We start from the raw sequence: 56,697 nt of genomic DNA on the forward strand, positions 1-56,697 counted from the left end.
TCCTGAGCATCGCTGGGCTCAAGTAGAGGAATATGAGCAAAACGCCCCCAATAACGGGAATCCTGTTCATTTTGTGAAGAGGATAGTCCTACGTCGTCCGCAACGACCAGTACCAGTCCACCTACCGCGCCGATTAAGGTTTGGGTCATTAACGCATCAGACGCGACGTTGACACCTACGTGCTTCATTGCGCACAACGCCCGACTACCCGCCAGAGAGGCACCGATAGCGACCTCAAGAGAGACTTTTTCGTTAATCGACCACTCGGTATACATCTCCGGGTACTGAGCAATAAATTCAAGGATCTCTGTTGAAGGCGTGCCGGGGTAAGCAGCAGCAACTTTGCAGCTGGCATCACGGGCTGCCTGAGCAACGGCTTCATTGCCCGATATAAACTGGCGCTGACCCTGTTTAGTTTGCAGTGGTGCGTTCACAGTAAGCTCCTCAAATGCTGTTTAACTGATATTTTTTTATAAGTTTTAGACTGTAAAGTGAATCATAATGGATCGATTCTATCGGTAGATCCGAAATTACTGCCTGATCTGAATCAATAAACAGAGATAAGTAACACTATTGGGTTAGAAGAATTTTGCTTAAATTGTGATTTTTAGAGAGGGGTTTGCGTAAAAGGGGATGGTTTAGGTGAAAATTGTACAGAGGCATCAGAAACAAAAAAACGCACCTTTTGGTGCGCTTAATAATGCAAAGTGATTCTTTTGATCTAACTAATGAGATGATTGTGTGTCAGTTGTTTTTGTTCATGTAGCGCTCAACGGTATCGACAACGGCCTGAGTCTGGCTGTCTATTTCAAGATTTATGTTGTTTCCCAGTTGTGCTGAGCCAAAGGTGGTGACACTCAGAGTTTCAGGTATCAGGTAAACATTGAAACGGTTGTTTACAACTTCGCCAATCGTCAGGCTGCAACCATTGAGGGCAACAAATCCTTTTGGCAGGATATACTTCATGAGCTCGGGTTGGCTTTCAAACCAGATAATACGATTGTCTTCAGGCTGTTCAATCTGACAGATCGCTGCCTGTCCATGGATATGCCCTGATAGCATATGCCCGCCAATTTCATCCCCGATTCTGGCTGCCCGTTCAAAATTAACCTGATCGCCGGGTTTAAGATTACCCAGGTTAGTCACACGCAATGTTTCCATTATCAGATCAAAACGAACCTGGTTATTGTTAAATCCGGTAATTGTCAGGCAGGTGCCGTTAACCGCTATGCTTGCACCGGTCGACAAGTTATCGCAATTGATTTCAGGTAGGGCCAGTGTAAGTTGCATGAACTGCTCTTTGATGGTTGTCGTAATGACAGTAGCGGTGCCCTGAACTATCCCGGTAAACATGGTAATTCCTGTTATTTAATGACTGGACTATGTTTATAGGGGCAGAGCTAATCGATTGCAATGGCTGAGGATATAGATGATGAGAGTTCTGATAAGTGGTGCTACCGGTTTTATTGGTCGTTATCTGGTTCCCCGTTTGATTGAGTATACCCACGAGCCCGTCGTCTGGGCCCGGTCAAAAAGCAAGGCTGAAAAATTATTTGGGGCGGTCAGGGTGATCGGGGATCTTTCCGAGATTGGCAATGACGAACAGATAGACGCCATCATCAACCTGGCTGGTGCGGGTATCGCTGAGCAACGCTGGAGTGTTGCACGTAAACGTTATCTGGTTGATAGCCGGCTCGACACGACCTGGGCGTTGAACGGCTTAGTTGAACGCTTGGACGTTAAACCTGAAGTGTATATCAGTGGTTCTGCGGTAGGGTATTACGGCTGTCAGGATGACGATCGGTTACTTGATGAGGAGGCTGAGGTTGAGCAGGGTTTTACCCATCAGTTGTGCGCTGAATGGGAGCAGGTCGCTCTGTTGAATCGGGCTAAGGGCGTGCGTGTTTGTCTGATCCGTTCTGGTGTTGTGCTGGGAGAGGGGGGCGCACTGGCAAAAATGTTGCCGCCGTTTCGTTTGGGCTTAGGAGGCCCGGTCGCTTCAGGTAAGCAATGGTTGTCCTGGATACATATTGATGATGAGGTAGAGATCATCTGTATGATGTTGACCCATACTCACTTTAGTGGTGCTTATAATCTTACCTCGCCCAATGCTGCAACTAATGCTGATTTTAGCCAGGCGTTGGCGGGAGTGTTGAGCCGTCCAGCCTGGTTTCGGGTGCCCGCAGGCGTCATCAGACTGATGCTGGGAGAGGGGAGTGAGTTATTGGTAAGAGGGCAGCGGGTTTACCCTCAGCGCTTATTAGATGCCGGTTATAAATTCGCCTTTGATGACCTCAGAACCGCACTAAAGCAGATACTTGAACCTGATGATTAGTGGTGTACAGCACTAATACTTACACCTCTTCAGCCTGTTGTAACTGGCTTTCTCTTATGCGCACCAGTGCTTCAGCCAGCAGGTCACCAGACCATTCGCCGCTTTCCTGACCGCTGATATAGCTTTCCATATCGATCAGCAGAAGCTCCAGGGTTTTACTACTGTTAAGTTCGCTTAGATCATTACTATTGTCGAAGCTATTGTGAGGCCAGAATAATCGGGCCCATTCGAGTGTCAGTAATCGTGCTTCTAAAGGATTGTCATTATTGCAGGCATTGATCGCTTTTTGGAAAACATCCTGTTCAGCCTGAAGTAACTGAGTTAACTGATCGCTGTTTGCGTCTGAACTATCGTTTAATGCAATAGGGACAGTACTGGTGTTATCCATTTCATAGGTAGGATTTTCAACATCGTTACTCTGGTTTCGTTTAAGGCGGGTATAGCTATACAGCCAGCCCAGAGAACTGATAGTTGCAATTGCGGAGAGTAACCAGACCAGTAACTTAACGGTGTTATCTGCTGAAGATTGCGGTTCTTTGTTTGTCACTGCAGTGGCGGTACTACCCATTGAATTTGCTTGAGTCACTTCTGCCACGGTTATTACCGCTTGATCTTGTGCCGGTTCAACTCTGAGTACTATTGCACTGAGTTGCGCCAGAGAGTCTTTATCATTGGCCACATTCCACCAGGGAATAGTGATAGCCGGCAAAGTGACCTCACCCCGCTCTTTTGGCGTAATACGTACCACTTCTGTTCGACTACTAATGATGCCTTTTGCAGTAGTGTTTTGCTCAAGAATAACATCTTCAATGGTCAGTTCGGCCAATTCATTTCTAAGTGACATGAGTGCGGGTAGCTGCTCAGCTGTCAGGCCTTCCGCAGTCACTTTGATGCGACGTACAAGAGTATCTCCCAGTATTATCTGATCAACAGGATCACTCATGTTTTCAAGTGTCAGGCGTCGGGCGGGTAGCCAGTAGCCTTTTATCTTCTGCGTCGGTTTTGGCAGAACGTCTATCTGTAGTGGCTCGCTACTGAGTTCAGTGGTGCCGGGGCCAGCATTAAAAACAGCCGGGGGAATGGTGAGTATCCCTGGCTGATGAGGAAATAATGCATAGTTTCTTTCAGTTACCTGGTAGTTCTGCCCCTGAATCTGTCGATTGTAACGTCGGGGTTCGCCTAGTTGGAGTATCTGGGTATTAGGGATGTCTGGTTCAGACATTCTGGCCATAGGTGGCAGCTCATTCAGGGAGAACAGGCGCTGGCTATAGAGCAACTGAGTATTTTGATAGAGCTCGTAATTATCGACAGCGCTTTCAAGGTAGGCTTCTCTGCTGATAACCGCTGCGGCGCCAGTGTCACCGGTGACACTGATTAAGAGTGGCTGACTTTGCTCGTTATATAACTGTAAAGGAGGGATCTTAAGATCTCCTGCCCGGCGAGGCCGAAGTAGAATTCTCCATCGGGTACTATATTGATTTGTTCCCTGAGCGTGGCTGGAAACAGTCATCTGCTTACTGCCGAGAAAATGAAAATCTTTAGTCAGTGGTGAAAAATCAGGTCGCTGGGTTGAGCGTTGATTAACTTCAACGGTGAGTTGAAGAGTTTCACCGATGGAGATTGCATAGCGGTCGGAAAATACATTGACGTCGGCCACCGCCGGTAGTGTTGGCAGCAGGGCCGAAAGCAGACCGGCCAGTAGAACGGATAGTCGGGCTTTTAATCGGGCGCCTGGTAGAACTTTATGTAGAGCTTTGCTCAGAGCTCTTGGAAGAAGGCGGAGAATCTTCTGCTGCATGGATCGTCTAATCTCGTTTATATCGGCCGGGATAAAAAATATCTGTACCGCTAATCAGCTGGTTGCTGACCCGTCACAGCTAAGAGGCAAACTAAGTTTTAGCATAACTGATAAAAGTATGTAATTCATATAATTTTAGCCATAGCTAAGCTATTGTTTTTACTATACTCATGGAAGTAGCTTCGGCGATTGAAGGGGATCAATATGGCACAGAGTATCAGTGAAATAAGAACGGGCTTGCAGACCACGCTTGCTCGGCTCATTAAACAGCGTTTGCCGGGCGATAATGCAGGTCAGGTTGAAGCCTTTGCTTCCAGTTTTTATGCCACCATGGCGGACGAGGATATTGTTAGCTGGCGACCTGATGATCTCTGTGGTGCCACCTTGTCAGCCTGGGAATTTCTTCAGTCTATTCAACCGGGTCAGCCTAAAGTCAGGGTTTATAATCCGGACTTTGAGCAGCATGGCTGGCAGTCTGTGCATACCATTGTGCAAGTGCTGAGTGATGACCTGCCCTTTACGCTTGATTCTATGCGGGTGGAGTTAAATCACCGTAATATCGGCATACACTCTGTACATAATTCGGTTCTGACAGTTAAGCGAGATGACAGACACCAGTTTGTTTCTTTGTTGCCTAATAACAGCCGGGCAAAAACGGCGCGTCATGAAACACTTATTACTCTGGAAATAGATCGCCATGCTGACTCCGAGCTGCTGAAAGATCTACAGCAGGCGCTGGATGAAGTGCTTTACCAGGTTGGAATTGTAGTGGAAGACTTCCGGCCAATGGAGACGCAGCTGGATGAGTTGGTCGAGATGTATGGCTGTATAGAGCCGGATAAGCAGCCTGAGGGGTTGATCGAGGCGAGGGAGTTTCTTCAGTGGCTAAAACTTCATTTTACTTTCTTGGGGTATGACCAGTATCAAAGAACTGGTCCGCGCAGCAAAAAACTGGAAGTCGTTATGGGTAGTCAGTTAGGGCTACTTAAATATTGTGACGAATACTGCAGATCAGAGCTTATCGATGATAAGCAGCGTGATATGGCGCAGTTTACGTTGATCCCCGAGCTTTTATTGTTCACTAAGTCTCCCAGTAAATCACGGGTACACCGGCCGGCATATCCGGACTACATAACCCTAAAACGGTTTGATGAAACAGGCCGGGTTATTGGTGAAAGCCGTTTTCTTGGTCTCTATACCTCGGGTGTCTATTTGGGTAATGCGCGTCAGATTCCGGTGGTTAGAAAAAAAGTTGCAGCGGTCCTTGAGCGTTCAGGGCGGCATGAAAATAGCCATGACTGGAAAGAGTTACAGCAAATTCTTGAAGTTCATCCCCGCGATGATCTGTTTCAGGCAAGTATAGATGAGCTCTATAAGACAACCCTGGGGATTCTGCATATTCATGAACGTCGTCAGATCCGATTGTTCGCCCGCCGGGATGAGTTTGGTCAGTATGCGTCCTGCCTTGTCTATGCTCCAAGGGATGTTTACAGCACTGAATTCAGGTTGAAAGTTGAAAAAATACTTCTCAGTGAGTTGGGCTGTAATCAGGCTGAATTTAATACCTATTTTTCTGAATCAATTCTGGCGAGAACACATTTTGTTTTGCGTAGCGAGAGCCCTATTGTCGGGGATATTGATGTCGAGGGGTTGCAGCGTAAGATTCAACAAGCAGCGCGGAGCTGGTCCGATGAACTCTATGAGGCGCTGATCGAAGCCCAGGGTGAAGAGCAGGGTATTGTTGCCTTTAACAGCTATGGCAGAGGTTTCGCATCTAGCTACAAAGAGGATTTTCCACCCAGAACGGCGGTTGTTGATATTCAGCACATGGATCAGCTTGATACTGAAAACCAGTTATCCCTGAGTTTCTACAGCACACTTGAGGCGAGTAGCCGGAGCCTTAGTTTCAAGTTATTCAACATGGGTTGCCCATTGCCATTGTCTGATGTGCTGCCGGTGCTGGAAAACTTAGGTTTGCGGGTTATTGATGAGCACCCCTATGCGGTTAAGAGTGCAAAGGGAAGTGTCTGGATTCATGATTTTAATCTGCAAAGCTCTTTTACTATGCAGCTTGGCCCAAAAGAGATGAAAGCATTTTTCCAGGATGCATTTATGCAGATCTGGCAGGGTAAAGCTGCCAATGATGGATTTAACCGTTTAGTGCTGGGAGCAGGGCTGACCTGGCAACAGGTTAATATATTGCGTGCCTATGCTGCATACATGAAGCAGATGCGTTTTCCGTTGGTAGGTGGTGCGGTTAAAGCAACATTAAATAACAGTCCGGTGATTGCCAGAAAGATGGTCGGGCTATTCGAGGCCCGGTTTCAGCTAGGCGTAACGGATGCTAACACTTGTGAAGCTTTAGAGCAGGATCTGTTGGCTCAGCTTGATTCAGTAGAAAGCCTTAATGAAGATAAAATTATTCGACAGCTTATTGCCCTGATTAAGGCGACTCAGCGTACTAATTATTATCAAACAGATGCGAATGGAATTGCGGCACCGTATTTGGCGTTTAAACTTACTCCGGGGCAGGTTCCTCAAATGCCGGAGCCTAAACCCATATTTGAAATTTTTGTGTTTTCACCTCGTTTTGAAGGTGTACATCTGCGGGGCGGAAAAGTCGCTCGTGGTGGATTACGCTGGTCTGACCGCTACGAAGATTACCGTACTGAAGTGCTGGGATTGGTTAAAGCTCAGCAGGTTAAAAATGCGGTGATAGTGCCTGTTGGTGCGAAGGGGGGCTTTGTTGCAAAAGGTCTGAATAGCGATATGACCCGTGAAGAATGGTTGGCGGAAGGGGTGGCCTGCTATCAGCAGTTTATCAGTGCGTTGTTGGACCTGACCGACAATCTGGTGGATGGAGATATATTGCCACCGGCACAGCTGACTCGACATGATGAAGATGACCCCTATCTGGTTGTTGCGGCGGATAAAGGTACCGCAACCTTTTCAGATATCGCTAACGGTATTGCTGAGAAGCGGGGGTTTTGGCTGGGTGATGCGTTTGCCTCAGGCGGTAGCCAGGGATATGACCATAAAAAAATGGGGATCACTGCCAAAGGCGCCTGGGTTTCAGTAGAACGACACTTCAGAGAGCTGGGGGTTAACGTTTCGACAACCGACTTCTCTGTTGTCGCTGTGGGCGATATGTCCGGTGATGTGTTTGGTAACGGTATGCTGTTATCAAAGCATATCTGCCTATTGGCGGCCTTTAATCATCTGCATATCTTTATAGACCCCAGGCCCGATGCCGCTAAAAGCTGGTCCGAGCGACAGCGGCTGTTTAAGTTATCCCGCTCCGGCTGGGATGATTATGATAAGGCGCTGATCTCCCGTGGTGGTGGCGTGTTTAAACGTACGGCTAAGTCAATTGCAATCAGTACGGAGATGAAACGTTGCTTTGATATTGCTGAAGATAGCCTGCCCCCCAATGAACTGATTAGCCGGTTTCTTTGCGCCCCGATTGATCTGTTCTGGAATGGTGGCATCGGGACCTATGTTAAAGCGAGCTTTGAAACCGATGAAATGGTGGGCGATAAAGCCAATGATACCGTGAGGGTTAATGCCTGTGATCTGCGTTGCAGGGTGATTGGAGAGGGCGGTAATCTTGGTATCACGCAGGAGGCCCGGATGGAATATGCCCGTCATTTTGGTCGGGCAAATACCGACTTTATTGATAATGCCGCCGGCGTGGATTGTTCTGATCACGAAGTAAATATCAAAATTCTGCTTAATGGCATTGTTGCTGATGGCGATCTTACATCTAAGCAACGCAACCAGTTACTGCAAAAAATGACCGAAGATGTGGCGCGGTTGGTGCTGAAGAATAACTATCGTCAGGTTCAGGCAATCAGCCTGGAGCAGATACGTGCGGTAGATGCGATGGGAGAAAACCGCCGTTATATCCAGGCTCTGGAACACAGGGGGCTATTGAACCGGGGGCTGGAATTCCTTCCCGATGAAGATATTCTGATGGAGCGTCAGTCAGAAGGTGCTGGGCTCACTCGTCCAGAGATTTCCGTTCTTATTTCATACAGTAAAGCGGAATTGAAGCAATTATTATTAGATTCCTGTGTGCCGGATGATGATTTTCTCAATCAGGAGCTGGCGACAGCCTTTCCTGAGACATTAACCGATAAGTATTCAGAGCAATTGAGTCAGCACCGTTTGAGTCGTGAGATAGTGGCGACCCAGTTAGCCAATAATATGGTTAACTACATGGGATTCAAATTTGTTGACCTGCTTCGTTCTTCCACCCGGGCAGAGATCGATCGTATAACCCGTGCCTATGTACTGGCCAGGGAAGTGTTTGATATGCAGCATCTATGGCAGCTTATTGAATCACTGGATTATGAGATTGATGCGGGCATGCAGCTGCATATGATGGATGAGTTACAGTATCTGGTGCGCAGGGCAACCCGATGGTTCGTGGTTAACCGTCCAGATATGGATAATATCTGTGCCAAAGAAGTGCAGTTGTTCCGTTCAACTATTACTGAGCTTAGAGGGCAGTTGGGTAAGCTGCTTTGTGGTCAGCCAAAGCAGGACTGGCATGAAGCTTATGAGCGTTATATCGATGCCAGGGTGCCGGAAGAGCTGGCGATGGTTATTGCCGGCACCCGGAGTTTATATGCGGTACTGAATATCATTGAGGTGGCAGGTAGTAATGATCTGCCTGTCGACCGGGTTGCTCAGGAGATGTTTGAGGTTGCTGAATCGTTGCAGTTGCACTGGCTGATAAGCCGGTTGAATGAACTTGATCGGGATAATCAGTGGCAGGCGTTAGCACGGGAGTCATTCCGTGATGATATTGATAATCAGCACCGGGTGATTGTTACTGCAGTGCTTAATGCCGGATTATCAGGCAACGGGAAAAGGGAGCGGGGCTTTGATGTATGGAAAGCCGGATTTACACAACCACTCGAGCGCTGGTTGAACCTGATCAATGATCTTAAAACGGCAGAGAAGCAAGGCTATGCCATGTATACCGTGGCTATATCTGAATTGATTGAACTGGGGCGTGCCTGTAAGTAAACTATTCAGTGGTAGTTTGATTCGATAGTACATGCCATAAGATGTACGTTTCTATAGTGCTTGGCCTTGTGTTAGCAGCGCAAGGTGAATTGGATAGATGATAGCCGGGAAAAGCACCGGCCAGTGTTAGGAATTTTAATGCAAAAGGTTATTGTCGATATTAGCCTCACCGCTGAGCAGTATCTGGCTCATTATCAGGGGGCGGTTAAAGATGTGATTACCCTGAGCAGGGATGGTCGTCGGGTCAGATTTCCTTCGTCATTGCTTCAACCCTACTTATTACATAACGGAATTAAGGGGTGTTTTCAGATTAGTTTTACCCAGGATGGCAAGTTTCAAAGCATTGAACGGTTATAAAATGTTCTGTGCTACATGCTCTACGTAATGGAATTAAGGCTTGTTTCCAGGTTAGTTTCATACAAGATTGTAAGTTTCAAAGCATTGAGCGTCTGTATCTTTTTACAGCGCTACGTGCTTTGCATATAATGCCCGCAATATTAAATCTGAATTATGGAATCTCATGCTTTATCAAGCTGCGCGATCGCTGTTGTTTAAACTTGATCCTGAACTGTCCCATGACCTGTCTCTGAACAGTATGAATCTGATGGCATCAGTTGGGCTGAATAAATGCCTGGGAGGAAAAAAACTAAGTCTTCCTACTGAAGTGATGGGGATTCAGTTTCCTAACCCTGTTGGTTTAGCTGCGGGGCTGGATAAAAATGGCATTGCTATCGATGGTATGGCATCACTTGGTTTTGGCTTTGTCGAGGTAGGAACCGTTACGCCTCGTCCGCAGCCTGGTAACCCTAAGCCACGTCTGTTTCGCCTCCCAGAGCAGCATGCAATTATTAACCGCATGGGCTTTAACAATGAGGGCGTAGACAATTTACTGGCCAATATTGAAAAGAGCCGTTTTGATGGTGTGCTGGGTATTAATATTGGCAAAAATTTTGACACCCCGGTTGAGAAAGCCACCGATGATTATCTGATCTGTATGCGTAAAGTGTACAGCAAGGCGTCTTACATCACGGTTAATGTGTCATCGCCAAATACCCCAGGACTGCGTACATTGCAGTTTGGTGACTCGCTAAATGAGCTACTGGATGCGCTGAAAACTGAGCAGGCACGTTTGGCTCAGTTGCATGGTAAGTATGTCCCTGTTGCAGTGAAGATAGCCCCGGATATGTCCGAGGAAGAGTTTGGTCTGGTTGCATCTTCGCTGAAGTCCTATGAGATGGACGGTGTAATAGCCACTAACACTACATTATCCCGTGAGGGAGTTGAGGGTTCTGAGTTTGCCGGTGAAGCAGGTGGACTGAGCGGCGTGCCGGTACGTAATGCATCGACTAAGGCGATCCGTATTCTGGCCCGGGAACTAGACGGCGCGTTACCTATTATCGGTGTTGGTGGAATTACCAACGGCTTTGATGCGGCTGAAAAGATTGAAGCGGGTGCTTCATTGATCCAGGTGTATTCTGGCTTTATCTATCGGGGACCTGAGTTGATATCTGAATCGGTCAAGGCGATTGCCGAGCTGAACAGATAAATTGATTATCTCCAGCATTAAAAAAGGCTTCTTATCAGAAGCCTTTTTTATTGTATCTGCCACGTTAAATAAATAGTGGTCTTAGTTAATGGAGAGATGGGTTAATGTTTATTGCCGAGACACCCGACTGACCGTTCCAGTGTGCTTCACGACCTTCACGCCAGCCACTCATCCAGTGGCTTCTGAGATCATTGGTGTTTACCGGACACTCATCTTTTGATTTGCCGATGAGCCCCGCTTTAAAACCACGGTTGAAAAGTACTGAAGTGCGATCACGTTTTTGTCTCTTCATAAGACAGCCTCTCAAGTTCTTTAATGTTCAGGCAGGTAACCGATTTGACGGGCGATACTGTGAATATTACATACTTCCATGCCGTCTCAGTGACCCGGTTTACTGTGACTCATTAACTCCTATTGGTATTAACAGCTGTTGATGTGTTGTTTGTTACGAACTTCACAGATCTTCACAATGGCGGAATTAAAAAAAGGTTGGTAATTAAAAAAAAATATCAATTTGTAGTATTTAATAAAAAAAACGTAGACGCACCTGCAAAATAGGCCTGACTTCAATAGCTTGCGAGGCTTGGCGAAATTAAAATACTTGTTTGAAAAAAATTCATTTTGAGCGCTATTTTCTTGAATCTGAATCTTAGTCATTGGTCTTAAAAGCGTTTCCCGTTAATATGCGCATCTTCTTTTAGTACTATCCTGTTAGCTGCCACTGAAACTACAGGCTGACTCATTACAGAAAATTAACGGAACTGAGTGACAGTTCCTTGAGGTATTCCCCAAGCATGAAATTTTTTGCTACCTGTCCGAAGGGACTGGAACCTGTGTTGTTTGATGAACTACAGGCACTCAATGTAGAGCAACCAAAACAGACACTGGCTGGTGTGTATTTCGGTGGTGGGCTCGAGGCGGCTTACCGGGTGTGCTTGTGGTCACGGGTGGCAAACAGAGTGCTGTTGGAGTTTCATCGGGGGCCAGGAGAGACTGCAGAACAGCTATATCAGTCGGTACAAGAAGTACGCTGGCTTGATCATATGCGTCCGGCAGGCACGCTGACAATCGACTTTACCGGTCAGTCTGAGGGGATTAACCATAGCCGTTTTGGGGCGCAGAAAGTTAAAGATGCCATCGTTGATCAGATTCGTGATGAAACCGGTCGCCGGCCTTCGGTCGAGCGCTTACGCCCGGATCTGCGCATTAATGTTCACCTGCAGCGTGGCGAAGCCTCCATTGCGATCGACCTGTCGGGTGATAGCTTGCATCGTCGTGGTTATCGCTTGAAAGCAGGTATGGCGCCGATGAAGGAAAACCTGGCGGCGGCATTACTATATCGCTGTGGCTGGCCTGATAAGGCTGCCCGCGAAGAGGCGATACTTGATCCAATGTGTGGTTCAGGCACTCTGTTGATCGAGGCGGTCCTGATGGCGGCGGATATTGCACCGGGTCTGATGCGTAAAGAGTATGGTTTTACTTTCTGGACGCAGCATCAAAAAGCGATTTGGCAGGATCTGATTGATGAAGCAGAGCAACGCCGTGAAGCAGGCTTGCAGCAAGTTAAAAGCCGCTTTGAAGGTTTTGATTCAGATGCAAAAGTTTTAAATACTGCGCGGGATAATGCCCGTCGTGCCGGCGTTGAGTCGTTGATTCACTTTGAGCGTCGTGAATTGTCCCGGCTAAGTCGCCCGACAGGAGAGGAGGCGGGGCTGGTTATTACCAACCCACCATACGGTGAGCGTTTGGGTGATGAGCCAACGCTGTTCTTCTTGTATCAGCATTTAGGTGAGCGTCTTAAAGCGGATTTTGCCGGTTGGCAGGGGGCGGTATTTACCGGTAATCCTGAGCTGTGCAAGATGATGAAGCTGGCATCAGATAAAACCTACAAGCTGTATAACGGTGCTATACCCAGTCAGTTGCAAATCTTTAATATTCGCCAGCGCGCCGTGCCGGAAGTGGTTGAGGTCATCGATGTACAAGACGACTCAGCAGAGCCTGCTGAGCCAACTGTTGTTGAGCTGAGTAATGGTGCTCAGATGCTGGTAAATCGTCTTAACAAGAATCTTAAGCAATTAGGTAAGTGGGCTAAACGTCAGGATATCAGCTGTTATCGGTTGTACGATTCTGATCTGCCGGAGTATGCGGTAGCTATCGATATCTATGGTGACTGGGCCCATGTTCAGGAATATCAGGCGCCCAAGAGTATTGATACTGTAAAGGCCTTTACCCGGTTGCAAGAAGTGGTTGCCGTTTTACCGCAAGTGCTGGGCTTTCCGGCCGAGCAGATTGTGTTGAAACAACGCCGTCGACAGCAAGGTATCAGTCAATACGAGAAGCAGGATCAGACAGCGAACTTTATGGAAGTGCGTGAGGGTGGTTGTCGTATACTGGTGAATCTACAGGATTATCTGGATACCGGACTTTTCCTGGATCACCGTCCGGTATGCTTACAGATTCAGCAGCAGGCTAAAGGAAAGGATTTTCTTAACCTGTTCAGTTATACCTCAACGGTTTCATTACATGCCGCGCAGGGTGGCGCCCGCTCGACTACCAGTGTTGATATGTCGGCAACGTACCTGAATTGGGCGCGTAAAAACTTTGCATTGAATGGCTTTGCTGAAACCCGTAATCACTTTATTCAGGAAGACTGTATTAAGTGGCTGAAGGCGCAGAAAGGTGAAAATTTTGATCTGATATTTATGGATCCCCCGACCTTTTCTAACTCTAAGCGTATGCATGATGTGCTGGACGTTCAGCGTGACCATGTTGAGTTAATCGACCTGGCGATGGGGCTGTTGCGTCCCGGTGGTAAGTTGATCTTCTCTAATAATTATCGCCGCTTTAAGTTAGACCCTCAGTTGAATGAGCGTTATGAGGTGAAGGATATCAGTCGTCAGAGTATCGATCTGGATTTCAAGCGTAATCAGCGAATTCATCAGTGCTTCGAGCTCTGTCGAACTGAGTGATATTTAAAACCGCCAATTGGCGGTTTTTTTATGGGCGTTATCTATGCTGGCTTTTGGTGCAGGTGCAGTTATTGGCACAATACCTGCTTTGTTCTATGCACTTTTACAGAGCATATTGATGAATTATTGTTCCAGCCCCCGGTTTTCTGAGTAGAAAGGCTGGCAGTGAAAATTCACGATAATTAAAAATAAAATATCGCACCAAATAAGTGCTTGTTCAAAGTGGCAGGCATTAAAAGAGTGCGTGGTTATACAGGAGATCACCGTGGAAAGTGTTAATAGTGCCGTAGAGACACTGGTGCAGAGCTCGAATACACTGTTTATTCTAATGGGTGCCATCATGGTATTCGCAATGCATGCCGGGTTTGCCTTTTTAGAGGTGGGTACCGTACGTCATAAGAACCAGGTTAATGCGCTGGTCAAAATTATGACTGACTTTGGTTTCTCGGCAGTTGCCTATTTCTTTGTCGGTTATTGGGTCGCCTATGATGTAACTTTTTTCCAGGATGCTGAAACGCTGGCCCAGGGCAATGGTTATGAGTTAGTTAAGTTTTTCTTTCTGATGACTTTTGCGGCTGCGATTCCAGCCATCGTTTCCGGTGGTATTGCTGAGCGGGCAAAATTCTGGCCGTTTCTGATTGGCTCTGCGCTGCTGGTGGGTTTCGTTTATCCGTTTTTTGAGGGCATTATCTGGAATGGTAACTACGGTGTTCAGGATTGGTTGGCAGCTAGCTTTGGTGCGCCATTCCATGATTTTGCCGGTTCTGTTGTTGTGCACGGTGTTGGTGGCTGGTTAGGCTTGGTTGCAGTGATCTTTCTGGGTATCCGGAAGGGGCGTTATAAGGGCGGTCGTTTAGTTGCGTTCCCGCCGTCAAATATTCCGTTTTTGGCACTGGGTGCCTGGATACTCTGCATAGGTTGGTTTGGTTTCAATGTGATGTCGGCCCAGACTCTGGATGGTATCTCAGGGCTGGTGGCTGTTAACAGCCTGATGGCCATGGTTGGTGGCATTATTGCTTCTTTGCTGATAGGTAAAAATGACCCCGGCTTCATTCATAACGGCCCTCTGGCTGGTTTGGTGGCTATCTGTGCCGGGTCTGATATTGTGCACCCTATTGGTGCGCTGATGATTGGTGCGATTGCTGGTGCGCTATTTGTCTGGATGTTCACGGTAGTGCAGAATCGTTGGAAAATTGATGATGTGCTGGGTGTGTGGCCATTGCACGGTCTTTGTGGCGCCTGGGGTGGCGTGGCAGCGGGTATCTTTGGTTCATCTGCACTGGGCGGTCTGGGTGGCGTAAGTCTGACTACGCAGGTTATAGGCACCCTGATGGGGATTGCGGTTGCTGTGATAGGTGGTGCCGTCGTATATGGTGGTATAAAGGCGGTTATGGGGCTGCGTTTGGATGAAGAGGAAGAGTTTAACGGTGCAGACCTGAGTATCCATAAGATCGAATCAACCTTTACTGATTGAATTGATTAGATCTGTTTGAAGAAAACCGGGCGATGCCCGGTTTTTTTATGTGTGAGGTTGTACTTTGCTGGTCGGTTTTCGATTATCAATTCTTGATTTGAATACCATCAGGCTAACGGCAATTAAAAGACTACCACTGGTGAACCCGATCAGGCTGGGTAGCATCAGGTAGCAACCAAACCCTGCAGCCAGGTAGATAAAAGGTTGTTCTTCGTAGAGCCACTGAGGGTAGTAAGACAGATCGGTCCTGAAGTGTAACTGGGACTGGAATCTTCGGTTTTCCCTGCGGTCTCTGCGTCGGGCGTTGGAGCGTTTTATCCAGAGTATACTGCCTGCGATGTACAGCATTGTGGCGATGGCTAAAGTGATAGCGTTAAGGCTTTCTCTGAATAGAAATAGTAATAATAAGCCAGCGGTGAAATAAAGGTAGGGCAGGCCTTCATAAAGGGGTTTGGGAAACCACATGATTTACCTCCTTGATTTACGTGCTACAAGATCTAGCCTAGACCGAATATTCAGGCATGGAGTAATGTTCAAGTTGAAAATTTTGCAGGTTAACGAGAGGGTAAAGTGAGAAGATGGTTTTTCAGATAATAAAAAAGGCCGCATATAGCGGCCTTTTTAAAGTAGCATGATTACTTTTACTTGGTAGGGTAATCGCGCTTAGTAGGACCTGTGTATAACTGACGTGGACGGCCGATCTTATTTGGGCTGCTGTGGAATTCACTCCAGTGGGAGATCCATCCAATAGTACGTGACAGCGCGAAGATAACGGTGAACATGTTAGTTGGAATACCGATCGCTTTCAGGATGATGCCGGAGTAGAAGTCTACGTTCGGGTACAGCTTACGCTCTACGAAGTACTCATCTTCCAGTGCAATCTCTTCCAGACGTTTGGCGATCTTGAGGAACGGATCGTTCTCAATGCCTAGTTCAGCAAGAACTTCGTCACAGGTCTGCTTCATCACTTTAGCGCGAGGGTCAAAGTTGCGGTATACACGATGACCAAAGCCCATCAGGCGGAAAGAATCTTCAGGATCCTTAGCGCGTTTGATGAATTCTTCGATGTTAGACTCATCGCCGATCTCTTCCAACATGGCTAGAACGGCTTCGTTAGCGCCGCCGTGAGCAGGGCCCCATAGAGCTGCGATACCGGATGCGATACACGCAAACGGGTTAGCGCCAGAAGAGCCAGCCAGACGTACGGTAGAGGTCGAGGCGTTCTGCTCGTGGTCGGCATGCAGCAGGAAGATCTTATCCATAGCCTTAGCCAGAATAGGATTAGTTACATAATCCTGGCACGGGTTGCCGAACATCATCTGCAGGAAGTTGTCTGCGTATTCCAGGTCGTTACGTGGATACTGGAATGGCTGACCAATGCTGTACTTGTAGCACATTGCGGCAATAGTCGGCATCTTAGCGATCAGACGGTACGCGCAAACTTCACGGTGATGTGCATCATCGATGTCCAGAGAATCGTGGTAGAACGCGGACAGTGCACCAACAACAGCGACCATAATGGCCATTGGGTGGGCATCACGACGGAAGCCATTGAAGAAGTGGTTCATCTGCTCGTGAACCATCGTATGGTTCTTAACAGTATTTACGAACGTTTGTTTCTGTTCCGGAGTCGGTAGTTCGCCATTTAGTAGTAAGAAGCAAACTTCCAGGTAATCGGAATTTTCAGCCAGTTGCTCAATCGGATAGCCGCCGTGCAGAAGAACACCTTTGCCACCATCAATGTAAGTGATAGCTGATTCGCAGGCTGCGGTTGAAACGAAGCCGGGATCGTAGGTGAACAGGCCTTTGCCAGTCAGGGCGCGAACGTCAACAACATCAGGACCAGTAGTGCCAGAATAAACCGGCAGTTCAAAGACCTCGTCGATGCCATCGACTGTTAAGCGTGCTTTCTTGTCAGCCATTAGAGGCTCCTATCATTTCTATTTATCTGAATGACTTTATTAATTATTAAAGTAATTATCAGTCACAATCTAAGAGTCTTAGCTCGAAATAGGACCCGAACACTATAGAAGGTTAGGAGCGTTTGTCAATTCAAACGGAGTTGATTTTTTTGCAATGCAGCATGGTTTTTGAGCTTTATCAAGAAAGCCAAATTAGCTGAATAATCATTTAGTTGTATGTGTTGTTCGCAGTTGCAATAAACACTAGACAATAGGCGTAGAACAGGTATGGATTAATTGTAATGTGTTAATTTGCTGGTATACTCTCGCTCCAGCTCACATCCTTCATTCGGGATGGGCTGTGGGCGCTGGACCGAGGTGCTTATCTTTGTCTTTGAACACTACCGTTAACAACTTAGCTCTGCAACCGGGCTTAAAAAAAGTGTGAACAAGAGCCGTGAACAAGAAAAGACCCGTAAATTTAGATCTACGAACTATTAAACAGCCTTTGCCGGCTATCACTTCCATTCTGCATCGTGCGACAGGATTAGCGTTGTTCTTTGGCGCATTCTTCATGCTGTATGTGCTTGGGATGTCTCTGGAATCAGAGCAGGGCTTTAATGCTGCTGCTCAGATGTTGACAGAGAGCTTCTTTGCGAAGTTGATTGCCTGGGGATTGGTTTCAGCGTTGCTGTATCACTTCTTTGCCGGAATCAAACATCTGGTAATGGATTTTGGTCATTGTGAAGAACTGGAAAGCGGTCAGAAAGCTGCCAAGGCTACCCTGGTGATTTCTGCTATTTCAGTACTGCTGGCAGGAGTATGGATATGGTAACTTCAATTACAAGTTTTGGCCGTAGCGGACTGTATGACTGGATGATCCAGCGTGTTACAGCTGTTGCGCTGGCAGCCTACACCATCTTTCTGATGGGTTATATGCTGTTCACTCCAGAGCTGGATTATCAGCAGTGGAAAGAACTGTTCGAATGTACTGCGATGCGTATCTTTACGCTACTGGCACTGTTATCTCTGGCGGCACACGCCTGGATCGGTATGTGGTCTATCTCTACTGACTACATTAAGCCAACCGGCATTCGTTTCTTGTTTCAATCTGCTTGTGGTCTCCTGACGTTTATCTACGTCGTATGGGGTATTCAGATTCTGTGGGGAGTTTAAGATGAGCAGCAAGCTACGTACGCTGACGTTTGACGGTATTGTAATTGGTGGAGGCGGCGCCGGTATGCGCGCAGCTCTGCAATTGGCCCAGGGTGGTCTTAATACCGCATGTATCACAAAAGTATTTCCAACTCGTTCGCATACTGTATCTGCTCAGGGTGGTATTACCTGTGCGATCGCCAGTAACGATCCGAACGATGATTGGCGTTGGCACATGTACGATACCGTTAAAGGTTCCGATTATATCGGTGACCAGGACGCTATCGAATACATGTGTTCTGTAGGTCCGCAGGCTGTATATGAGCTGGACCACATGGGAATGCCATTTTCCCGTACCGAAGAAGGTCGTATCTATCAGCGTCCTTTTGGCGGTCAGTCTAAAAACTTTGGTGAGGGCGGTCAGGCTGCCCGTACCTGTGCTGCAGCCGACCGTACTGGTCACGCGCTGTTGCACACACTGTACCAGGCGAATATGAAGGCAGGTACTACCTTCCTGAATGAATGGTACGCTGTTGATCTGGTAAAGAACTCAGAAGGCGCTGTTGTTGGTGTTATCGCTATCTGTATCGAAACCGGTGAAACTGTTTATGTAAAAGCTAAGGCAACTGTTCTGGCGACCGGCGGTGCGGGTCGTATCTATCAGTCTACTACTAATGCTCTGATCAATACCGGTGACGGTATGGGTATGTCTCTGCGTGCAGGCGTACCGGCTCAGGACATGGAAATGTGGCAGTTCCACCCAACCGGTATTGCGGGTGCGGGTGTTCTGGTAACTGAGGGTTGTCGTGGTGAAGGTGGCTATCTGGTAAACAAAGATGGCGAACGTTTCATGGAGCGCTACGCGCCTAACGCGAAAGACCTTGCGGGTCGTGACGTTGTGGCCCGTTCTATGGTTCTGGAGATCCTGGCGGGTCGTGGTTGCGGTGAAGATGGCGATCACGTGTTCCTGAAACTGGATCACCTGGGTGAGGATGTTCTTTTGTCTCGTCTGCCGGGTATCTGTGAGCTGTCTAAGACATTTGCTCATGCCGATCCGGTTAAAGAGCCAGTACCTGTTGTACCGACTTGTCATTACCAGATGGGTGGTGTTGCCACTAATATCGGTGGTCAGGCGATTGGTGCTGATGAAAATGGCAACGATACGATCATTGATGGTCTGTTTGCCTGTGGTGAAGTGGCTTGTGTATCTGTGCACGGTGCTAACCGTCTGGGCGGTAACTCGCTGCTTGACCTGGTTGTATTTGGTCGTGCTGCTGGTATCCAGATTGAGAAGCAGATGGCTGAAGGCTACGAAGCTGGCAATGCAACCGATGCGGACCTTGAGCGTGCAATGGCGCGTTTGAATCGTCTGAACACATCGACCGGCGGTGAAAGTATTGCTGAAGTGCGTGCTGAGCTGCAGAAAACTATGCAGCTGTACTTCGGTGTATTCCGTGAAGGCGAAAGCATGGAGAAAGGTCTTGGGATGCTCAAGGAAATCCGCAGCAAAGTGGAAAACCTGCATCTGGAAGATAAGTCTCAGGCTTTCAATACTGCACGTATCGAAGCGCTGGAGCTGGAAAACCTGATGGAAGTTGCTGAAGCAACGGCTATTGCGGCTGTTACCCGTACGGAAAGTCGTGGAGCTCACGCCCGTAACGACTACACCGAGCGTGATGACGAAAACTGGTTGTGCCATTCACTGTTCCACCCGACGACAAAAGAGATCACTAAGCGTGATGTCAACTTTGCGCCGAAGACAGTTGAAGCCTTCCCGCCGAAAATTCGAACTTACTAAGGGGTTGTTACGATGCTAGTTAGTGTATATCGCTATAATCCTGAGACCGATGATGCGCCATACATGCAGGATATCCATATTGATATCCCGGGTGGTAAAGACATCATGGTGCTGGATCTGCTTCAGTTACTGAAAGATAAAGATTCGACTCTGGGTTACCGTCGTTCATGTCGTGAGGGTGTTTGTGGCTCTGATGGTATGAATATGAATGGTAAGAATGGTCTGGCTTGTATTACACCGCTGTCTGAAGTGGTTGAAAGTGACAAGCTGGTTCTGCGTCCGCTGCCTGGTCTGCCGGTTATCCGCGACCTGGTTGTTGATATGACTCAGTTCTACACCCAGTACGAAAAGATCAAGCCTTACCTGATCAATGAGACTCCGGCGCCTGCGATCGAGCGTTTGCAGTCACCTGTAGAGCGTGAAGAGCTGGATGGCCTGTACGAGTGTATTCTTTGTGCATGTTGTTCGACTGCTTGTCCGTCTTTCTGGTGGAATCCGGATAAGTTTATCGGTCCTTCTGGTTTGTTGCAGGCTTACCGCTTCCTGGCGGATAGTCGGGATACAGCAACCTCGGAGCGTTTGGCTGACCTTGATGATCCGTTCAGCGTATTCCGCTGCCACGGTATCATGAACTGTGTCAGTGTTTGCCCTAAGGGTCTTAACCCTACTAAGGCAATCGGAAAGATCCGTAACATGTTGCTCTCGCAAGCAACCTAAGTTACAGAAAGGCGGCTCCTCAGGGACCCGCCTTTTTTTATGGCTTGTCTGAACCTCGGTTTGTACTAGTCAAAAGGCTTATATCTCATTGCGCAGAATCTTTTTAGAATTCTATCTGCATTGATATATGAACTGCGTAGGAAAAGGCGTAGAATCACGTCGCGTATATCCTGTACCTCTATCAGGGTATATACGTCTGAAATAATAACGGTAACTAAACAGGGGACGGCCGGGACCGGCCAGTTGAACAAAACGTGGTGCATTTTGTTCTTCAATAGTACCCCTGAGCCAGGGTGATCAAGAATGCAAGAAGGCATAATGGAGCTGATGTGGAAGAATGCCCATCTTTATGGTGGCAACCTTTCATACATCGAGCAGCTATATGAAACCTATCTGATGGACCCCAACGCTATTCCTCAGGAGTGGCGTGAAGAATTTGATCGACTCCCTAAAGTCGGCGATAACCTGACCCAGGATGTTCCACATTCTACGGTACAGGATCATTTCCTTTATCTGGCAAAAAACCAGCGTCGGGCTTCTCCGGCTGCCGGTGGTAATGTCAGTTCTGAGCATGAAAAAAAGCAGATACGTGTACTGCGAATGATCAATGCTTACCGGGTACGTGGTCACCAGGCGGCGGATATCGATCCGTTGGGCCTGATGGAGCGCGAATCAATTCCGGACCTTGATCCGCATTTTCATGAATTATCTGCAGCAGATTACGATACGACCTTTCAGTTGGGCTCATTGTTCTTCGGTAAAGATGAAGCAACGCTGAAAGAGATTCTTGATGATCTGAAGAAGACCTACTGTACAACAGTCGGTGCTGAGTATATGCATATTGTAGATACTCAGGAAAAACGCTGGATCCAGTCCCGTCTAGAGCCTGTACGTTCTCATCCTGTAGTTGATACAGAGAAGAAAATGATGGTGCTTGAGCGGCTGACCGCAGCGGAAGGCCTTGAGAAATATCTCGGTTCTCGCTTTGCCGGTGCCAAGCGTTTCGGTCTGGAAGGTGGCGAGTCCATGATTGTCTCTCTGAATACTCTGATCCAGCGTGCTGGTAAGCAGGGTGCTCGTGAGGTGGTTATCGGTATGGCCCACCGTGGTCGACTGAATACACTGGTTAATATCTTCGGCAAAAATCCTGCAGAACTGTTTGGTGAATTCGAGGGTAAGAAAACCCTGGAAAGTTCCGGTGATGTTAAATACCACCAGGGCTTCTCATCCAATGTTATGACCGCTGGCGGCGAAGTACATATGGCGATGGCCTTTAACCCATCCCATCTTGAGATTTCTGCACCGGTAGTCGAAGGTTCTGTACGTGCTCGTCAGGATCGTCGTGATGATCCGGTTGGTACTACGGTAGTGCCGGTCAATATTCATGGTGATCAGGCATTTGCAGGTCAGGGCGTGGTAATGGAGACATTTCAGATGTCCCAGACCCGTGCTTATAAGACCGGCGGTACTATCCATCTGGTTATCAATAACCAGGTTGGTTTTACTACCAACAAAAAAGAAGACTCGCGTTCGACTGAATACTGTACTGATATCGCCAAGATGGTGCAGGCGCCGATCTTCCATGTGAATGGCGATGATGCTGAAGCGGTTCGCTTTGTTACTCAGTTGGCGGTCGATTACCGTACTGAGTTCAAGAAGGACGTGGTTATTGATCTGGTTTGTTATCGCCGTCGCGGTCACAACGAAGCAGACGAGCCATCGGGTACTCAGCCGCTGATGTACACGCAGATCAAAGCGCAGAAATCCACCCGTGAGCTATATGCTCAACAGCTGATATCTGAAGGCGTAATTACCGCTGAGCAGAGTAAGCAGATGGAGCAGGATTACCGTAAAGATCTTGAAGACGGTAAGCATGTTACTCACTCGCTGGTTATGGAGCCTAAGCAAGAGTTGTACGTCGACTGGGAACCGTACCTGGGTCATCAGTGGTCATTCGATTGCGATACGTCTGTTGACGGTAAGCTATTGCAGGAGTTGGGTACTAAGATCTGTGAAGTGCCGGAAGGTTTCCAGATGCAGCGTCAGGTGCAGAAGATCTATGATGATCGTAAGCGCATGGCTGTTGGTGCTACGGAGCTTAACTGGGGTATGGCTGAGTCTCTGGCCTATGCTTCGATCCTTGCCGAAGGTTATCCGGTACGGATTACCGGGCAGGATGTTGGTCGTGGTACGTTCTCTCATCGTCATGCAGTATTGCATGATCAGAAGGATGCAACTGTTTACGAGCCGCTTAAAAATATTGCCGATGATCAGCCTGCGCTGACCATGCATGACTCCTTTCTTTCTGAGGAAGCAGTTCTGGCTTTCGAATACGGTTACGCGACGACTATGCCGAATGCGCTGGTTATCTGGGAAGCTCAGTTTGGTGATTTTGCCAACGGCGCTCAGGTTGTAATCGATCAGTTTATCGCCAGTGGTGAACATAAGTGGGCTCGTCTCTGTGGTCTGACTCTGTTGCTGCCGCACGGTTTCGAAGGTCAGGGGCCTGAGCATTCTTCAGCCCGTCTGGAGCGTTTCCTGCAATTGAGTGCTGAGCACAATATTCAGGTATGCGTACCGACAACGCCGGCCCAGATTTTCCATCTGATGCGTCGCCAGGTTGTGCGTCCGCTGCGTAAGCCTCTGGTGGTTATGTCGCCGAAGAGTCTGCTGCGTCATAAGCAGGCTGTATCGACTATCGATGAACTGTCTGAAGGTAGCTTTCAGCCGGTTATCGCCGAGACTGATCAGCTGGATCCTAAGAAGGTTAAGCGTCTGGTGCTGTGTAGCGGTAAGGTCTACTACGATCTTTATAACCGTCGTGCAGAGCTGGAAAAAGATGATGTTGCAGTTATTCGTATTGAGCAGTTGTATCCGTTCCCGGAACAGCAGATGTTTGATGCAATTAAGCAATACACCAACCTTGAATCTGCCGTTTGGTGTCAGGAAGAACCGATGAACCAGGGTGCCTGGTACTGTTCTCAGCACCATATGCGCCATGCGCTGGTTCGTCACAATGACAAGATTCATATGGAAGGTGTGGGTCGTCCGCACGCCGCAGCCCCTGCAGTAGGGTACATATCTGTACACCTCGAGCAGCAGGAAAAGCTGGTTAACGAAGCAATTAATGGCCAACAGGTCTGATACAGACGCCTGTTAGTAGCACTGAGAAAGGAATAAACATGTCAATCGAAATCAAAACGCCGACTTTCCCTGAATCCGTAGCCGACGGTACTGTGGCTACCTGGCACAAGCAGCCAGGTGAGGCTTGTTCTACCGATGAACTGATCGTTGATATTGAAACTGACAAAGTAGTACTTGAAGTCGTTGCGCCAGCTGATGGTGTGATTAAAGAGATCTTTAAAGGTGAAGGCGATACCGTACTGAGTGAAGAAGTGCTGGCGTCTTTTGAAGCGGGTGCTGCTGCGGCGGCCCCTGCCGCTGCAGCGCCGGCTGCTGAAGCCGCTACTGCGGGTGATGCTGATAAAGCAGGTCCTGCTGCACGTAAGCTGATCGAAGAGAATGGTCTGGATGCAAGTCAGATCCCGGGTACTGGTAAGAATGGCGGCATCACTAAAGAAGATGTTGTTAACTTCCTTAAGAGTAAGCCTGCTGCAGCACCTGCCGCACCGGTTAAAGTTGATAACGCTGCTGCATTGAATATTGTTGCTGGTGACCGCGTTGAAAAACGTGTGCCTATGACCCGGCTGCGTGCGACTATCGCTAAACGTCTGGTTGAAGCGCAGCAGACAGCTGCGATGCTGACCACTTATAACGAAGTGAATATGAAGCCGGTTATGGAACTGCGTAAGCAGTACAAAGACCTGTTCGAGAAGACGCATAATGGTACCCGTCTGGGCTTCATGTCTTTCTTCGTTAAAGCGACAACTGAAGCGCTGAAGCGTTTCCCTGCAGTCAATGCCTCTATCGATGGCAATGATATGGTTTATCACGGTTATCAGGATATCGGCGTAGCTGTTTCTACAGCGCGTGGTCTGATGGTACCTGTGCTGCGTGATACCGATGCGATGACGCTGGCAGATGTTGAATCTACTATTGCTGATTTTGGTGCCCGTGGTCGTGACGGTAAGTTGGGTATTGATGATATGCAGGGCGGTACATTTACAATCACTAACGGTGGTGTATTTGGATCCCTGATGTCTACCCCGATTCTTAATCCACCACAGACTGCAATCCTGGGTATGCATAAGATTCAGGAACGTCCAATGGCGGTTAATGGTCAGGTTGAAATCCTGCCAATGATGTATCTGGCGCTTTCATACGACCATCGTATGATTGATGGTAAGGAAGCTGTACAATTCCTCGTGACTATTAAAGACCTTCTGGAAGATCCTGCACGTATGCTGCTGGAAGTCTGAGTCAGTCCCTTACAAAAAAGAATCGATAGGTAGGTAATAATGTCAGATAAATTTGATGTAATCGTAGTTGGTGCGGGCCCTGGTGGCTATGTTGCTGCAATCCGCGCCGCACAGCTGGGTCTGAAAACTGCGTGCGTTGAAAAATGGGTCGATGATAAAGGTGCTGCAGTGCTTGGTGGTACTTGTCTGAACGTGGGTTGTATCCCATCGAAGGCGCTGCTTGAGTCTACACACCAGTTCCACAATGCTCAGCATGCAGATGTGCATGGCATCCAGACCGGCGAAGTGTCAATGGATGTTAAGAAGATGGTTGCCCGTAAGGACAAGATCGTTGGCAACCTGACCATGGGTGTTGCGGGTCTGTTCAAGGCGAATGGCGTTACTCTGCTACAAGGTATGGGTAAGCTGCTGGCTGACAAGCAGGTTCAAGTGACTGCTGCTGATGGTACAGCGACAGTCTATCCTGCTGAAAACGTAATCCTGGCATCCGGTTCTGTGCCGGTTAACATCCCGCCAGCACCGCTGACAGAAGATCTGATCCTGGATAATGAAGGTGCGCTGAACATCTCCGAGACGCCTAAGCGTCTGGGTGTTATAGGTGCCGGTGTTATCGGTCTTGAGATGGGCTCTGTATGGGCGCGTCTGGGTACCGAAGTTACCGTTCTTGAAGCGATGGATGATTTCCTGGCAATGGCGGATAAAGATGTTGCTAAGGAAGCGGCGAAGATCTTTAAGAAGCAGAAGTTGGATGTCAAACTGGGCGCTCTGGTTACCGGTACTGAAGTTGTTGACGGTAAAGAAGTTAAAGTTACCTACAAGGACGCTAAAGGCGAGCAGGAAATCGTTGTCGATAAGCTGATCGTAGCGGTTGGTCGTCGTCCACAGACTCAGGGTCTGCTGGCTGATGATTCTGGCGTTAAGCTGGATGAGCGTGGCTTTATCTTCGTTGATGGTCAGTGTCGTACTGAAGCGCCAGGCGTATACGCTATTGGTGATTCTGTTCGTGGTCCTATGTTGGCGCACAAGGCATCCGAAGAAGGCATTATGGTTGCTGACATTATCGCCGGTCACCATGCGCAGATGAACTACGATGTGATTCCTAGCATTATCTATACTCATCCAGAATTGGCGTGGGTTGGTAAGACTGAGCAAGAACTGAAAGCTGAAGGTGTTGCGATTAAAGTGGGTAAATTCCCATTTGCAGCTTCCGGTCGTGCGATGGCGTCAAACGATACCGACGGTTTCGTTAAGATGATTGCCGATGAGAAGACTGATCGTATTCTGGGTGTTCACATGGTCGGCGGTATCGTATCTGAGCTGATTGCTCAGGCAGCTATCGCGATGGAATTCGGCTCAACCGCTGAAGACCTGCAGCTGACTGTATTTGCGCACCCAACAGTATCTGAAGCGGTGCACGAAGCTGCGCTGGCTGTTGATGGTCATGCTATACATATGGCTAATCGCAAAAAGCGTAAGTAATGAGTTAAAATTTCGACCGGGCACTGCTCGGTCGATTATCGTTGACGGGCAGACTAATACTGCCTGCAACATGTTGGGCTGTAAAAAGATACTCTCTCCATATCGTTTTGCAGAGTCCTCAAAAGTGTGAAAAAAAACGACGGATTAGAGCATGAATCTTCATGAGTACCAGGGCAAGCAACTGTTTGCCGAATATGGTCTGCCGGTTTCTCAAGGAATCGCGGTAGATACCCCGGAAGCTGCTGCTGAAGCGGCTCTGAAAATTGGTGGTGATAAGTGGGTTGTTAAGACTCAGGTTCACGCAGGTGGCCGTGGTAAGGCTGGCGGCGTTAAGCTGATTAACTCTCCTGCTGAAGCATCAGAATTCGCAGCTAACTGGCTGGGAAAAAACCTTGTTACCTATCAGACTGATGCTAATGGTCAGCCTGTTTCAAAAATTTTGGTAGAAGACTGCACTGATATTGCTAATGAGCTGTATCTGGGTGCGGTAGTTGACCGTTCATCTCGTCGTATCGTATTTATGGCATCCACCGAAGGTGGTGTTGAGATTGAGACTGTTGCGGAAGAAACACCAGAAAAAATCCTGAAAGCGACTGTTGATCCGCTGACCGGTGCGCAGCCTTACCAGGGTCGTGAGCTGGCGTTCAAGCTGGGTCTGGAAGGTGTTCAGATTAAGCAGTTCACACAGATCTTTATGGGTCTGGCGAAAATGTTCCAGGAAAAAGACCTGGCGCTGCTTGAAATTAACCCGCTGGTTATTACTGAAGAAGGTAACCTGCACTGTCTGGACGCTAAAGTAGCGATCGATGGCAATGCTGTTTACCGTCATAAAGATCTTCAGGCTATGCAGGATCCATCTCAGGAAGATGAGCGTGAAGCTCGTGCAGCTGAGTGGGAACTGAACTATGTAGCGCTGGATGGCAGCATCGGCTGCATGGTTAACGGTGCAGGCCTGGCAATGGGTACGATGGATATCGTTTCTTTGCACGGTGGCTTCCCGGCTAACTTCCTGGACGTTGGCGGCGGCGCGACTAAAGAGCGTGTAACCGAAGCGTTCAAGATCATTCTTGAAGATACAAAAGTTAAAGCAGTTCTGGTTAACATCTTCGGTGGTATCGTACGTTGTGACCTTATTGCTGAAGGTATCATCGGTGCAGTTAAAGAAGTAGGCGTAGAAGTTCCTGTTGTAGTACGTCTGGAAGGTAACAATGCAGAGCTGGGTTCTCAGCTACTGTCTGAGTCTGGTCTGGATATCATTGCAGCTACCAGCCTGACTGATGCTGCCGAGCAGGCAGTTAAAGCAGCGGAGGGTAAATAATAATGTCCGTTCTGATTAATAAAGACACCAAAGTAATCTGTCAGGGTTTCACTGGTGGTCAGGGTACCTTCCACTCTGAGCAAGCTATTGCATATGGCACTAAAATGGTTGGTGGTGTAACGCCAGGCAAGGGTGGTTCCGAGCACCTGGGCTTGCCGGTATTCAACACTGTTGCAGAAGCTGTTGCTGAAACCGGTGCTGAAGCATCCGTTATCTACGTGCCTGCACCATTCTGTAAGGATTCTATCCTGGAAGCTGCAAACGGCGGTATCAAGCTGATCGTATGTATCACTGAGCACATTCCGGTTATGGATATGCTTGAGTGTAAAGTTAAGTGTGACGAGCTGGGCGTACGCCTGATCGGACCTAACTGTCCGGGTGTTATCACTCCAGGTGAGTGTAAGATCGGCATCATGCCTGGTCATATCCACCTGCCAGGTAAAGTAGGTATCGTATCTCGTTCCGGTACGCTGACGTATGAAGCTGTTAAGCAGACTACGGATGCTGGTTTCGGTCAGTCTACCTGTGTTGGTATCGGTGGCGACCCGATCCCTGGTTCTAACTTCATCGACATTCTGGAATTGTTCCAGAACGATCCGCAGACTGAGGCGATCGTTATGATCGGTGAGATCGGTGGTTCTGCTGAAGAAGAAGCGGCTGAGTTCATCAAGGCTAATGTAACTAAGCCTGTTGTATCTTACATTGCTGGTGTGACTGCTCCGGCTGGTAAGCGTATGGGTCATGCTGGCGCGATCATCTCCGGTGGTAAGGGTACTGCAGACGAGAAGTTTGCTGCTCTGGAAGCTGCTGGCGTTAAGACTGTTCGCTCTCTGGCTCAGATTGCTGACGGCCTGCGCGAAGTAACTGGCTGGGAATAATCGTAAAGCGATTATTCAGGGTGCCAGCTGCGCTTTAGTCGCTTGCTGGTAGTCAGATTAAAAAAACCGCCTTTTGGCGGTTTTTTTGTGTCTGTTGATTGAGTGTTCTATGCAGCTGGGGTTATGCTGTTGTTAATGTATTTAAGGAATAGTTATGAGTTTTTTATCGTCTATCAAATCAATTTTTTCTGCCGCCGAGCCTGAGTCTAAAGAGCCGCAAGCGATGGCTTCGGTCGAATATAATGGCTTTACCATTACGCCGGCGCCAGCATCTGAGGGTAGTGGTTTCAGAATTAATGGCACTATTACCAAAGGTGAGCTTAGTCATACTTTTATCCGGGCGGATACGCTGCCTTCAACCCAGATGTGTGCCGATGAGATGGTGCGTAAGGCGAAGCAGATGATTGACCAGCAGGGCGACAGGATCTTCTGATCCTCTACGGTTTATGACTCAGAAGCAGTTGTTCTCGCGGTACCTGAGTGATCTTAAGCCTGGTGTGCTTGAGTGGATAGGCCTGCGTCCCGGTCGTAAGCTTGAAATGGTTCCGGTTAAGTCTGTTGAAGCGCTGCAGGGATTAGGTCTGGAGGGTGATCACCGTTGCAGCAAGGCGCCAGGCTCAGCCCGACAGGTAACAATTATATCGGCGGAATTTATCCGTCTGATTGAGATCTATGCTGGTCATGACTCTATAGATCCCGGACTATTGCGGCGCAATCTTGTTGTTTCCGGCATTAACCTTAACGCATTGCGTCATCAGCAATTCAGAATCGGTGGTGCGGTGTTTGAGGCAACGGCTTTATGTCACCCCTGTTCGCGTATGGATCAGGCGTTAGGGCCGGGTGGGGCGGCTGCTATGCTGGGTTATGGTGGTTTGTGTGCCCGAGTAGTAGGGTCAGGGGTGATTAAGATAGGTGATCGGCTGGTGCCGGTGTATTAATAGGCTTGATATGCTTTTCTGGCCTTTAGCGAGGCGTAAAAAAAGAGCGCTATAGGCGCTCTTTTTTGGTGCTGTTTCTAGTAAAGACTAGTAGCAGTAATTAATCACGACGCGGCTTGCGTGGAGCGCCGCGGTCGTTTCCGCCACGGGCTCTGCCTTTGCCTTTGTACTCACCACGAGGTTTGCGGCTAGGTGGGCGAGCCACTTCACCTTCCATCAGGGTGATGTTGGTTTTCTTGCGGCAGATCTGAACATCTTTCAGGTGTTTCAGCATGTCGTCTGGCATGCCTTTAGGCAGCTGAACGGTGCTGTATTCGTCGTGTAAACGAATATCGCCGATATGGCGGCTGTTGATGTCCGCTTCGTTAGCGATAGCGCCAACAATGTTCTTAACCTGCACGCCATCGTTACGACCAACATCCAGGCGATATACGTCAAGGTCGGCATAGTTTATACGCTCGCGCTTTCCGCCTCGGTCGCTGTCACGATCTTCGCGTTCGCGGCGAGGGCGTGGTTCTGGCTCGGGTGGCAGAATAAGAGGCTTCTCTTTCTGTGCCATGTAAAGCAGGGCGGATGCCAGATCCTGGGTTTCCAGTTCGGTGTCAACAGCCAGCTGGTCAACCAGTTCGCGGTACACGCTCATATCTTCATTATTGAAGATAGTGGAGATCTGTTCGCGGAAGGATTCCAGACGACGGTTTTGAACCAGGTCACGGGAAGGCAGATCCATCTGTTTGATTGGCTGGCGGGTCGCGCGTTCGATCTGTTTCAGTAGGCGGCGTTCGCGTGGTGCAACGAACAGGATGGCTTTACCATCACGACCGGCACGGCCAGTACGACCGATACGGTGTACGTAAGCTTCGGTGTCGTAAGGAATATCATAGTTTACTACCAGGCCAACACGTTCTACGTCCAGGCCGCGAGCCGCAACATCGGTTGCAACCAGGATGTCCAGCTTGGCATCTTTCAGGCGCTGTACGGTGCGTTCACGCAGTTGCTGGTTCATGTCGCCGTTTAGTGCTGCAGCGGCATAACCGCGAGCTTCCAGCTTTTCTGCTAGCTCAGTAGTTGCTGTCTTGGTGCGGGCAAAGATAATAATGCCGCCGAAATCTTCTGTTTCAAGAATTCGTACCAGGGCATCAAGTTTATTGGTACCGGAAACGATCCAGCATTTCTGCTCGATGTTTTCCATAGTCGCAGTTTTGGAAGCAATTTTTACTTCCTGCGGATCACGCATGTATCGCTTGGTAATACGGCGGATCTGTTCCGGCATAGTGGCGGAGAACAGTGCGGTCTGACGTTCTGCAGGAGTTTTAGCCATGATGGTTTCAACATCATCGATGAAGCCCATGCGTAGCATTTCATCGGCTTCGTCCAGTACCATTGCTTTAAGCTCATCTAGCTTAAGAGTACCGCGATCAAGGTGATCCATTACCCGGCCTGGTGTGCCGACAACAACGTGTGGTCCGCGACGCAGTTGCTTAAGCTGTAAGCTGTAGCTCTGACCGCCGTAGATCGGCAGTACGTGGAAGCCTGGAATATGACGGGCATAAGCCTGAAACGCTTCAGCTACCTGAACAGCAAGCTCACGGGTAGGTGCCAGCACCAGTACCTGAGGCTTGTTATTTTTCAGGTCGATACGGCTAAGCAGAGGTAATGCGAAAGCAGCGGTTTTACCGGTACCTGTCTGGGCCATACCCAGTACATCCTGTCCATTCAGCAGTAGCGGAATACAGGCCGCCTGAATCGGCGAAGGGGTTTCGTAGCCCAGCTCTGTAATTGACTTTAGAACGGAAGAGGGAAGTTCAAGGTCGCTGAACGCGACTTGGGTATCTGACATATCTGATGGCACCGGCAGGATTTTAGAAACGCGGAATTATACGCCTATTGTCGTATAAATGCCCGCTTTTTATTGTGTTGCTGCCAATATATATGGAATCTTAGTATTTGAGGCTGATATCGCCGTACCAGCTAAGGAATTGGCTACCGCTGTTATCGCTATCAGTCATCACAGCAATGGCTTCAATTTCGTTGTATTTTTTGCCAAAGGCGGTAAACAGGTCTTTATGTAGCAATCGCTGATGAGATTGCCAGGTGTTGGTTTTTTCTGGACCGCTGTTGACTGCCCACATAACCGCTCGATCGGTAAAAGGGTTGTTCCAGCGATTCCCGACTGGTTGATTATTTGACCAAACGTAGACCAGGGTTCTCTTCTGCCAGAAGAATGGACCCTCGGAAACCACAATATAAACTCTGGCAGGAAAATCATCCCCGGTTTTTGTTGTTTCGTTCAGTTGCGGTGAGATGCCTGATACTTTCCATCGCCAACTGAGCATAGAGTCAGGTTTCAGTTTTAATTTTTTCTTAAAAAATAAGCCTGACGCGCTATTGTTTGATTTTGCTTCAAGTATCTGGATTTGGTTTTCCAGGATCAGTTTGTAGGATGTCTTGCCTTGAAACTCTTCTGTTTGCCAGAGGTGTAGTGATTTCTGATTGAAGCCTGGGATAGCGTTAGCGCTGAGATTGGTCGATGCTAATGCATAAAGAAGAGTGATTGAGATAGTTGTAGCTATATGCATTTTCATTTTTCACTTTACTGATCAGATAATCGTCTATAATGAAGTTACGTTTTAGATCAGTGTATCAGAGTTTTATTGCCCATTTCCCCTTCTGGCAGAACTCTGTTTTGATCGTCTGCCAGTACCTGCCCAGCGAGTGCAGTTATGGCAGGAAGCACTGGTCCTTAACTACGAGCGGAAAGAACTGTTGTGGCTTTCCCCTTGCTTACGACGGTTGTTCATCGTATTAATCTTCGCTCAACAAGGGGCCTGGTTTTCCAGGCCCCTTTCTGGTTTGATTCTGGCTAATGTCTTATAGTGCAGTCTGTTGATTTAAAGTGGTTTAGTTATGAATAACAATCCCCAGTATGAGGTGATATGGCAGATCGTGGCTGCAATACCGCAAGGCAAGGTTGCAACCTATGGCCAGGTAGCGGAGTTAGCTGGATTGCCGAGAGGTGCCCGTATGGTCGGGAGATGTCTCAGTCAGTTACCCCGGGATAGTAAATTGCCCTGGTTCAGGGTAGTAAATGCCAGTGGGCGTATCTCTTTACCCGAGGGTAGTGAGGGGTATGTGAAGCAGCTCGGTTGTCTGCAAGAAGAGGGTGTTGCAGTGGTTAATGGTAAAATACGGCTATCGGTATTTCGTTGGCAGCTATAGTTATCGCTCATATAAGAGATGTGTTGCTATCAGTGCTTTTGATAACAGTGTTTTTTGATAGCAGGCTTTTTTAATAAAAGTAGTTATCGGTGAAAGTGCTTATTAAGCATGGCGCTTTGTCGGTGTAATTAATTTTTTATGCTAAAGAATGGAGTTCAGGAATGGTGGGATTATTACTCGCGTTGCATATGTTGGCTGCAGTTGTTTGGGTTGGTGGGATGTTTTTTGCTTATAACTGTTTACGCCCTGTAGCGGCGCAGGTGCTTGAACCGCCTTTTAGGTTGCAGCTCTGGTCGGGTAGTTTTGTGCGCTTTTTTCGATGGGTGTGGTTGGCGGTAATTCTGCTGCTAGTGACAGGGCACGGGATGATTGCAATGCTGGGTGGAATGGCTGCTGTTGGGGTTCATGTCCATCTGATGATGGGGGCGGGTTATCTGATGGTGCTGTTGTATTGCTATCTTTATTTTCGTCCTTACTTACTGCTGAATCAATATGTAGATCAGCAGCGCTGGTCAGATGCGGCACCTCAGCTAAACCGCATTCGACAGATTGTTGCAGTGAATCTTGGTTTGGGATTGCTGGTTGTTATAGTGGCTAGTGGTGGGCGTTTTTGGTTATAGAAAACTATTAGCGATTGTTTTGCTCCAATCGTGCAATCAGGGTGTCGAGCTTTTTTTCCAGCTCTTTATTGTGGTTGAGGATCGCTTCATTCTGACGCCTTAGTTCGCGATTGCGAACATTTGTATCGGCAAATCCAACCAGTTTGCTGGCGATCTGAGCGCCGATGAAACCGACAATGCCAACGCCGATATAAAACATCAGCGCGACAATGATCCGGCCGCCCTGAGTAACGGGATAAAAATCGCCAAATCCGATGGTGCTGGCGCTCATTTGTAAGGCCCAGAATGCATCCGCATAGTTGGTGATATTTGCCTCTGGGCTGGCTTGTTCCAGCCAGACCAGTGGGTAGGACAGTATTGCAATGATGCTGTACAACAGTACTACAGCGATCAGGCCGAGAAATAGTGTACGGTAATTACGAACATTATATTCATCTGTGGTATAGATAAGCCGTTTTGGCATCGTGCCGATCCCTGTTGTTTCTGGTTATATCTCGGTAATGCTGCCGGCGGTCATCGAATAAGGAAATGCACCGACAAACTTGACGTACTCATCTTCAAAGATCTTGCTTTTCTTTGGTCGGTATTCGTAATCAAAAAGTAAAATCAGCCAGCTTATTTTCTTGTCACCCAGCTTTTCAATCTTGTTTTTTATCGCTTCGCCGTATGAGTATGAGTATGAGCAGGGGCCAATTATATCAATAACAGGTAGTGAGTTTTTTTCTGCGCCGTTAGTTTCCATATTTTCAGGATCATATTCTGGAATCAGAAAGTTTCTGGCCCACTGGTCCAGTCCATTTTCATCTTCTTCAAAGTAGCTGTCCGGAATGCTGGCGTAGTCAACGGTGGAGTACCAGGCGGATACAACGCCCTCTTTTTCAAAGTTCATGATCTGCTTTATCCGCTTAATTGTTGCCATAATTTTCGAATATCGGCGATATCCTGAGTACTTAATTTATCAGTCTTAAATGCGCTGTTAAGACTCTGCTCTACATTGTTTTCGAACTCGGCTTTGCTACTGCCCTGTTCAGCGCTGACCAGGCTTATGTGGCCCAGCAGGTAGCTACAGAGGAATAGCTGTTCCGGTTCTGAGTTAGCTTCGAGTTCGATCAGTTGATTGTAAACAGAGTCGGCATGTTGCTGGTATAAGCTCATGGGGCTTCCGTCATTTTCAGTTCATCTATTAACAGGCTGTACTCTTTACCGTTCTTTTCCACCTGTTGAAGCTTTACAACTATATAGTCGAGCTCAGGGGCGCACCAGATATAGCTCTGGCGTTTGCTGTCAGGGCCACGGTCCCGCTGGATCTTGACTGCATTGAAAGAGCCAAGGGGGGTGGCTATCGGCTCTGTACCCAGCCGAATAAAACGATAGGTTTTCAGTCGTCCGCCGTCAGCGACTTCGTAAACGAACTGCTCTTTGTTGGCGAGCAGGTCCTGCCTTAGTTGTACCTGGTAAGTGAGGCTGTCCAGTGCGCCTTTTGGTACATCCATAGTCCAGGGTTTGCCTTTAATATCATTCAGCACTGTACCGGTGCTCCAGTTGAACTGGAGTACTGCGTCTTTGCTGCTGCCTATTACTTTGCGGTGATATTCATAGCGCTGAGGTTCAATCAGGTCGTTGTTAATTTTGAACTGCGTAAATTCATTAATGCTGGCAAACAGTGCTTTGGCATTCATTGACAGAACCCACTGATCACCGTTTTTGCGGAGTTCACGTACGGCTTTGCCAGAAAATGAAAACCCCAGATCGAACTGGGCTTTGTAGGTTGCCTGGTAGGGTTTAAGGCCCTCTGCTGCTTGTCCGGGTAGGGCAAACAGCATGAGTAGAGCGGTAAGCAGTGCGCTAAATCGCATCGGTTACTCCTGAATAAATTGATATCCTTCAGGAGGGAGGGTAGTGCCATCCAGCTGAATCTGTCCTGAAGCTGTATGCATCAGGCGTTCAGCGCAGAACCATTCAACAGCAAGCGGATAGATCTTGTGTTCACTACCATGGATGCGTTGTTGTAGGCTGTCTGCTGTGTCATTTTCCTGAATATCGATAGGGGCCTGTATAGCAAGGGGGCCGCCATCCAGTTCTTCAGTAACAAAATGAACGGTGCAGCCGTGCAGGCTATCACCGGCATCCAGAGCGCGTTGATGGGTATTAAGGCCTTTGTACTTAGGCAGCAGTGAAGGGTGGATGTTAAACATTCGCCCTTCATAATGCCGTACAAAACCCGGCGTCAGGATCCGCATAAAGCCCGCCAGAACAATCAGATCGGGTTGGTGGGCATCGATCGCTTCAATCATTGCCGCATCAAAGCCTTCGCGATCATCAAATTCTTTATGATTAATGATGATCTGCGGAATACCGGCTGCTTCAGCCCGTTTCAGGCCAAAGATATCTGCTTTGTTACTCAGAACTGCAGAGATGCGGCCATTGATCTGGCCGCTCCCGATAGCATCGATGATCGCCTGCAGATTAGAACCGCTGCCAGAGATCAGTACAACAATGCTTTTTTCAGTCATTGATCAGGACTCCAGGCCGCTCAGATCAACCTGCTCTTCTCCCGCATCGGCAGCAGCAATCTGGCCGATAACCCAAGGCTCTTCACCGGCTGCTTTCAGGATAGAAAGCGCTTCGTCGGTTTTGTCTTGTGGTACGCAAACAACCATACCAACGCCGCAGTTCAGGGTGCGGTACATCTCACGATCTTCAACGTTGCCCAGTTTTTGAATCCAGCGGAAAACTTCAGGCATTTTCCATGAATTAATATCGATAACCGCTTTAGCGTTATCCGGTAGTACCCGTGGGATATTTTCCAGCAGGCCGCCACCGGTGATGTGAGACAAAGCGTTAACCTGACTGTTCTTGATTAGCTCAAGCAGAGGCTTAACATAGATGCGGGTTGGCTCCATCAGAGCTTCGGTCATCGGTTTGCCGTCGATCTCTTCGTTCAGGTCCGCGCCACGAACTTCAATGATTTTACGAATCAGGGAGTAACCATTGGAATGCGGGCCGGAAGATGGCAGGCCAATAATAGAATCGCCGACTGCTACCTTAGAGCCATCGATGATGTCGGCTTTTTCTACGATACCAACACAGAAACCTGCCAGGTCGTAGTCTTCACCTTCATACATGCCCGGCATTTCTGCCGTTTCACCACCAACCAGGGCCGCACCAGCCAGTTCGCAGCCAGCACCAATGCCAGTTACTACATCGGCTGCAACGTCGATGTTCAGTTTTCCGGTCGCGTAGTAGTCCAAAAAGCAAAGCGGCTCTGCGCCGGCTACGACCAGGTCGTTGACACACATAGCGACCAGATCGATGCCGATAGTGTCATGCTTGTTCAGGTCCATTGCCAGGCGTAGCTTAGTGCCCACACCATCAGTACCGGTAACCAGCACAGGTTGCTTGTAACCAGCAGGGATTTCACACAGGGCGCCAAAGCCTCCCAGGCCACCCATTACTTCAGGACGAGCGGTGCGTTTAGCAACGCCTTTGATACGGTCAACCAGTGCGTTACCTGCGTCGATATCAACGCCGGCGTCTTTATAGCTGATAGAGGTATTAGTGTCAGATGCAGACATATATGTGTGAACCAAGGTTATTAGTGTAAAAATTTGCGCGTATTCTATCAGGTTGCTGGTGAGGCGGCTATTGTGTGTTAAAGTTTATGCCGCTTTTAAGGGATACTTTTTTATGCCTGTGGCCTGAGCAGTCTAATTGACCTGCTTTGGACAGGGTTAAGGAATTTTAAGGTAACAAATTCATCATGATGCGTTCGATTAAAAATACACTGCTAACGTTGGTTCTGATGAGCCTGTTTGCAACTGTTCAGGCGGCAACGATTAAAGGTTTATATAGCGTTGAATTATTGGTGCCTGAACAGTTAAATCAACCCGCTACTGAACAGTTAAAAGAGGGGCTGCAAGGGGTGCTGATTAAGGTCTCCGGTCGTAGTGCGGTAGTGAATAAACCTGCTGTCGTACTGGCGTTGCGTTCGCCAGCTACGTTACTACAGCAGTTTCGTTACCAGTCTACCCAGATTCCTGTTGCCGCAGGTGATGGTCGGGAGGTACTTGGACAACGTCTGATTCTGGATTTTGATCCGGTGTTGATTGATCAGTTGTTGACGCAAGCGGGAATGAAAGCAATTGGTCATGCCCGTCCCTCTTTAATGGTATGGCTGGCAGATCAGCGTGGCGGCGCTGCCCGGGATTTTGTTGCACCAGAAAGCCAGATATATTCCCAGCTTGCTCTGCTGGCGAGGCAGCGGGGTTTACCTCTTGATGTACCGTTATTAGACCTGACCGATCAGGGGGGGATGGATGTGAGTGATCTGTGGGGATTCTTTCGTCCGCAGATTGAGCAAGCGTCAGCCCGCTATCAGCCGGATGCAGTTTTGGTTGGCAGATTATTGCAACGTTCGAACGGCGGTTGGCATACCGAATGGCTGTTATTAAAAGATGGCCAGTCCCGAACATTTGAACCTTCTGGTGCTTTATCGTTACAGCTGAAATCTGTATTAGATGACAGTGCTGACTTTGTCTTGTCTTCACTGGGCGCGTCCCGTTTTAGCTACGTGGAGAGTGGGTTGCAGCTCGAGGTGGCTAATGTTGATGATATTGCTGATTATCTTCAGTTATTAGAATACCTGCGTCAGTTGCCTCCGGTTGAAAAGGTCCGGGTAAGTGGTGTTGATGCTGACCACATTATGTTTCGGGTTGAATTGGAAGGAGGCAGTCAGGCGCTTGAACAAGCGACTCGTCTGAATCCCCGTATGGCGCCGATGTCTCGTATTACTGCGCAAGCGGAAGATACAGTTTTATTATATCGTTGGCAGGAATGAACTTCACACCTGACGAGGCCGCTGAAAGGGAATTAATATGAGTGATTCACAACGCTGGTTTTTTCTGATTGTTACGCTAATACTGGCGTTCTTGCTGTATTTACTGCAGCCAATTCTTTCTCCCTTCATTGTTGCGGCATTACTGGCGTATCTGTCTGACCCATTGGCTGATCGCCTGGAAGCCAGGGGGCTTAGTCGGACTTTGTCTGTCGTGGTGGTGTTTTCGGTCATGACTTCAGTATTGTTACTACTGGTCATCTGGCTGATACCTAAGCTTGGGCATCAGATTCAGGTGATGGTGAAGCTGATTCCCGCAGTTCTGACAATGATTGAGACTGTTTGGATTCCCTGGATTAAGGCAAACACAGGTGTTTCGCTGGCAGATTTTGACTGGCAGAGCGTTCGTCAGTTAATGACCGGTCACTGGCAGCAAACCGGTAATATAGTTAAAGACCTGTTTAGTAGTGTTTCACAGTCCGGTATGGCACTGGCTGCCTGGTTAGCCAATCTGGTGCTGATCCCGGTGGTTATGTTTTATCTGTTACGTGACTGGGATGTGATGATGGATAAAATCGGTCACCTGCTGCCTCGTAATGTTGAACCTAAGGTAAAGCTCTGGGCCAGAGAGTGCGACGAAGTGCTGGGTGCTTTTATCAAAGGTCAGTTACTGGTGATGTTTGCGCTGGGTGTTATTTATTCGTTGGGGCTATGGGCGATAGGGCTGGATCTGGCATTGTTAGTCGGTATGATTGCCGGATTAGCCAGTATAGTGCCCTACATGGGGTTCTTTGTTGGTATTATTGCCGCGGCTGTAGCTGCGATGTTGCAGTTTAATGATGTCACTGCACTGGCCTGGGTTGGCTTAGTGTTTGCGATAGGTCAGGCGCTTGAGGGAATGGTGTTAACGCCATTGTTGGTCGGTGATCGCATTGGCCTGCACCCGGTTGCCGTGATCTTCGCCATCATGGCAGGAGGGCAGTTATTTGGTTTTGTTGGAATTTTGATTGCACTTCCTGTAGCGGCCGTTATTATGGTGCTCCTTCGTCACCTGCATCAGGGATATAAAAGCAGTAGGTTGTATGATTGCTGAGCAGGGGGATGCAATGGAAATGTATATATATGGAGCATTCAGCTCCGGTCAGAATACAGTATAAAAGTAGATGAGTAGTCCGGAACCCTTTCAGATTCCTCTGGGTATTACCCTGCGGGATGACGCCCGTTTTGAAAATTTCCTTAGCCAGGGAAACGAGCTGTTATGCAACACTCTTGGACAAGCGTCCCGGGGTGAGGGCGAGCAGTTTCTTTTTCTTTGGGGTAATCGCGACAGCGGTTGCTCGCACCTGTTGCAGGCTGTTTGTCATGCCTCTGATTCTGCCGGCCGTACCGCGGTATATCTGCCTTTAGATGAAGTGTTAGATATGGGGCCCGAGGTGCTGGACGGTATGGAGCATCTTGACCTTGTCTGTCTGGATAATCTGCACTTGATCGCGGGCAACAAAGTCTGGGAAGAGGGCTTGTTTCACTTCTTTAATCGTATCCGTGCTGAGAATAACCGTTTGTTGGTTTCGGCTGACCGGGCGCCACGTCAGTTGGGTGTTAATTTGCCGGATCTTGCTTCGCGTTTGAGTTGGGGTATGGTCTTTCAGGTTCATAATCTCGATGACGACGGTAAAGTGAAGGCTTTGCAAATGCGTGCTAACGGCCGTGGTTTTGAAATCACTGAAGAGGTTGCCCGCTTTTTGTTGCATCGTGCCAGCCGTAGTATGGCTGATCTGTTTGATCTGCTGGATCAGTTGGACTCAGCGTCCCTGAGCGCAAAGCGTAAAGTTACAATTCCCTTCGTTAAGCAAGTGCTTAATCTTTGATGCAATTTTTGCATTAGACTAATCAGTATGATGATTTTCCTTGCAGGATTGCCTGCTGAAGTGGCCGCTGAAGAGATAAAGCAGTTGTTGTCGCGCTATGTTGAGGTGGAAGCGCTGGAGCTTTTGCCCGGTGAACAGCCTGAACAGACCATCGCCACGTTAAAAGTAAGTATTTCAAATGCTGAGGCTCACTGGGTAACCAGACGATTGACCGGTTTGTACTGGCGTGGCCATACCCTGAGTGCTTATGTTTCGCTATTCTCTGGTAACAACGATGCCTGATTATCATTTGTTGGCTGAGACTGAAGATTACCTGGTAATAGATAAAGCCCCCGGCATTTCGGTGCATCGGGATCAGGCTGAAACAGGCCTGGTAACCCGGGTTGCCCGGGATCAGGGTGTTGAACAGCTGTTTTTAGTTCATCGTCTGGATAAAATGACCTCAGGGCTGATGTTGTTGGCTAAGTCCAGTGCTGTGGCTGCGCAATTGGCAGAACTGTTTCGTGAGCGTCGTATCGAGAAATATTACATCGCACTGTCTGACAATAAACCTTCGAAAAAACAAGGGTTAATAAAGGGCGATATGATGAAAGCGCGGCGGGGTAGCTGGAAGCTGAACAAAACGGCTGAGAATCCTGCGCTAACCCGATTCTTTAGTTGTGCGCCTGTGCCTGGTATACGTCTGTTTCTGGTTAAGCCGTTAACCGGTAAGACCCATCAGATCCGGGTTGCATTGAAAAGTATCGGTGCGGCGATCATCGGTGATGAGCGCTATCATGCTACAACAGAGGAGCTGGCTGACCGGGGCTATCTACATGCCTGGTGTTTGGCATTCGACTGGCGTGGAGAGCGAAAAGAGTATTGTTGTGAGCCTGTTTCGGGTGAGTTGTTTCAGCGGCCTGAGATACAGCAGCAGTTACAGAACTGGTATCCGCCGGGTAATGTCGCCTGGCCTAATTCATAGAGAAGAATATCTATGCAGGATGAACGTACTGAGCGGGATTTTACCGCCCGTAGTGAAGAAGATCAGCAGGCATTCATTGAGCAAACCTGGTGTGACCAGTGTCAACAGGAAAATCTGGGTATGAGTAACCCCCGTGAGTATCTGTTGAAAGGGATTGTGTTTATTGAAGGTGACTGCAACCGCTGCGGTGGTGTGGTATTAACTGAGCTTACTGAAGATGATTTTTAAGGCCTATGTCTGACTCTTTACAGCAACGTTTTGGTGGTACTCAGCGGCTTTATGGTACGGCGGCTGTTGAGTTATTTCAAAAAGCGAATATCTGCGTTGTCGGTATTGGTGGAGTTGGCTCCTGGGCGGCAGAAGCGCTGGCGCGATCTGCCATCGGTACTATCACGCTAATTGATCTTGATGATATCTGTATTACCAACACCAATCGACAGATCCATGCGATGGATGGCAATATCGGCCGCTCGAAAGTTGAAGTGATGGCAGAGAGGATTAAGCTTATCAATCCTGAGTGTCAGGTTGATGAGGTAGAAGATTTTATTACCCGGGATAATATCCCTGAGCTTATCGGTTCACAGTTTGATTATGTGATCGATTGTATTGATAGCGTAAATGAGAAAACCGCACTGATCGGTTTCTGTAAACGCTTTAAAATACCGATTATTACCGTTGGTGGTGCTGGTGGTCAGACTGATCCTACCCGAATAGAGATTATCGATCTGAGTAAAACTAAACATGATCCGCTGGCTGCCAGTGTACGTTCACAGTTGCGCCGTATTCATGGCTTTAGTAAGAGTGGTCGCCGCTTTCAGGTTGATTGTGTCTACTCAACCGAACAGTTGGTTTACCCTCAATCAGACGGTTCGGTATGCCAGATGAAGACCGTCAGTGATGGTAATACGCGGCTGGATTGTAGTGGTGGGTTTGGTGCATCAACCTGTGTTACAGCGACCTTTGGTTTTGTCGCTGTATCCCGGGTATTGCAGAAAATGCTCGAGCGGGCCGCCCGGGAAAAAACAAACAGTTAATATATTAAATTACCTAAAGTGGTGAACTGCTTTTCCTGAGCAGTTGATCTTTTCTTGTAGCACATTATTGTAATTCCTTTAACAATCGAAAATGGAAACTGGACTTCTGTTATGACGTCGGTTTTTTCGGAAGGATTCTATAAGGCTATCTTTGATGGCTGTAGCGATGCGATCTATGTTATAGATCCGCAGAGTTCGCGTATTCTGGATGGCAACACACGCGCCTGGCAGGATCTGGGCTTGTCGCGGGAGCAGTTACTCCAGCATTCGGTTGTTTCTCTACAGAATGATGTTGAGAATCTTGAGCACTGGCAACAGATTTCGGCTCAGATCCTGTTAAATGATTCTTTTACTTTTATCGGCCGGCATTGTCATCAGAATGGTGCTTTTTTTCCGGTTGAAGTCTATACCAGTGTCATCGAGTTAGATGGGCAGAAGGTGTTTATCTCGATCGCCCGTAATCTCGATCTGACACTGTCGCAGCGGGAAGAATTTCGCACTAGAGATGCCCGGCTAACCTATGCATTAAATGAAGCGGTAGATGGGCTCTGGGATTGGAATATAGCCTCCGGGGAGGTGTTTTTCTCGCCTCAGCTTAAGCGCATGCTTAAGTATCTGCCCCATGAGATGGAGCCTAGTGTCGAAACATGGGTTGAGTCCCTGCATGAAAATGACCGGGAGCGGGTGTTAAGGCTGATTGATGATCACCTCAGTGGCCGTATTGCGGCTTATGAAGCGGAATATCGGTTACGTAATCGTATGGGTGAATACATATGGGTACGTGATCGTGGGCGGGTCTGTGAGCGTGATGAGCAGGGAAAATCCACTCGGGTGGTGGGTATGCTCCATGATATAAGTCAGTCAAAGAAGCTTGAAGAAAAGTTACGGCAGCAGGCCAGCCATGATCACCTGACCGGGTTACTCAATCGGCGTGCCGGATATATCCATTTTAAAAAACAGCTGAGTTATGCGCAGCGCTATGAACAGCAGTTTACGCTTTGTCTGATTGATCTTGACCACTTTAAAAGTATCAATGATACCCATGGACACCTGGCCGGTGATATTGCCTTAAAACACTTCGTCAGCCTGTTGAGTGATTCTGTACGGCAGTCAGACACTCTGATGCGCTGGGGAGGAGAAGAGTTCTTACTCTTACTGCCAAAAACCGATGCTCAAAGTGCCAAGTTACTGATTGAACAGCTTAAGGACAAAGTTCAGGCTAGTCCTGTTAGTCTGGATGGACGTGAGTACAGTTATACCTTTAGTGCCGGGTTGGCCAGCTTTCCTGGGCATTCAATGGATATGGATGGCCTGATAAACAGTGCGGATGACGCGCTCTACAGTGCCAAGGCATCCGGACGTAATTTGGTAATGATCAGCTATAACTGCAGTGATATTGAGCAGGCAGAGTTATTTTAACTTCTCATTTAGTGTCAGTATTAAAATAAACGTTATTGTTTTGCTGCTTTTTGAATCGCATCCACGACCGCTTTAAGACCGTTACCACGGGAGGGGCTAAGGTGGCGGCTGAGTTGTAGTTGGTCAAAATAATTGTCGATATCGAATTCATCAATCTGTTGGGCGGATTTGCCGTTATAGGCAGCTAGCACCAACGCAATTAATCCCCGGATAACCCGGGCGTCTGAATCGGCCGCAAACCAGAGTGTGCCATCATCGGCACGGTGGATATGCAGCCAGGCGTTACTCTCGCATCCATTGATCAGTTGCTGATCCGATTTCATGGCGGATGTCAGGGCGGGTAATTGCTTGCCTAATTGCATGATTTCCCGATAGCGATCGTTCCAGCTGGTTAGCGGTGTAAGCTGAGCAAGAATCTCTTTAGCGTTAATCTCACGACCAAAGGGGGACTCTTCAAACAATGAATCCGGGGTAACCGTGTCTGCAGTGTGGAAGCTTCCGCCTGTGGCAATTAGTTGGAGTGCTTGGGCAAAACGTTCGACTTCTTCTAGGGTGTTGTAGAAGCAGAAAGAGGCGCGTACGGTTCCGGGTAGTTTAAGTTTTTCCATCAGCGGCATGGCGCAATGGTGGCCGGTACGGACTGCGATTCCCTGTTGATCCAGCATCAGGCCAACATCCTGTTGATGGTGGCTGTTAAGTTGAAATGAGAGTATAGAAGCACAGGCTGTCGGGCTTCCTATCCGGGTAAAGCCGGGAATGTCAGAGCAGAGCTCGATGGCCCGTTGCATTAAACGGCGCTCGTGGGCGGCCAGTTTTTTGCGATCAAGGCGGCTAAGAAAGCGGATCGCCTCAGCCAAGCCGATAGCACCACTTATATTGGGGGTGCCAGCTTCAAATTTAAACGGTAGCTCATTGTAGCTGGTGCCAGTGAATGAAACTTTACGGATCATCTCTCCGCCCGCTTGCCAGGGCGGCATCGCTTCAAGTAGGTCCTGACGGCCATAAAGTACACCGATGCCGGTAGGGGCAAAAAGCTTGTGGCCGGAAAACAGATAGAAGTCGCAACCCAGTCGTTGTACATCGACCTCAAGGTGCGACACTGCCTGGGCGCCATCGATAACGACCGTGGCTCCGAATTTCTTTGCTTGTCTGATTATTCCGGCCACCGGATTGATAGTGCCTAAGGTATTCGAAATATGGGTCAGGCTGACAATGCGGGTACGTTCGCTAAGTAGTTCGGTGTATTTTTCAAGATTGAGATCACCGTTTTCTTTAATGGGAATCACTTTAATAAGCGCGCCGGTCTGTTCTGCAACTATCTGCCAGGGCACAATATTGGCGTGATGTTCCAGCTCGGTCAGAATGATTTCATCGCCAGGCTGCAGTCGTGGGCGGGCAAAGCTCTGTGCGATAAGATTGATTCCCTCAGTGGTACCCCGGGTCCAGATTATCTCTTTTTCAGATGCCGCATTAATAAAACCTTTAACTTCAGCTCTCGCGTTCTCAAAGGCGGTGGTGGCCCGCTCGCTCAGTTGGTGTGCCCCACGATGTACATTGGCGTTGTCCTGTCGGTAAAAGTCTTCAACCGCACGAATAACCTGTTCAGGCTTCTGAGTGGTGGCCGCATTATCCAGATAGATCAGAGGTTGACCATTAATCTGTTGCTGTAATGCGGGAAAGGCTTTTCTGACAGAGCTGAGAGACACGGGATTTCCTGTAGTTAATAAAAGCTAAAGCGAGTCATGAATTGCAAATGGGTAGCACAGATCTCTACGAGTTGGCTTCAGGATTATTCTGAAGCTTGCTCAATTTGCTTTGCCAGCGGGCAAACATCATCGCACCAGTAAACAGGGCGGATACTAACAGGGCTTCAATTAATGCCAGGGTTGCATTGCTGTGGCTCGACATTGCAATAGTAACGGCATGCATAAAGTATACGGTTAACATAAAGCAGAGCCAGATGTGGCCGCGCAGGTGTTTTTTAATAATAACCGGATAAAACAAGGCTAAAGGCAGGCACTGAAAAGCCCAGATAACATAAGGGTTAGCGGTCTTTGGTGGTGCAATCAAAAGGTACCAGGCAGAAAGAAACAGTAACAGACCAAAATAACTGAATAGAGTAGTGGCGCGGCTAATCGCGACCTTAGTGATAAGTGTGTTCTGCATTACTATGAATCCTGCAATTGAAGAGCAAATCGGCCGAGTCGTTTTCCCTGGGCCAGACAGAGTTCCTGCTCGGTGCTGTCGATAGCTTGGTTGCCATCTTGTCCGGCTACATGGGTTGCGCCGTAAGGGGTGCCACCGGAGGTTGTTTTAATCAGGCCTGACTCGCTGTAAGGCAGACCGCAAATCAACATGCCGTGATGTAACAGAGGCAGCATCATGCTCAGCAGGGTGGTTTCCTGTCCGCCATGCAGGCTGGAGGTTGAACTGAATACCGCAGCAGGCTTATCAATCAGCGCACCACTAAGCCAGAGGCTACTTGTGGAATCGATAAAATATTTAAGCGGTGCAGCCATATTACCAAACCGGGTAGGGCTGCCTAAAGCGAGACCAGAGCACTTCGCCAGATCCTGCTCGCTGCAATAGAGGTCACCTTGTGTCGGGATGCTATCTTCAGTGGCTTCGCAAAGGGTAGAGATCGCTGGCACTGTACGTAGCCGGGCTTCTATGCCGCTGAGCTCGACGCCCCGGGCTATCTCTTCCGCCATGGCACGGGTAGCACCGTGGCGGCTATAGTAAAGCACTAATACATATGGGCTAGTCACTTACAGGATCTCTAAAACAGATTCTGGTGGACGACCGATACGTGCCTGTCCGTTAGTGATGACAATAGGTCGCTCTATCAAACGTGGAAACTCAACCATGAGACCGATAATTTGTTGATCAGTCAGGCTGGTATCAGCCAGATTGTTTTCTTTGTATTCCGCTTCGCCCTTGCGGAGCAAATCACGGGGAGTAATGCCCAGCTGCTGTACAACCGCAGATAGTTGCTCAGCATTTGGCGGGTTTTCCAGATACAGACGTACATCAGGGCTAACGTTATTTTCTTCAAGAATCGCCAGTGTAGCGCGAGACTTTGAACAGCGGGGGTTATGATATATTTCAACAGACATAGAACGGCTCCGTTTGGCTCAACAGATATGAAGTGCGTTATTGTATAGGGAACCTGCGAACAAGTCCTGCCCATACTCTGCAAGTCCTGAAGTCTGTAGATGCAAGGAGAAGTTCGCCTTTAATGGCCGTAGTCCTTAATCAGAGCTTCAACGAAGCAGGTGCGGGCTTCAGGGCTTGCCCTACGGGGCTTTCGGGAAAGCCCACACTCTTTGTCAGAACTTATGATAAGGTCGATACATTATTGCAAAATTCTTCCTTGATCGTGAGCTTTCCCGTAAGCCAGCCCCTCAAAAAGGGATGATAAGTGCCGGCAGGAATTATTCGAAGGTTCCAGGTTACTGGTCAAAAGTCTGGTGGGGTAATATATTGTGAAAGCAGCTAATAAGTTCTTTAATTTTATCTATATAGAGTCGTTCTGATGAACAAAGATCTATTGACCGGTCGCGGCATAAGAGGATTTCTTCTTTATCTTGGACGGCAGTTCGTTCATAACAAAGGGATTCTCAATGCCTCGGCTCTGACATACACGACGTTATTTGCCGTGGTCCCCCTGATGACGGTTAGCTATGCGATGCTGGCTGCGATCCCTTCATTTCAGGGTGCAGGGCCAGAGTTGCAGGGCTGGATTTTTGATAACTTTGTACCGGCGACCGGCGCTGTAGTGCAAGAGTATTTGAGTAGTTTTGCGTCCCAGGCGCGTAAATTAACGGCGGTAGGCCTGATCTTCCTGTTTGTCACCTCAATAATGATGATGAAGAATATCGAGGCGGCACTGAACCGTATCTGGCGCGTTAGTGAGCCCAGAAAAGGGATGTCCAGTTTTCTTCTGTACTGGGCTGTTCTTAGTCTGGGGCCTATTTTGATCGGTGTGGGTTTGTTGGTGACATCTTATATCGCCTCGATGTCACTCTTTACCAGTGCCACGGAACTGGTAGGACGTGCGCGCTTGTTGGCGATGTTGCCGCTGTTAATGTCGGCGGCTGCTTTTACATTGTTATATGCCGCAGTGCCAAACTGTAAAGTACCATTGCGCAATGCATTTGTTGGTGGGCTTGTGGTCGCGATACTGTTCGAAACCGCTAAACGTGCTTTTGCCCTCTTTGTTACGCAGTTTCCTTCATATGAGTTAATTTACGGTGCCTTTGCTGCAGTCCCACTGTTTCTGGCCTGGATTTTTATCTCCTGGATTATCATTTTGTTAGGGGCCGAGTTAACCCGGGCGTTAACTGTGTATCGGGATCATCGCCGTGGTGAGCATCTGTCTCATCTGCATACTCTGGTCGCGATTTTGAACCGCTTGTGGTTGGCGCAGAAGAGAGGCGATGCACTGCCTGACAGAGTATTGTTGCAGGATGTTGAAGGACTGGATCAGAATGAATGGGACACATATAGCCAGTTATTATTAGAATCGTCAGTGTTACGGCGCACCGATAGAGGTGAATATATTCTGGCCCGGAGTATGGAAAACTTTTCTCTGTATGAATTAAACCGGTTGCTGCCCTGGCCACTGCCTGAAGCGGCGGTAGCGCAAGCAATGACAGGCTGGCAACGGCAGCTGGATAACCGTCTTCAGCAATTAAGTGAGCATCGTAAGCAGTTATTAAGTGATAGTCTCGCACAGCTGTTTGTCGAGTCAGTAGTGACGGGTAGCGCTGACTCTGGTCCTGGTTCTTCCGGACAGGGCACAATTGATTCTTCGATGGCTAAACAGAAACAGGAGCGCTAAATGCAGTGTTTACATGCGTTTGTATCGGGCCGGGTGCAAGGGGTCTGGTTTCGTCAATCCACGGTGGATCAGGCAATAGCAAATGGCCTGACAGGTTGGACCCGTAATTTGCCTGATGGGCGTGTTGAGGTGATGGCTTGTGGTGATGAAGCCGGATTGCTGCTACTTGAGGCCTGGTTAAGCCTGGGACCAGAATTAGCCACCGTGGCTGAGGTTGAAAGTACCCGGGTTGAATCTGATGAGTGTTATTCAGGTTTTGACATTATCTGAATAAGCAGTGACAACAGGCCGGCTATGTAGCCGGTTTTTTTTGTGCTGTTTTTGTGTTGATTAATAGATAACCATTTTGGCTACCTGTGTAATGCAAAAGCTAGCCTGAATCAGAGATGTTGAACTATAATCACTGCGTTTTGTAGCCTGATAATCTGTATTTGCTCTCAGGAGAGTAAGAGATGGCCCGTACAACTAATTACATACTTAATTCGGAAGACCTTTCTTTTGCCCGTGAATTCGTCCTTAAACAGGTGCGAAAAGAGGGGGGCTTTGCTGAAGAAGAGGGTTTGAGTAACGCCTTTGATGATATGAGTGAGCTTGTAAATCAGTTGCGATCCCGGCGTCGGCCGGAGCAGAGCTCTTCAGAATTTGGTGATTGTTTACGGGTGTTTAACGAGCACCCCCGGCATCAGGGGATTGTTGGCAAATTACGCAATGCGATCCGTGTTCGGCGTTATAGAAAGACCCATGGTTCTCGCAGATCGACCGATAAAACAATTACTATTAGTCATGAGTCATGGGCGCTGCTAAAAACGGTCGTTAAGCATGGTCAGGCGCGAACACTGTCGGAGGCGATCCTGGCGCTTGATGTGCCTGAAGAGGTACAGCATAAGATGCGCGCTGAATTTAGCCGGTTGCGACTTCAGTCCTGATAACGGCGCTGATTGTGATAGATCTTTTCCGGATACCAGGTCTTTCCATAACTACCATTGTAGCGGGCCAGTGCTTCAGTCAGATCACCTTTCGAACGTCCAAGATAGTGTTTCAGGATGGTTGAGCCATATCGCAGATTAGTCTGAATATTGGTCAGATTATCATTTTCGCGTCCGATCTCCTTTTTCCAGAATGGCATAACCTGCATTAGTCCCTGGGCACCGACCACTGATACAGCAAAACGGTCGAACAGGCTTTCCGTATGGATAACGCCTAGCAGCAGCGAGACTGGAAGCTCGACCCGATTAGCTTCCGCGTGGACTGTCCTGAGTATTTCGATTCGTTCCAGATCATCTTTGACATAACGCTGAGTTCTGCCGGACATATCGGTCAGCCATACTTCAGCCGCAAACCTGTCTTCAAAGCTGTCGCTTTCAGAAAAAGCCTGCTTCAGTGCATCCCGTAGTGCCGGATCAACTTCCGCAGCGCTGACATTAACCGAAATACTAAAAAATAGTATTAATAGGAAAAGCGGTCTTTGCAGTGAGCTGAATCTGATCATTAAAGTGTCCGTTCTTGAAATGCCTGTGCTTAAATAAATACCGGTTGTTCAATATACATTATTAAAAAAGAGTACTTTAAAGTACTGCTTCAAAGCCTTCGAATGAAGGTGGGCCGATATAGATATCTTTACGGTTTTTACCGCCTGCGCTGGCGTGGGCCTTTTTAAATGCGTCAGAGGTTAGCCAGCCATCAAAAGAGGCCCGGTCTTGCCAGACAGCATGGGAAGACATTAGCGTATATTCTTCACCGGGCTCACCTTGTAACAGGTTAAATGAGATAAATCCGGCTACTTCATTCAGGTGGCTGTCGCGATTTTTCCAAATCTCGATAAACTCCTGTTCATGGCCTGGTTTAATTTTGAAGCGGTTCATTGCGATATACATACGAGTCTCTGCGCTTTAATAAGAGGGGCCTGTCTATTACTACTTATCATAAGAGACAGAGCAGGCTAGTGCCAGTATCAACCGCGCAGCATAGCAAGCATAGTTAATAATTTCTCTCGTTCGGGTCTGATCCAGGCCGGGATGTTTAATCCGAGTAATATCTGGCGACCCTTCGGGTCTTCTGACATCTGTAGCAATACGCGTAGAAGTGTTGGTGCTAGCGGTTTTATTGTTGGCGCAAACATCAGCACAGGAAAGGCTTTGGCAATATGACTACGTGCCAGGAGGTTAATACCTTCGCGGCTGAGTGGCGATAGCTGTTCAAGAAAATCATTGCTGAGTAGTGCGTACTGTAGTTCGCCGCTTTGCAAACCTCTCAGTAAGGCCATCATGCTGGATTTGGCGATGATAGTTGATGGACGGATCTGTTTTTTGTGCAACAGGGTTAGCCCGAGGCGATGGGCGAAGCTGCCTTTCACGCCACCTAATGATGCACTGTGGATGGCTGATAAGTTTTCTTTTGGTGCCGAAGGGCCTGCCACTATGACAGCCTCCTCGTAGCAGTTCACGGGCTGAGCAAAGGGTGTCATTTGATTATGATTAATAAGTCTGCAAATCTGGTCTGGAAAGGCGTAGGCGAGATCAGCGTTTTCGCTCAGGTCTTTATATTCTGAAATACTTGAGGCAATTAATGGTGTGACTGGTGTGTCGGTATGGCGACTGATATAGATAGCAAATTCATACCAGCGTTCTGCGTTTTGGGCGGTATCGTCAGAAGGGACCAGAAGTCGGACTTTATCCATAGTCGTTATTCTCTGTGATGTTTTTGAGTTAGTGCATTCCTTGCACTGCATACAAAAAAGCGGGCCATAGGCCCGCTTGATGTTTTACTTTTTGGCGGTTTTATTTATAAAACTTACCAGATCATCAATAGCGATTTCCTGTTTGTCAGCATCGCGACGACCTTTATACTCCAGTGCGCCGGCTTTGATGCCGCGGTCTGAAATTACAACGCGATGAGGAATGCCCATGAGTTCCATATCGGCCATTTTCACGCCAGGGCTAACCTTTGGACGATCATCCAGAATAACTTCGTAACCCGCTTCCGTCAGCTCTGCGTAAAGCTTATCAGCCTGTTCACGAACTTCCTCTGATTTTTCATATTTCAGAGCAACCAGTGCGATACTGAATGGTGCAATGGCTTCCGGCCAGATAATGCCCCGGTCGTCGTAATTCTGTTCTATGGCAGCAGCAACGACACGGGTAACACCGATACCATAACAGCCCATATCCATGACGACGGCTTTGCCATTCTCATCCAGAACTTTTGCATTCAGTGCAGTAGAGTACTTATTTCCCAGTTGGAAAATATGGCCTACTTCGATACCGCGTTTGATGCTGAGTTTGCCGTTACCGCATGGGCTTGGATCGCCCTCTACAACGTTGCGGATATCAGCCGTCTCAGGGAGTGGCAGATCACGTTCCCAGTTGATACCAAAATAGTGCTTGCCTTCAATGTTAGCGCCGGCACCAAAGTCTGACATCTGTGCAACAGAACGATCGACAATGCATGGGATTGGCAGATTTACCGGACCCAGTGAGCCAGGGCCTGCGCCAATCAATGCTTTGATTGCGTCTTCTTCAGCCATCTCTAGTGGTGCTGCAACCAGAAGGTGCTTCTCAGCTTTGATCTCATTCAGATCGTGATCGCCGCGTACTAACAACGCAACGAAATCCGCTTCGCACTCTTCTGAGGCTTTCACGAACAGCGTCTTAATGGTTTTTTCGATAGGCAGGTCGTGCTGTTCAACCAGCTGAGCGATGGTCTTAGCGTTAGGTGTATCAACCAGTGTCATTTCAGCGGTAGGGGCTGCTCGCTCAGCGGCAGGCGCCAGAGCTTCGGCCATCTCAACGTTAGCAGCGTAATCACTGCTATCAGAGAAGGCGATATCATCTTCACCGGATGACGCCAGTACGTGGAACTCATGAGACGAGTTACCACCAATGGAGCCGGTATCTGCCAGTACCGGACGATAATCCAGGCCGATACGATCAAAAATATTACAGTAGGTCTGATGCATCAAATCATAAGTCTGCTGCAGGGACTCTTTATTACTGTGGAATGAATAGGCATCTTTCATGATGAATTCTCGGGAACGCATGATGCCGAAGCGTGGACGTACTTCATCCCGGAATTTGGTTTGAATCTGATAGAAGTTAGCCGGCAGTTGTTTATAGCTCTGGATCTCGTTGCGTACCAGATCAGTAATAACTTCTTCATGGGTCGGGCCAACACAAAAGGCGCGATTATGGCGGTCATTCAGGCGTAGCAGTTCAGGACCATACTGTTCCCAGCGACCAGATTCCTGCCACAGCTCAGATGGTTGAATGGCCGGCATGAGTACTTCCTGAGCGCCGGATTTATCCATCTCTTCACGCACAATGCGTTCAACTTTGCGCAGTGTGCGCAGGCCTGCCGGTAGCCAGTTGTACAGGCCGGCTGCAACCTTACGGACCATACCGGAACGCAGCATTAGCTGGTGGCTGATAACTTCAGCATCGGATGGAGTTTCTTTCAACGTAGCAATCAGAAATTGGCTGGCGCGCATAGGATAAACCTGATCTCAGATAGATAATAATAAAGCCCGGTATTGTAGGGGGGCAGCGGCGCTTGAACAAGAGTTTCGGTTAATGAAAGGTATAAATAGGGTGGCAGATCTACAATTTGCGCATGCCTACACCAAGTTTTTCCAGTATCAGAGGGTCATCGAAGTGAAGTTTGCCGATGAAATTAATCGCGTGGTCGCCAGGGCGTCTGAGTGTTCCCGGGCTTTTTATACCCATGGGCCAATACAGCCATCGTTCGTCCCGTTGTGAGCCTGCGACATATCCGAGCTTATTGAATACGGCTTTGCGCTGGTCTGAGTGAGAGGCGTCAGTTGTCTTTGATTTCGGTAGGGAAAGGGGGAGGCTAAGCAGTTGCTCAAAAGGTAGTGCTGTGTAGTGACTGACTTTGGTTGCTACAGTTCTCTCAGCAGGGGAGGCTGCGATAAGCAGGTGAGTGTCCGTTTGCAGATATAGCGCCATACGATTACTGAATTGGCTGCGCAAGACTAACGTGGGTTCGTTAAACCAACCGGTACGAGGTATGTAGGGTTGGTCTGGTTCAAGTACCAGGGTGTACCAGCAGCCACATAAGTGAATGCTGTCATAGGCGATAATCTGGTTATTCAGTGTAAGGTGAATGCGGAAAATGACAGCATCATGCTGACCGGCTAGAAGGTCAGGCCAGCCATCTGAAGGGCGTTCGGTGAACCAGGTCAGGTAGTTTAACTGCAATACAGGCTGGTCATTAAAAATACCCAGTGAAACATAGTTGTAACTGACAGGCTGCTTTACATTTACTTTTAGTTGTTGCTTATGCCAAAAGGGCTGGCCGGGAATATTAGCGGCTGTTTCTGAAGCGATCATCCAGGTGGGAGCATAACGATTAAGCAGTTTGTTTTGTTGTAGTGATGTGAGTACCGGCAAGCCAAGACTATCTAAGGGAAACTTGTCGTTCGTGTATGCCCGGGTTTTAGTTGATGGTTGGTAGGCGCTCCAGTTTTTGTCTGCTTCCCCTGACCAAAGCTGCATTATCTGTTGTTGTTCTTGCACAACGCCGTAACGAAAGGGTATCGACATCAGTGGATAAAGGCCTATAACGCGCGCTGTGTCAGAATAATCATCATCCTGTTTTAGTTGTCGTAGCCAGCTTATTGTTTGGCCTGGATTCACAAGAAGTAGTTGGCTTAACTGAGCGTTGCACTCTTGGATGAAACGTTGTGGATCAACAATTTTGTAGTCGGTCAGCCAGCGGGATCGCTTAACCTGGGGCAAGTTCTTACTTTCATTGATCAGTCCGTGGCTCGCCAGATCAGACATACGTACTAACAAGCTGTTTAAGTTAGACTCGTTGAGCGATCTATGCTGAATAAAGTGTTGCAGTAGGCGGTTACTACGCAGCCAGGGGGTGTTGTTAATTTTAACGCCAATTAAAGTGCCGCTATGGTGCACAGTCATCGTTTCAAGGTGGTTGATCGCTTGCTGGCAGCGGAAAATAACAGGATTTTGCTTAGTTTGAGGTGATATCAGAGGTTTGAGCGGCTGCGAGCAACCGAACAAAAGCAGTATTGATAGGAAAATACATAGTCGTTGTAACATAATGCTGCCTGAAGCAAAAAGTGGAACTCATTCTCTTGCTGAGTCATATCAGACAATATTTAGCTTAACACTCTTTCCAGACAAACCTTATAATCCCCCTAACTTTTATTCGGCATCTCTTTTAGGTAACCAGCATGCAATTGCAACAAATAGATAAACAACGTTATAGCAAACACTACAAGCAGGTTTTTATTGGGGTAGTGATTCTTATGATGGCGATAGCATTGCCGGTATCTTCCGGGTTGATCTATCTGCTGGGTAATGAGCAAGGCAATTTCTGGCTTAATGTTGCTGGTGTTGTTGTTGCTGCTTTTGTCGTCGTTCAGCTGTTCAGGCGTTATCGCAATCATGAATATCTTTTTGAGGTGCTCTATGTTTGGGATCTTAAACAGATGTTGAATAAGATATATCGCAAACAGAAGGCGATTAAAGCAGCGATGGCTGAAGGTGATCGGGATGCCATGGTCATAATGAACTGGAGTTATAAAGGCTCGAAACAGCTGTATACCCTGGATAACAATACTATCACCATGGAAGAGCTTAATCGTGCGATGTCCGATCTGGATAAGTTGATAGAACAGTACGATTATTCAGTTACCCTCGAGGATTTCAGTCCTGAACTGTTAGAAAAATATTAGAATGGATACCTGATAAAAAAGGCCCCTGAGGCCTTTTTTATTATCTGTCTGTTATGTTTCTAGCAACGCTTAAGATCTTCTTACAGGGCCTTGGGCAAAGTTATCCAGATTGCTGGCAGGTTCATACCAACAGGCATCGGAGTTGGTGAAAATATTACGTGTTGGCCGTACACCCGGGTCCTGATCCAGGCTGCCTGCAGGAATGGCGACATTACCACCGCCCTGAATTTCCCATGGCAGTGATGATCCGCATTTACTACAAAAGCAAGACGCATAAAATTTTGCTTCGGGTAGTTCGAAGCGGCTTACCAGATCAGCACCGCTAAGCCATTCAAACTGATCGGGTTTAACAAACATTATAGCGCCGTGGGCGCTGCCCGTGATTTTCTGGCAACGTGAGCAATGGCAGTACTGAAAGCCCCGTGGCGTACCGGTAAACTGATAGCTGATGCTGCCACACAGACAGCTGCCGCAAGTTGTTTCGCTCATGAGTCGTCCTTTTCTTGTTGTAACTGATTCTTAAAGGTTACAGATGCTTTGAGGCTACACCTTTATCCAGTGACTTCTTAGTCAAACTTATTTCATTTTTTAACGTTATTTCGCTTTGTGGGAACGGGATCTCAATTCCCTTGTCCCGGAATGCGCTAAAGATAGCGGCATTAACCTGAAACTGTAGCTCGAATAACTGTTTAGTCGGAACCCAGTAGCGATATGCCAGTTCGACAGATGAATCGCCAAATGCGGCAATACCAACTTGTGGAGCAGGCTCCTGAACCACGCCAGCATTATCGCTTAATTGTTGTTGAATCAGGGCGATCGCCTGATCCGGGCAGCTGCTGTAACTGATACCGATACTGGCCTCTACTACCGTGTTCTCGAAAGAGTTAACCAGCACCTCACCAACGATGTGTTTATTGGGGATAGTGATAATTTCACCGTCTTCGGTGGAAAGTAGTGTGTGAGCCAGTCTAATCTCTTCAACAATACCGCACACGTCATTACAGCGGATAGTATTACCCACCACAAATGGGCGAGTGAGTATGATGGTGAACCCGGCGCCGTAGTTGGAAAAGACCCCTTGTAGGGCAAGTCCGATACTGAGTGAAATAGCACCGATAGCGGCAATGAATGGGGCAACGCTGATACCGAATTTGCCCAGACAGATGATAGCAACCATAGCAATAATCAGCAGTCGTACTGTGCTGCTGATGAAATGGCTCAGGGTTATATCAACATTGTTCTTCTGACACAGGCGGAGGGTCAGGTTGGCTATCCAGCGTGCGATGATTAAGCCAATAATCAGGATGATTATGGCGCCGATTACCTGAAAGCTGTAGTTAACGAAAAAATCGATAATCAGGGTGTAGAAATGGGCCAGTGAAGCCAGTTCCTCTTCAATCATATGTACTCCGTGCAGCTGGCGAAATTTAATAGCGCCAGTCAGGAGTTATCCTGTCTGGCG

The 56,697-nt window shown here is 48.2% G+C and carries 57 protein-coding genes (2 of these 57 cut by a window edge); 31 read left to right on the plus strand and 26 right to left on the minus strand.

Annotation, left to right across the window (positions count from 1 at the left end):
• A protein-coding gene (locus EHS89_RS05560; protein ID WP_124925135.1) for a thiamine pyrophosphate-dependent enzyme crosses the window boundary here: on the minus strand, positions 1–434 show its start. It extends 1,432 nt beyond the left edge of the window; only the first 434 of its 1,866 coding nucleotides appear in the window; the start codon lies at positions 432–434; its stop codon lies off the left edge, out of view.
• Positions 435–744: 310 nt separating this feature from the next.
• Positions 745–1,353 (minus strand): riboflavin synthase subunit alpha, encoded by a 609-nt coding sequence (locus tag EHS89_RS05565; RefSeq protein WP_124925136.1) that lies wholly within the window; start codon positions 1,351–1,353, stop codon positions 745–747.
• 76 nt (positions 1,354–1,429) lie between these two features.
• Here EHS89_RS05565 and EHS89_RS05570 point away from each other — a divergent pair, with 76 nt between their 5' ends.
• Complete coding sequence (locus EHS89_RS05570) at positions 1,430–2,335, plus strand: TIGR01777 family oxidoreductase (protein ID WP_229753639.1); 906 nt, start codon at positions 1,430–1,432, stop codon at positions 2,333–2,335.
• Between the two features lie 19 nt (positions 2,336–2,354).
• Here the strand turns inward: EHS89_RS05570 and EHS89_RS05575 are convergent, their stop codons facing one another.
• The gene (locus EHS89_RS05575) at positions 2,355–4,133 is read right to left on the minus strand and encodes a BatD family protein (RefSeq protein WP_124925137.1); all 1,779 of its coding nucleotides are present in this window, start codon (positions 4,131–4,133) and stop codon (positions 2,355–2,357) included.
• 204 nt (positions 4,134–4,337) lie between these two features.
• On the opposite strand from EHS89_RS05575, the gene EHS89_RS05580 reads away from it, so the two are divergent.
• The 3 genes from EHS89_RS05580 (at position 4,338) to EHS89_RS05590 (ending at position 10,713) form a co-directional block, all read left to right on the plus strand.
• Positions 4,338–9,167 carry an NAD-glutamate dehydrogenase gene (locus tag EHS89_RS05580; protein ID WP_124925138.1) on the plus strand — a complete coding sequence of 1,610 codons (4,830 nt, stop codon included), beginning with the start codon at positions 4,338–4,340 and terminating at the stop codon, positions 9,165–9,167.
• 138 nt (positions 9,168–9,305) lie between these two features.
• A complete protein-coding gene (locus EHS89_RS05585) occupies positions 9,306–9,524 on the plus strand; it encodes a DUF2835 domain-containing protein (protein ID WP_124925139.1) in 219 nt (72 codons plus the stop codon).
• 163 nt (positions 9,525–9,687) lie between these two features.
• Positions 9,688–10,713, plus strand: coding sequence for a quinone-dependent dihydroorotate dehydrogenase (locus EHS89_RS05590; RefSeq protein ID WP_124925140.1), 1,026 nt, complete (start codon positions 9,688–9,690; stop codon positions 10,711–10,713).
• Positions 10,714–10,798: 85 nt separating this feature from the next.
• On the opposite strand, the gene rmf is transcribed toward EHS89_RS05590, so the two are convergent.
• Positions 10,799–11,005 (minus strand): ribosome modulation factor, encoded by a 207-nt coding sequence (gene rmf / locus EHS89_RS05595; RefSeq protein ID WP_124925141.1) that lies wholly within the window; start codon positions 11,003–11,005, stop codon positions 10,799–10,801.
• Positions 11,006–11,507: 502 nt separating this feature from the next.
• Here rmf and rlmKL point away from each other — a divergent pair.
• Both rlmKL and EHS89_RS05605 read left to right on the plus strand, forming a co-directional pair.
• Positions 11,508–13,682, plus strand: coding sequence for a bifunctional 23S rRNA (guanine(2069)-N(7))-methyltransferase RlmK/23S rRNA (guanine(2445)-N(2))-methyltransferase RlmL (gene rlmKL, locus EHS89_RS05600; protein WP_124925142.1), 2,175 nt, complete (start codon positions 11,508–11,510; stop codon positions 13,680–13,682).
• Between the two features lie 265 nt (positions 13,683–13,947).
• Positions 13,948–15,156 (plus strand): ammonium transporter, encoded by a 1,209-nt coding sequence (locus EHS89_RS05605; RefSeq protein ID WP_124925143.1) that lies wholly within the window; start codon positions 13,948–13,950, stop codon positions 15,154–15,156.
• Positions 15,157–15,201: 45 nt separating this feature from the next.
• Here EHS89_RS05605 and EHS89_RS05610 read toward each other — a convergent pair whose 3' ends face one another.
• Complete coding sequence (locus tag EHS89_RS05610; protein ID WP_124925144.1) at positions 15,202–15,621, minus strand: hypothetical protein; 420 nt, start codon at positions 15,619–15,621, stop codon at positions 15,202–15,204.
• Positions 15,622–15,797: 176 nt separating this feature from the next.
• The gene (gltA, locus tag EHS89_RS05615) at positions 15,798–17,078 is read right to left on the minus strand and encodes a citrate synthase (RefSeq protein WP_124925145.1); all 1,281 of its coding nucleotides are present in this window, start codon (positions 17,076–17,078) and stop codon (positions 15,798–15,800) included.
• Positions 17,079–17,514: 436 nt separating this feature from the next.
• Here gltA and sdhC point away from each other — a divergent pair, with 436 nt between their 5' ends.
• The 11 genes from sdhC (at position 17,515) to EHS89_RS05670 (ending at position 29,719) form a co-directional block, all read left to right on the plus strand.
• Positions 17,515–17,892 (plus strand): succinate dehydrogenase, cytochrome b556 subunit, encoded by a 378-nt coding sequence (gene sdhC / locus EHS89_RS05620; RefSeq protein ID WP_124925146.1) that lies wholly within the window; start codon positions 17,515–17,517, stop codon positions 17,890–17,892.
• Positions 17,886–18,233, plus strand: a complete 348-nt coding sequence (sdhD, locus tag EHS89_RS05625) for a succinate dehydrogenase, hydrophobic membrane anchor protein (protein WP_124925147.1) — start codon at positions 17,886–17,888, stop codon at positions 18,231–18,233. Before sdhC ends, sdhD begins: the two co-directional genes overlap by 7 nt.
• Position 18,234: 1 nt before the next feature.
• Positions 18,235–20,010, plus strand: a complete 1,776-nt coding sequence (gene sdhA, locus EHS89_RS05630; protein WP_124925148.1) for a succinate dehydrogenase flavoprotein subunit — start codon at positions 18,235–18,237, stop codon at positions 20,008–20,010.
• Positions 20,011–20,022: 12 nt separating this feature from the next.
• A complete protein-coding gene (locus EHS89_RS05635) occupies positions 20,023–20,727 on the plus strand; it encodes a succinate dehydrogenase iron-sulfur subunit (RefSeq protein ID WP_124925149.1) in 705 nt (234 codons plus the stop codon).
• Positions 20,728–21,030: 303 nt separating this feature from the next.
• Entirely contained in the window at positions 21,031–23,871 is a 2,841-nt protein-coding gene (locus EHS89_RS05640) for a 2-oxoglutarate dehydrogenase E1 component (RefSeq protein ID WP_124925150.1), read from the plus strand.
• Positions 23,872–23,909: 38 nt separating this feature from the next.
• Entirely contained in the window at positions 23,910–25,106 is a 1,197-nt protein-coding gene (odhB, locus tag EHS89_RS05645) for a 2-oxoglutarate dehydrogenase complex dihydrolipoyllysine-residue succinyltransferase (RefSeq protein WP_124925151.1), read from the plus strand.
• Positions 25,107–25,145: 39 nt separating this feature from the next.
• Complete coding sequence (gene lpdA, locus EHS89_RS05650; protein WP_124925152.1) at positions 25,146–26,585, plus strand: dihydrolipoyl dehydrogenase; 1,440 nt, start codon at positions 25,146–25,148, stop codon at positions 26,583–26,585.
• Between the two features lie 151 nt (positions 26,586–26,736).
• Positions 26,737–27,903, plus strand: coding sequence for an ADP-forming succinate--CoA ligase subunit beta (gene sucC / locus EHS89_RS05655; protein WP_124925153.1), 1,167 nt, complete (start codon positions 26,737–26,739; stop codon positions 27,901–27,903).
• 2 nt (positions 27,904–27,905) lie between these two features.
• Positions 27,906–28,781, plus strand: coding sequence for a succinate--CoA ligase subunit alpha (gene sucD / locus EHS89_RS05660; protein ID WP_124925154.1), 876 nt, complete (start codon positions 27,906–27,908; stop codon positions 28,779–28,781).
• Positions 28,782–28,935: 154 nt separating this feature from the next.
• A complete protein-coding gene (locus EHS89_RS05665) occupies positions 28,936–29,214 on the plus strand; it encodes an HlyU family transcriptional regulator (RefSeq protein WP_124925155.1) in 279 nt (92 codons plus the stop codon).
• 13 nt (positions 29,215–29,227) lie between these two features.
• Positions 29,228–29,719 (plus strand): MOSC domain-containing protein, encoded by a 492-nt coding sequence (locus EHS89_RS05670; RefSeq protein WP_124925156.1) that lies wholly within the window; start codon positions 29,228–29,230, stop codon positions 29,717–29,719.
• A 100-nt stretch (positions 29,720–29,819) separates the two neighbouring features.
• On the opposite strand, the gene EHS89_RS05675 is transcribed toward EHS89_RS05670, so the two are convergent.
• Together EHS89_RS05675 and EHS89_RS05680 are read right to left on the minus strand one after the other, a co-directional pair.
• Positions 29,820–31,559, minus strand: a complete 1,740-nt coding sequence (locus tag EHS89_RS05675) for a DEAD/DEAH box helicase (protein WP_124925157.1) — start codon at positions 31,557–31,559, stop codon at positions 29,820–29,822.
• A gap of 100 nt (positions 31,560–31,659) precedes the next feature.
• Positions 31,660–32,304: a DUF3047 domain-containing protein gene (locus EHS89_RS05680; RefSeq protein ID WP_124925158.1), complete on the minus strand. Its 645-nt coding sequence runs from the start codon at positions 32,302–32,304 to the stop codon at positions 31,660–31,662.
• Between the two features lie 322 nt (positions 32,305–32,626).
• On the opposite strand from EHS89_RS05680, the gene EHS89_RS05685 reads away from it, so the two are divergent.
• Together EHS89_RS05685 and EHS89_RS05690 are read left to right on the plus strand one after the other, a co-directional pair.
• A complete protein-coding gene (locus EHS89_RS05685) occupies positions 32,627–32,938 on the plus strand; it encodes an MGMT family protein (protein ID WP_124925159.1) in 312 nt (103 codons plus the stop codon).
• Positions 32,939–33,099: 161 nt separating this feature from the next.
• Positions 33,100–33,558 (plus strand): CopD family protein, encoded by a 459-nt coding sequence (locus EHS89_RS05690; RefSeq protein ID WP_229753637.1) that lies wholly within the window; start codon positions 33,100–33,102, stop codon positions 33,556–33,558.
• 7 nt (positions 33,559–33,565) lie between these two features.
• Here EHS89_RS05690 and EHS89_RS05695 read toward each other — a convergent pair whose 3' ends face one another.
• Genes EHS89_RS05695 through purM form a run of 6 tightly spaced genes read right to left on the minus strand, consistent with a single transcriptional unit; the run spans position 33,566 to position 37,133 of the window.
• Positions 33,566–34,021 (minus strand): potassium channel family protein, encoded by a 456-nt coding sequence (locus EHS89_RS05695; protein WP_124925160.1) that lies wholly within the window; start codon positions 34,019–34,021, stop codon positions 33,566–33,568.
• A 24-nt stretch (positions 34,022–34,045) separates the two neighbouring features.
• A complete protein-coding gene (locus tag EHS89_RS05700; protein WP_170167420.1) occupies positions 34,046–34,447 on the minus strand; it encodes an immunity 22 family protein in 402 nt (133 codons plus the stop codon).
• An 8-nt stretch (positions 34,448–34,455) separates the two neighbouring features.
• A complete protein-coding gene (locus EHS89_RS05705; protein WP_124925162.1) occupies positions 34,456–34,713 on the minus strand; it encodes a YfcL family protein in 258 nt (85 codons plus the stop codon).
• A complete protein-coding gene (locus EHS89_RS05710) occupies positions 34,710–35,414 on the minus strand; it encodes a DUF3108 domain-containing protein (protein ID WP_124925163.1) in 705 nt (234 codons plus the stop codon). The genes EHS89_RS05705 and EHS89_RS05710 overlap by 4 nt, the downstream gene beginning before the upstream one ends.
• A 3-nt stretch (positions 35,415–35,417) precedes the next feature.
• Positions 35,418–36,071 (minus strand): phosphoribosylglycinamide formyltransferase, encoded by a 654-nt coding sequence (gene purN / locus EHS89_RS05715; RefSeq protein WP_124925164.1) that lies wholly within the window; start codon positions 36,069–36,071, stop codon positions 35,418–35,420.
• Between the two features lie 3 nt (positions 36,072–36,074).
• A complete protein-coding gene (gene purM, locus EHS89_RS05720; RefSeq protein ID WP_124925165.1) occupies positions 36,075–37,133 on the minus strand; it encodes a phosphoribosylformylglycinamidine cyclo-ligase in 1,059 nt (352 codons plus the stop codon).
• Between the two features lie 185 nt (positions 37,134–37,318).
• Between purM and EHS89_RS05725 the strand changes: the two genes are divergently transcribed.
• From EHS89_RS05725 to EHS89_RS05760, 8 genes are all read left to right on the plus strand, one after another.
• Positions 37,319–38,395 carry a DUF2066 domain-containing protein gene (locus EHS89_RS05725; RefSeq protein ID WP_124925166.1) on the plus strand — a complete coding sequence of 359 codons (1,077 nt, stop codon included), beginning with the start codon at positions 37,319–37,321 and terminating at the stop codon, positions 38,393–38,395.
• Between the two features lie 37 nt (positions 38,396–38,432).
• Positions 38,433–39,485: an AI-2E family transporter gene (locus EHS89_RS05730; RefSeq protein ID WP_124925167.1), complete on the plus strand. Its 1,053-nt coding sequence runs from the start codon at positions 38,433–38,435 to the stop codon at positions 39,483–39,485.
• Between the two features lie 70 nt (positions 39,486–39,555).
• Positions 39,556–40,260, plus strand: a complete 705-nt coding sequence (gene hda, locus EHS89_RS05735) for a DnaA regulatory inactivator Hda (protein WP_124925168.1) — start codon at positions 39,556–39,558, stop codon at positions 40,258–40,260.
• A gap of 27 nt (positions 40,261–40,287) precedes the next feature.
• Positions 40,288–40,542, plus strand: a complete 255-nt coding sequence (locus EHS89_RS05740; RefSeq protein ID WP_124925169.1) for an RNA-binding protein — start codon at positions 40,288–40,290, stop codon at positions 40,540–40,542.
• Positions 40,535–41,224: a TIGR01621 family pseudouridine synthase gene (locus EHS89_RS05745; RefSeq protein WP_124925170.1), complete on the plus strand. Its 690-nt coding sequence runs from the start codon at positions 40,535–40,537 to the stop codon at positions 41,222–41,224. Before EHS89_RS05740 ends, EHS89_RS05745 begins: the two co-directional genes overlap by 8 nt.
• Before the next feature lie 12 nt (positions 41,225–41,236).
• Positions 41,237–41,452 (plus strand): hypothetical protein, encoded by a 216-nt coding sequence (locus EHS89_RS05750; protein ID WP_124925171.1) that lies wholly within the window; start codon positions 41,237–41,239, stop codon positions 41,450–41,452.
• Between the two features lie 5 nt (positions 41,453–41,457).
• Positions 41,458–42,258, plus strand: coding sequence for a tRNA cyclic N6-threonylcarbamoyladenosine(37) synthase TcdA (gene tcdA, locus EHS89_RS05755; protein WP_124925172.1), 801 nt, complete (start codon positions 41,458–41,460; stop codon positions 42,256–42,258).
• 111 nt (positions 42,259–42,369) lie between these two features.
• A complete protein-coding gene (locus EHS89_RS05760) occupies positions 42,370–43,677 on the plus strand; it encodes a sensor domain-containing diguanylate cyclase (protein WP_124925173.1) in 1,308 nt (435 codons plus the stop codon).
• Positions 43,678–43,709: 32 nt separating this feature from the next.
• Here EHS89_RS05760 and EHS89_RS05765 read toward each other — a convergent pair whose 3' ends face one another.
• From EHS89_RS05765 to arsC, 4 genes are all read right to left on the minus strand, one after another.
• Positions 43,710–45,383, minus strand: coding sequence for a SufS family cysteine desulfurase (locus EHS89_RS05765; protein WP_124925174.1), 1,674 nt, complete (start codon positions 45,381–45,383; stop codon positions 43,710–43,712).
• Positions 45,384–45,447: 64 nt separating this feature from the next.
• Complete coding sequence (locus EHS89_RS05770; protein ID WP_124925175.1) at positions 45,448–45,843, minus strand: DUF2069 domain-containing protein; 396 nt, start codon at positions 45,841–45,843, stop codon at positions 45,448–45,450.
• A 2-nt stretch (positions 45,844–45,845) separates the two neighbouring features.
• Positions 45,846–46,445 carry an NAD(P)H:quinone oxidoreductase gene (wrbA, locus tag EHS89_RS05775; protein WP_124925176.1) on the minus strand — a complete coding sequence of 200 codons (600 nt, stop codon included), beginning with the start codon at positions 46,443–46,445 and terminating at the stop codon, positions 45,846–45,848.
• The gene (gene arsC, locus EHS89_RS05780) at positions 46,446–46,793 is read right to left on the minus strand and encodes an arsenate reductase (glutaredoxin) (RefSeq protein ID WP_124925177.1); all 348 of its coding nucleotides are present in this window, start codon (positions 46,791–46,793) and stop codon (positions 46,446–46,448) included.
• 419 nt (positions 46,794–47,212) lie between these two features.
• Between arsC and EHS89_RS05785 the strand changes: the two genes are divergently transcribed.
• The 3 genes from EHS89_RS05785 to EHS89_RS05795 all read left to right on the plus strand — a co-directional run bounded on the left by EHS89_RS05785 (position 47,213) and on the right by EHS89_RS05795 (position 49,446).
• Entirely contained in the window at positions 47,213–48,520 is a 1,308-nt protein-coding gene (locus EHS89_RS05785; protein WP_124925178.1) for a virulence factor BrkB family protein, read from the plus strand.
• On the plus strand, positions 48,521–48,790 hold the full coding sequence (locus EHS89_RS05790; RefSeq protein ID WP_124925179.1) for an acylphosphatase: 270 nt from the start codon (positions 48,521–48,523) through the stop codon (positions 48,788–48,790).
• Between the two features lie 182 nt (positions 48,791–48,972).
• Positions 48,973–49,446, plus strand: a complete 474-nt coding sequence (locus EHS89_RS05795) for a hypothetical protein (protein ID WP_124925180.1) — start codon at positions 48,973–48,975, stop codon at positions 49,444–49,446.
• Here EHS89_RS05795 and EHS89_RS05800 read toward each other — a convergent pair.
• From EHS89_RS05800 to EHS89_RS05820, 5 genes are all read right to left on the minus strand, one after another.
• Positions 49,437–50,009, minus strand: coding sequence for a lytic transglycosylase domain-containing protein (locus EHS89_RS05800; protein WP_170167421.1), 573 nt, complete (start codon positions 50,007–50,009; stop codon positions 49,437–49,439). The two genes, EHS89_RS05795 and EHS89_RS05800, sit on opposite strands and share 10 nt — an antisense overlap.
• Before the next feature lie 76 nt (positions 50,010–50,085).
• Entirely contained in the window at positions 50,086–50,394 is a 309-nt protein-coding gene (hmuQ, locus tag EHS89_RS05805; RefSeq protein WP_124925181.1) for a heme-degrading protein HmuQ, read from the minus strand.
• 77 nt (positions 50,395–50,471) lie between these two features.
• The gene (locus EHS89_RS05810; protein WP_170167422.1) at positions 50,472–51,197 is read right to left on the minus strand and encodes a PhnD/SsuA/transferrin family substrate-binding protein; all 726 of its coding nucleotides are present in this window, start codon (positions 51,195–51,197) and stop codon (positions 50,472–50,474) included.
• A gap of 84 nt (positions 51,198–51,281) precedes the next feature.
• Entirely contained in the window at positions 51,282–53,003 is a 1,722-nt protein-coding gene (locus EHS89_RS05815; protein ID WP_124925183.1) for a proline--tRNA ligase, read from the minus strand.
• Positions 53,004–53,112: 109 nt separating this feature from the next.
• The gene (locus EHS89_RS05820; protein ID WP_124925184.1) at positions 53,113–54,597 is read right to left on the minus strand and encodes a hypothetical protein; all 1,485 of its coding nucleotides are present in this window, start codon (positions 54,595–54,597) and stop codon (positions 53,113–53,115) included.
• A 134-nt stretch (positions 54,598–54,731) separates the two neighbouring features.
• Here EHS89_RS05820 and EHS89_RS05825 point away from each other — a divergent pair, with 134 nt between their 5' ends.
• On the plus strand, positions 54,732–55,235 hold the full coding sequence (locus EHS89_RS05825) for a DUF3087 family protein (RefSeq protein ID WP_124925185.1): 504 nt from the start codon (positions 54,732–54,734) through the stop codon (positions 55,233–55,235).
• 69 nt (positions 55,236–55,304) lie between these two features.
• On the opposite strand, the gene EHS89_RS05830 is transcribed toward EHS89_RS05825, so the two are convergent.
• The 3 genes in view from EHS89_RS05830 to EHS89_RS05840 are tightly spaced (at most 45 nt apart) and all read right to left on the minus strand, a layout consistent with a single transcriptional unit that may run on beyond the window.
• Entirely contained in the window at positions 55,305–55,724 is a 420-nt protein-coding gene (locus EHS89_RS05830) for a GFA family protein (protein WP_124925186.1), read from the minus strand.
• A gap of 37 nt (positions 55,725–55,761) precedes the next feature.
• Positions 55,762–56,637 (minus strand): mechanosensitive ion channel family protein, encoded by an 876-nt coding sequence (locus EHS89_RS05835; RefSeq protein ID WP_124925187.1) that lies wholly within the window; start codon positions 56,635–56,637, stop codon positions 55,762–55,764.
• Between the two features lie 45 nt (positions 56,638–56,682).
• Positions 56,683–56,697 carry the final stretch of a 2-thiouracil desulfurase family protein gene (locus EHS89_RS05840; protein ID WP_244937337.1) on the minus strand. It continues 498 nt past the right edge of the window, so 15 of the gene's 513 nt are visible here — the last part of the coding sequence; its start codon lies beyond the right edge, outside the window — the gene reads right to left on this strand; the stop codon is at positions 56,683–56,685.

It is taken from the genome of Amphritea balenae (assembly GCF_003858655.1).
Lineage (GTDB): Bacteria > Pseudomonadota > Gammaproteobacteria > Pseudomonadales > Balneatricaceae > Amphritea > Amphritea balenae.

What these genes read in the sequence shown, in the direction of transcription:
- EHS89_RS05790 (WP_124925179.1), top strand. Translation starts at nt 48,521, where the DNA reads ATGCAGTGTTTACATGCGTTTGTATCGGGCCGGGTGCAAGGGGTCTGG.
- EHS89_RS05675 (WP_124925157.1), bottom strand. Translation starts at nt 31,559, where the DNA reads ATGTCAGATACCCAAGTCGCGTTCAGCGACCTTGAACTTCCCTCTTCC.
- sdhA (WP_124925148.1), top strand. Translation starts at nt 18,235, where the DNA reads ATGAGCAGCAAGCTACGTACGCTGACGTTTGACGGTATTGTAATTGGT.
- EHS89_RS05820 (WP_124925184.1), bottom strand. Translation starts at nt 54,597, where the DNA reads ATGTTACAACGACTATGTATTTTCCTATCAATACTGCTTTTGTTCGGT.
- sdhD (WP_124925147.1), top strand. Translation starts at nt 17,886, where the DNA reads ATGGTAACTTCAATTACAAGTTTTGGCCGTAGCGGACTGTATGACTGG.
- EHS89_RS05665 (WP_124925155.1), top strand. Translation starts at nt 28,936, where the DNA reads ATGAGTTTTTTATCGTCTATCAAATCAATTTTTTCTGCCGCCGAGCCT.
- EHS89_RS05705 (WP_124925162.1), bottom strand. Translation starts at nt 34,713, where the DNA reads ATGAGCTTATACCAGCAACATGCCGACTCTGTTTACAATCAACTGATC.
- EHS89_RS05815 (WP_124925183.1), bottom strand. Translation starts at nt 53,003, where the DNA reads ATGCGCGCCAGCCAATTTCTGATTGCTACGTTGAAAGAAACTCCATCC.
- EHS89_RS05700 (WP_170167420.1), bottom strand. Translation starts at nt 34,447, where the DNA reads ATGAACTTTGAAAAAGAGGGCGTTGTATCCGCCTGGTACTCCACCGTT.
- EHS89_RS05830 (WP_124925186.1), bottom strand. Translation starts at nt 55,724, where the DNA reads ATGAGCGAAACAACTTGCGGCAGCTGTCTGTGTGGCAGCATCAGCTAT.
- EHS89_RS05835 (WP_124925187.1), bottom strand. Translation starts at nt 56,637, where the DNA reads ATGATTGAAGAGGAACTGGCTTCACTGGCCCATTTCTACACCCTGATT.
- EHS89_RS05785 (WP_124925178.1), top strand. Translation starts at nt 47,213, where the DNA reads ATGAACAAAGATCTATTGACCGGTCGCGGCATAAGAGGATTTCTTCTT.
- EHS89_RS05565 (WP_124925136.1), bottom strand. Translation starts at nt 1,353, where the DNA reads ATGTTTACCGGGATAGTTCAGGGCACCGCTACTGTCATTACGACAACC.
- EHS89_RS05670 (WP_124925156.1), top strand. Translation starts at nt 29,228, where the DNA reads ATGACTCAGAAGCAGTTGTTCTCGCGGTACCTGAGTGATCTTAAGCCT.
- EHS89_RS05725 (WP_124925166.1), top strand. Translation starts at nt 37,319, where the DNA reads ATGATGCGTTCGATTAAAAATACACTGCTAACGTTGGTTCTGATGAGC.
- EHS89_RS05590 (WP_124925140.1), top strand. Translation starts at nt 9,688, where the DNA reads ATGCTTTATCAAGCTGCGCGATCGCTGTTGTTTAAACTTGATCCTGAA.
- sucC (WP_124925153.1), top strand. Translation starts at nt 26,737, where the DNA reads ATGAATCTTCATGAGTACCAGGGCAAGCAACTGTTTGCCGAATATGGT.
- tcdA (WP_124925172.1), top strand. Translation starts at nt 41,458, where the DNA reads ATGTCTGACTCTTTACAGCAACGTTTTGGTGGTACTCAGCGGCTTTAT.
- EHS89_RS05580 (WP_124925138.1), top strand. Translation starts at nt 4,338, where the DNA reads ATGGCACAGAGTATCAGTGAAATAAGAACGGGCTTGCAGACCACGCTT.
- EHS89_RS05730 (WP_124925167.1), top strand. Translation starts at nt 38,433, where the DNA reads ATGAGTGATTCACAACGCTGGTTTTTTCTGATTGTTACGCTAATACTG.
- EHS89_RS05695 (WP_124925160.1), bottom strand. Translation starts at nt 34,021, where the DNA reads ATGCCAAAACGGCTTATCTATACCACAGATGAATATAATGTTCGTAAT.
- EHS89_RS05640 (WP_124925150.1), top strand. Translation starts at nt 21,031, where the DNA reads ATGCAAGAAGGCATAATGGAGCTGATGTGGAAGAATGCCCATCTTTAT.
- gltA (WP_124925145.1), bottom strand. Translation starts at nt 17,078, where the DNA reads ATGGCTGACAAGAAAGCACGCTTAACAGTCGATGGCATCGACGAGGTC.
- sucD (WP_124925154.1), top strand. Translation starts at nt 27,906, where the DNA reads ATGTCCGTTCTGATTAATAAAGACACCAAAGTAATCTGTCAGGGTTTC.
- purN (WP_124925164.1), bottom strand. Translation starts at nt 36,071, where the DNA reads ATGACTGAAAAAAGCATTGTTGTACTGATCTCTGGCAGCGGTTCTAAT.
- EHS89_RS05685 (WP_124925159.1), top strand. Translation starts at nt 32,627, where the DNA reads ATGAATAACAATCCCCAGTATGAGGTGATATGGCAGATCGTGGCTGCA.
- EHS89_RS05635 (WP_124925149.1), top strand. Translation starts at nt 20,023, where the DNA reads ATGCTAGTTAGTGTATATCGCTATAATCCTGAGACCGATGATGCGCCA.
- lpdA (WP_124925152.1), top strand. Translation starts at nt 25,146, where the DNA reads ATGTCAGATAAATTTGATGTAATCGTAGTTGGTGCGGGCCCTGGTGGC.
- EHS89_RS05740 (WP_124925169.1), top strand. Translation starts at nt 40,288, where the DNA reads ATGATGATTTTCCTTGCAGGATTGCCTGCTGAAGTGGCCGCTGAAGAG.
- EHS89_RS05760 (WP_124925173.1), top strand. Translation starts at nt 42,370, where the DNA reads ATGACGTCGGTTTTTTCGGAAGGATTCTATAAGGCTATCTTTGATGGC.
- EHS89_RS05800 (WP_170167421.1), bottom strand. Translation starts at nt 50,009, where the DNA reads ATGATCAGATTCAGCTCACTGCAAAGACCGCTTTTCCTATTAATACTA.
- rlmKL (WP_124925142.1), top strand. Translation starts at nt 11,508, where the DNA reads ATGAAATTTTTTGCTACCTGTCCGAAGGGACTGGAACCTGTGTTGTTT.
- EHS89_RS05810 (WP_170167422.1), bottom strand. Translation starts at nt 51,197, where the DNA reads ATGGATAAAGTCCGACTTCTGGTCCCTTCTGACGATACCGCCCAAAAC.
- EHS89_RS05770 (WP_124925175.1), bottom strand. Translation starts at nt 45,843, where the DNA reads ATGCAGAACACACTTATCACTAAGGTCGCGATTAGCCGCGCCACTACT.
- EHS89_RS05575 (WP_124925137.1), bottom strand. Translation starts at nt 4,133, where the DNA reads ATGCAGCAGAAGATTCTCCGCCTTCTTCCAAGAGCTCTGAGCAAAGCT.
- arsC (WP_124925177.1), bottom strand. Translation starts at nt 46,793, where the DNA reads ATGTCTGTTGAAATATATCATAACCCCCGCTGTTCAAAGTCTCGCGCT.
- EHS89_RS05690 (WP_229753637.1), top strand. Translation starts at nt 33,100, where the DNA reads ATGGTGGGATTATTACTCGCGTTGCATATGTTGGCTGCAGTTGTTTGG.
- hda (WP_124925168.1), top strand. Translation starts at nt 39,556, where the DNA reads ATGAGTAGTCCGGAACCCTTTCAGATTCCTCTGGGTATTACCCTGCGG.
- EHS89_RS05825 (WP_124925185.1), top strand. Translation starts at nt 54,732, where the DNA reads ATGCAATTGCAACAAATAGATAAACAACGTTATAGCAAACACTACAAG.
- EHS89_RS05710 (WP_124925163.1), bottom strand. Translation starts at nt 35,414, where the DNA reads ATGCGATTTAGCGCACTGCTTACCGCTCTACTCATGCTGTTTGCCCTA.
- EHS89_RS05570 (WP_229753639.1), top strand. Translation starts at nt 1,430, where the DNA reads ATGATGAGAGTTCTGATAAGTGGTGCTACCGGTTTTATTGGTCGTTAT.
- EHS89_RS05750 (WP_124925171.1), top strand. Translation starts at nt 41,237, where the DNA reads ATGCAGGATGAACGTACTGAGCGGGATTTTACCGCCCGTAGTGAAGAA.
- rmf (WP_124925141.1), bottom strand. Translation starts at nt 11,005, where the DNA reads ATGAAGAGACAAAAACGTGATCGCACTTCAGTACTTTTCAACCGTGGT.
- EHS89_RS05610 (WP_124925144.1), bottom strand. Translation starts at nt 15,621, where the DNA reads ATGTGGTTTCCCAAACCCCTTTATGAAGGCCTGCCCTACCTTTATTTC.
- hmuQ (WP_124925181.1), bottom strand. Translation starts at nt 50,394, where the DNA reads ATGTATATCGCAATGAACCGCTTCAAAATTAAACCAGGCCATGAACAG.
- purM (WP_124925165.1), bottom strand. Translation starts at nt 37,133, where the DNA reads ATGTCTGCATCTGACACTAATACCTCTATCAGCTATAAAGACGCCGGC.
- EHS89_RS05745 (WP_124925170.1), top strand. Translation starts at nt 40,535, where the DNA reads ATGCCTGATTATCATTTGTTGGCTGAGACTGAAGATTACCTGGTAATA.
- EHS89_RS05680 (WP_124925158.1), bottom strand. Translation starts at nt 32,304, where the DNA reads ATGAAAATGCATATAGCTACAACTATCTCAATCACTCTTCTTTATGCA.
- EHS89_RS05795 (WP_124925180.1), top strand. Translation starts at nt 48,973, where the DNA reads ATGGCCCGTACAACTAATTACATACTTAATTCGGAAGACCTTTCTTTT.
- odhB (WP_124925151.1), top strand. Translation starts at nt 23,910, where the DNA reads ATGTCAATCGAAATCAAAACGCCGACTTTCCCTGAATCCGTAGCCGAC.
- EHS89_RS05585 (WP_124925139.1), top strand. Translation starts at nt 9,306, where the DNA reads ATGCAAAAGGTTATTGTCGATATTAGCCTCACCGCTGAGCAGTATCTG.